This is a genomic window from Pseudarthrobacter cellobiosi (assembly GCF_023913815.1).
In the GTDB taxonomy this organism is placed as follows: domain Bacteria; phylum Actinomycetota; class Actinomycetes; order Actinomycetales; family Micrococcaceae; genus Arthrobacter; species Arthrobacter cellobiosi.
The window spans coordinates 169,969-227,639 of sequence record NZ_JAMXBK010000023.1 but is presented as its reverse complement, the minus strand read 5'-3'; the positions used below and the strand labels follow the sequence as shown (position 1 = coordinate 227,639).

46 protein-coding genes, 3 tRNA genes, 1 pseudogene and 1 riboswitch (2 of these 51 only partly in view) are annotated in these 57,671 nt (G+C 66.0%); of the genes and pseudogenes, 28 read left to right on the top strand and 22 right to left on the bottom strand.

The annotated features are described in order from the left end of the window. The 3 genes from NG701_RS10190 to NG701_RS10180 all read left to right on the top strand — a co-directional run. Positions 1-737, top strand: the end of a protein-coding gene (locus tag NG701_RS10190; protein WP_252567090.1) for a prolyl oligopeptidase family serine peptidase. The gene continues 1,534 nt to the left of window position 1, outside the view; 737 of the gene's 2,271 nt are visible here — the last part of the coding sequence; its start codon lies beyond the left edge, outside the window; it ends in the stop codon at positions 735-737. A 504-nt stretch (positions 738-1,241) separates the two neighbouring features. Continuing rightward, a tRNA-Ser gene (locus tag NG701_RS10185) sits at positions 1,242-1,329 on the top strand. Between the two features lie 271 nt (positions 1,330-1,600). Further along, entirely contained in the window at positions 1,601-3,082 is a 1,482-nt protein-coding gene (locus NG701_RS10180; protein ID WP_252567088.1) for an MFS transporter, read from the top strand. Here the strand turns inward: NG701_RS10180 and NG701_RS10175 are convergent. Further along, positions 3,006-5,186, bottom strand: coding sequence for a RecQ family ATP-dependent DNA helicase (locus NG701_RS10175; RefSeq protein WP_252567086.1), 2,181 nt, complete (start codon positions 5,184-5,186; stop codon positions 3,006-3,008). The genes NG701_RS10180 and NG701_RS10175 overlap by 77 nt on opposite strands. A 96-nt stretch (positions 5,187-5,282) precedes the next feature. On the opposite strand from NG701_RS10175, the gene NG701_RS10170 reads away from it, so the two are divergent. The 4 genes from NG701_RS10170 to NG701_RS10155 all read left to right on the top strand — a co-directional run bounded on the left by NG701_RS10170 (position 5,283) and on the right by NG701_RS10155 (position 8,989). Next, the gene (locus NG701_RS10170; RefSeq protein ID WP_252567084.1) at positions 5,283-6,701 is read left to right on the top strand and encodes a phosphomannomutase/phosphoglucomutase; all 1,419 of its coding nucleotides are present in this window, start codon (positions 5,283-5,285) and stop codon (positions 6,699-6,701) included. 7 nt (positions 6,702-6,708) lie between these two features. After that, positions 6,709-7,197 (top strand): hypothetical protein, encoded by a 489-nt coding sequence (locus NG701_RS10165; RefSeq protein WP_252567082.1) that lies wholly within the window; start codon positions 6,709-6,711, stop codon positions 7,195-7,197. Between the two features lie 20 nt (positions 7,198-7,217). Next, positions 7,218-7,667, top strand: a complete 450-nt coding sequence (locus tag NG701_RS10160) for an RrF2 family transcriptional regulator (protein ID WP_104173963.1) — start codon at positions 7,218-7,220, stop codon at positions 7,665-7,667. Positions 7,668-7,828: 161 nt separating this feature from the next. Continuing rightward, on the top strand, positions 7,829-8,989 hold the full coding sequence (locus NG701_RS10155; protein WP_252567080.1) for a globin domain-containing protein: 1,161 nt from the start codon (positions 7,829-7,831) through the stop codon (positions 8,987-8,989). Positions 8,990-9,118: 129 nt separating this feature from the next. Here NG701_RS10155 and NG701_RS10150 read toward each other — a convergent pair whose 3' ends face one another. Then, the gene (locus NG701_RS10150) at positions 9,119-10,945 is read right to left on the bottom strand and encodes a phosphoenolpyruvate carboxykinase (GTP) (RefSeq protein WP_252567078.1); all 1,827 of its coding nucleotides are present in this window, start codon (positions 10,943-10,945) and stop codon (positions 9,119-9,121) included. A gap of 276 nt (positions 10,946-11,221) precedes the next feature. Here NG701_RS10150 and NG701_RS10145 point away from each other — a divergent pair. The 5 genes from NG701_RS10145 (at position 11,222) to NG701_RS10125 (ending at position 16,700) form a co-directional block, all read left to right on the top strand. Further along, positions 11,222-11,295, top strand: a tRNA-Arg gene (locus NG701_RS10145). Between the two features lie 270 nt (positions 11,296-11,565). Next, positions 11,566-13,062, top strand: coding sequence for a dihydrolipoyl dehydrogenase family protein (locus NG701_RS10140; protein ID WP_252567076.1), 1,497 nt, complete (start codon positions 11,566-11,568; stop codon positions 13,060-13,062). 139 nt (positions 13,063-13,201) lie between these two features. Continuing rightward, a complete protein-coding gene (locus tag NG701_RS10135; RefSeq protein WP_252567074.1) occupies positions 13,202-13,909 on the top strand; it encodes a sugar ABC transporter ATP-binding protein in 708 nt (235 codons plus the stop codon). Next, complete coding sequence (locus tag NG701_RS10130) at positions 13,906-15,942, top strand: YhgE/Pip family protein (protein ID WP_252567072.1); 2,037 nt, start codon at positions 13,906-13,908, stop codon at positions 15,940-15,942. Before NG701_RS10135 ends, NG701_RS10130 begins: the two co-directional genes overlap by 4 nt. A gap of 143 nt (positions 15,943-16,085) precedes the next feature. After that, positions 16,086-16,700, top strand: coding sequence for a TetR/AcrR family transcriptional regulator (locus NG701_RS10125; protein ID WP_252567070.1), 615 nt, complete (start codon positions 16,086-16,088; stop codon positions 16,698-16,700). Between the two features lie 544 nt (positions 16,701-17,244). On the opposite strand, the gene NG701_RS10120 is transcribed toward NG701_RS10125, so the two are convergent. Beyond that, a complete protein-coding gene (locus NG701_RS10120; RefSeq protein ID WP_252567068.1) occupies positions 17,245-18,270 on the bottom strand; it encodes an EamA family transporter in 1,026 nt (341 codons plus the stop codon). A 72-nt stretch (positions 18,271-18,342) separates the two neighbouring features. On the opposite strand from NG701_RS10120, the gene NG701_RS10115 reads away from it, so the two are divergent. Next, positions 18,343-19,305, top strand: a complete 963-nt coding sequence (locus NG701_RS10115; RefSeq protein WP_252567066.1) for a LysR family transcriptional regulator — start codon at positions 18,343-18,345, stop codon at positions 19,303-19,305. Here the strand turns inward: NG701_RS10115 and NG701_RS10110 are convergent. Then, a complete protein-coding gene (locus NG701_RS10110) occupies positions 19,283-19,810 on the bottom strand; it encodes a SixA phosphatase family protein (protein WP_252567064.1) in 528 nt (175 codons plus the stop codon). The two genes, NG701_RS10115 and NG701_RS10110, sit on opposite strands and share 23 nt — an antisense overlap. Positions 19,811-20,199: 389 nt before the next feature. Then, complete coding sequence (locus NG701_RS10105; protein ID WP_252567062.1) at positions 20,200-21,066, bottom strand: winged helix-turn-helix domain-containing protein; 867 nt, start codon at positions 21,064-21,066, stop codon at positions 20,200-20,202. A gap of 607 nt (positions 21,067-21,673) precedes the next feature. Between NG701_RS10105 and NG701_RS10100 the strand changes: the two genes are divergently transcribed. The 3 genes from NG701_RS10100 to NG701_RS10090 all read left to right on the top strand — a co-directional run bounded on the left by NG701_RS10100 (position 21,674) and on the right by NG701_RS10090 (position 24,955). Next, positions 21,674-22,414 (top strand): response regulator transcription factor, encoded by a 741-nt coding sequence (locus NG701_RS10100; RefSeq protein WP_248762502.1) that lies wholly within the window; start codon positions 21,674-21,676, stop codon positions 22,412-22,414. Positions 22,415-22,421: 7 nt separating this feature from the next. Beyond that, positions 22,422-23,930 carry a HAMP domain-containing sensor histidine kinase gene (locus tag NG701_RS10095; RefSeq protein WP_252567061.1) on the top strand — a complete coding sequence of 503 codons (1,509 nt, stop codon included), beginning with the start codon at positions 22,422-22,424 and terminating at the stop codon, positions 23,928-23,930. 144 nt (positions 23,931-24,074) lie between these two features. Beyond that, positions 24,075-24,227: riboswitch (cyclic di-AMP (ydaO/yuaA leader) on the top strand. Between the two features lie 5 nt (positions 24,228-24,232). Further along, positions 24,233-24,955: an aggregation-promoting factor C-terminal-like domain-containing protein gene (locus NG701_RS10090; RefSeq protein WP_252567059.1), complete on the top strand. Its 723-nt coding sequence runs from the start codon at positions 24,233-24,235 to the stop codon at positions 24,953-24,955. Positions 24,956-25,028: 73 nt separating this feature from the next. On the opposite strand, the gene NG701_RS10085 is transcribed toward NG701_RS10090, so the two are convergent. From NG701_RS10085 to NG701_RS10070, 4 genes and pseudogenes are all read right to left on the bottom strand, one after another. Further along, positions 25,029-25,709: an HAD-IA family hydrolase gene (locus tag NG701_RS10085; RefSeq protein WP_252567057.1), complete on the bottom strand. Its 681-nt coding sequence runs from the start codon at positions 25,707-25,709 to the stop codon at positions 25,029-25,031. Between the two features lie 45 nt (positions 25,710-25,754). Continuing rightward, positions 25,755-26,108: pseudogene (locus NG701_RS10080) on the bottom strand (VOC family protein). Positions 26,109-26,170: 62 nt separating this feature from the next. Then, on the bottom strand, positions 26,171-26,806 hold the full coding sequence (upp, locus tag NG701_RS10075; protein ID WP_056342624.1) for a uracil phosphoribosyltransferase: 636 nt from the start codon (positions 26,804-26,806) through the stop codon (positions 26,171-26,173). 42 nt (positions 26,807-26,848) lie between these two features. Next, positions 26,849-27,541 (bottom strand): phosphatase PAP2 family protein, encoded by a 693-nt coding sequence (locus NG701_RS10070; RefSeq protein ID WP_374208676.1) that lies wholly within the window; start codon positions 27,539-27,541, stop codon positions 26,849-26,851. A gap of 122 nt (positions 27,542-27,663) precedes the next feature. Between NG701_RS10070 and tadA the strand changes: the two genes are divergently transcribed. Continuing rightward, on the top strand, positions 27,664-28,170 hold the full coding sequence (tadA, locus tag NG701_RS10065) for a tRNA adenosine(34) deaminase TadA (RefSeq protein WP_252567053.1): 507 nt from the start codon (positions 27,664-27,666) through the stop codon (positions 28,168-28,170). A 66-nt stretch (positions 28,171-28,236) separates the two neighbouring features. On the opposite strand, the gene NG701_RS10060 is transcribed toward tadA, so the two are convergent. The 5 genes from NG701_RS10060 to NG701_RS10040 all read right to left on the bottom strand — a co-directional run bounded on the left by NG701_RS10060 (position 28,237) and on the right by NG701_RS10040 (position 33,985). Beyond that, positions 28,237-29,520 carry a DNA glycosylase AlkZ-like family protein gene (locus tag NG701_RS10060; protein ID WP_252567051.1) on the bottom strand — a complete coding sequence of 428 codons (1,284 nt, stop codon included), beginning with the start codon at positions 29,518-29,520 and terminating at the stop codon, positions 28,237-28,239. 3 nt (positions 29,521-29,523) lie between these two features. Further along, positions 29,524-30,765, bottom strand: a complete 1,242-nt coding sequence (locus NG701_RS10055; protein WP_252567049.1) for a glycosyltransferase family 4 protein — start codon at positions 30,763-30,765, stop codon at positions 29,524-29,526. 4 nt (positions 30,766-30,769) lie between these two features. Beyond that, positions 30,770-31,165 (bottom strand): 6-pyruvoyl trahydropterin synthase family protein, encoded by a 396-nt coding sequence (locus tag NG701_RS10050; RefSeq protein ID WP_252567047.1) that lies wholly within the window; start codon positions 31,163-31,165, stop codon positions 30,770-30,772. 3 nt (positions 31,166-31,168) lie between these two features. Then, positions 31,169-32,200, bottom strand: a complete 1,032-nt coding sequence (locus NG701_RS10045; RefSeq protein WP_252567045.1) for a dehydrogenase — start codon at positions 32,198-32,200, stop codon at positions 31,169-31,171. Positions 32,201-32,338: 138 nt separating this feature from the next. Continuing rightward, on the bottom strand, positions 32,339-33,985 hold the full coding sequence (locus NG701_RS10040) for an HNH endonuclease signature motif containing protein (RefSeq protein WP_252567044.1): 1,647 nt from the start codon (positions 33,983-33,985) through the stop codon (positions 32,339-32,341). Positions 33,986-34,204: 219 nt separating this feature from the next. Between NG701_RS10040 and NG701_RS10035 the strand changes: the two genes are divergently transcribed. Next, positions 34,205-34,294, top strand: a tRNA-Ser gene (locus NG701_RS10035). Positions 34,295-34,497: 203 nt separating this feature from the next. Here the strand turns inward: NG701_RS10035 and NG701_RS10030 are convergent. Together NG701_RS10030 and NG701_RS10025 are read right to left on the bottom strand one after the other, a co-directional pair. Then, positions 34,498-35,277 carry a type 1 glutamine amidotransferase domain-containing protein gene (locus NG701_RS10030; RefSeq protein ID WP_252567042.1) on the bottom strand — a complete coding sequence of 260 codons (780 nt, stop codon included), beginning with the start codon at positions 35,275-35,277 and terminating at the stop codon, positions 34,498-34,500. Between the two features lie 60 nt (positions 35,278-35,337). After that, on the bottom strand, positions 35,338-35,616 hold the full coding sequence (locus NG701_RS10025; RefSeq protein ID WP_308292592.1) for a hypothetical protein: 279 nt from the start codon (positions 35,614-35,616) through the stop codon (positions 35,338-35,340). A 273-nt stretch (positions 35,617-35,889) separates the two neighbouring features. On the opposite strand from NG701_RS10025, the gene NG701_RS10020 reads away from it, so the two are divergent. The 6 genes from NG701_RS10020 (at position 35,890) to NG701_RS09995 (ending at position 41,018) form a co-directional block, all read left to right on the top strand. Beyond that, complete coding sequence (locus tag NG701_RS10020) at positions 35,890-36,099, top strand: hypothetical protein (protein WP_252567185.1); 210 nt, start codon at positions 35,890-35,892, stop codon at positions 36,097-36,099. Between the two features lie 134 nt (positions 36,100-36,233). After that, entirely contained in the window at positions 36,234-37,325 is a 1,092-nt protein-coding gene (locus NG701_RS10015; RefSeq protein ID WP_252567041.1) for an NAD(P)H-dependent flavin oxidoreductase, read from the top strand. A gap of 70 nt (positions 37,326-37,395) precedes the next feature. After that, the gene (locus tag NG701_RS10010; protein WP_252567039.1) at positions 37,396-38,757 is read left to right on the top strand and encodes a hypothetical protein; all 1,362 of its coding nucleotides are present in this window, start codon (positions 37,396-37,398) and stop codon (positions 38,755-38,757) included. Positions 38,758-38,832: 75 nt separating this feature from the next. Continuing rightward, a complete protein-coding gene (locus NG701_RS10005; protein WP_252567037.1) occupies positions 38,833-39,456 on the top strand; it encodes a hypothetical protein in 624 nt (207 codons plus the stop codon). Positions 39,457-39,543: 87 nt separating this feature from the next. Next, positions 39,544-40,293, top strand: coding sequence for a YcnI family copper-binding membrane protein (locus tag NG701_RS10000; RefSeq protein WP_252567036.1), 750 nt, complete (start codon positions 39,544-39,546; stop codon positions 40,291-40,293). A gap of 104 nt (positions 40,294-40,397) precedes the next feature. Beyond that, entirely contained in the window at positions 40,398-41,018 is a 621-nt protein-coding gene (locus tag NG701_RS09995) for a DUF4232 domain-containing protein (protein WP_252567034.1), read from the top strand. A 373-nt stretch (positions 41,019-41,391) separates the two neighbouring features. Here NG701_RS09995 and NG701_RS09990 read toward each other — a convergent pair whose 3' ends face one another. The 5 genes from NG701_RS09990 to NG701_RS09970 all read right to left on the bottom strand — a co-directional run bounded on the left by NG701_RS09990 (position 41,392) and on the right by NG701_RS09970 (position 47,632). After that, positions 41,392-42,903, bottom strand: coding sequence for a glycoside hydrolase family 32 protein (locus NG701_RS09990; protein WP_252567032.1), 1,512 nt, complete (start codon positions 42,901-42,903; stop codon positions 41,392-41,394). A gap of 104 nt (positions 42,904-43,007) precedes the next feature. Continuing rightward, positions 43,008-44,615, bottom strand: coding sequence for an ABC transporter substrate-binding protein (locus NG701_RS09985; protein WP_252567030.1), 1,608 nt, complete (start codon positions 44,613-44,615; stop codon positions 43,008-43,010). Positions 44,616-44,683: 68 nt separating this feature from the next. Further along, the gene (locus NG701_RS09980) at positions 44,684-45,643 is read right to left on the bottom strand and encodes a carbohydrate ABC transporter permease (RefSeq protein WP_252567028.1); all 960 of its coding nucleotides are present in this window, start codon (positions 45,641-45,643) and stop codon (positions 44,684-44,686) included. A 7-nt stretch (positions 45,644-45,650) separates the two neighbouring features. After that, a complete protein-coding gene (locus NG701_RS09975) occupies positions 45,651-46,625 on the bottom strand; it encodes an ABC transporter permease (RefSeq protein WP_252567026.1) in 975 nt (324 codons plus the stop codon). Continuing rightward, positions 46,622-47,632: a LacI family DNA-binding transcriptional regulator gene (locus NG701_RS09970; RefSeq protein WP_252567025.1), complete on the bottom strand. Its 1,011-nt coding sequence runs from the start codon at positions 47,630-47,632 to the stop codon at positions 46,622-46,624. The genes NG701_RS09975 and NG701_RS09970 overlap by 4 nt, the downstream gene beginning before the upstream one ends. Before the next feature lie 181 nt (positions 47,633-47,813). Between NG701_RS09970 and NG701_RS09965 the strand changes: the two genes are divergently transcribed. The 3 genes from NG701_RS09965 to NG701_RS09955 all read left to right on the top strand — a co-directional run bounded on the left by NG701_RS09965 (position 47,814) and on the right by NG701_RS09955 (position 55,460). Then, a complete protein-coding gene (locus tag NG701_RS09965; protein WP_252567023.1) occupies positions 47,814-49,379 on the top strand; it encodes an FAD-dependent oxidoreductase in 1,566 nt (521 codons plus the stop codon). 122 nt (positions 49,380-49,501) lie between these two features. Further along, on the top strand, positions 49,502-54,622 hold the full coding sequence (locus tag NG701_RS09960) for a DNA glycosylase AlkZ-like family protein (RefSeq protein WP_252567183.1): 5,121 nt from the start codon (positions 49,502-49,504) through the stop codon (positions 54,620-54,622). Further along, on the top strand, positions 54,615-55,460 hold the full coding sequence (locus tag NG701_RS09955; RefSeq protein WP_252567021.1) for an Fpg/Nei family DNA glycosylase: 846 nt from the start codon (positions 54,615-54,617) through the stop codon (positions 55,458-55,460). Before NG701_RS09960 ends, NG701_RS09955 begins: the two co-directional genes overlap by 8 nt. Before the next feature lie 30 nt (positions 55,461-55,490). Here NG701_RS09955 and yczE read toward each other — a convergent pair whose 3' ends face one another. Then, the gene (yczE, locus tag NG701_RS09950; protein ID WP_252567018.1) at positions 55,491-56,162 is read right to left on the bottom strand and encodes a membrane protein YczE; all 672 of its coding nucleotides are present in this window, start codon (positions 56,160-56,162) and stop codon (positions 55,491-55,493) included. A gap of 62 nt (positions 56,163-56,224) precedes the next feature. On the opposite strand from yczE, the gene yczR reads away from it, so the two are divergent. Continuing rightward, a protein-coding gene (yczR, locus tag NG701_RS09945) for a MocR-like transcription factor YczR (protein ID WP_252567016.1) crosses the window boundary here: on the top strand, positions 56,225-57,671 show its 5' portion. Its footprint extends 92 nt past the window's final position; only the first 1,447 of its 1,539 coding nucleotides appear in the window; it begins with the start codon at positions 56,225-56,227; the stop codon falls past the right edge of the window.

Sequence of the window (57,671 nt, the reverse complement as noted above, 5' to 3'; positions counted from 1 at the left end):
CGCAGCTCTCCGGCTACGGCGGCTTTGAGGTTTCCCGGACGCCTGCGTACAGCGGAACTGTCGGCAGGGCTTGGCTGGAACGCAGGACCGCCACCCCCGGCGGGCCCGGCGAGGCAGCGCACTCCCGCGGCGGTGTCTACGTGGTGGCCAACATCCGCGGCGGCGGAGAATACGGGCCGTCCTGGCACCGGGCCGCGCTGAAGGAAAACCGCCACCGCGCCTTCGAGGACTTCGCGGCCGTGGCGCAGCACCTCGTCTCCCGTGGCGTCACGTCCCGGGAGCGGCTTGGCTGCGTGGGCGGTTCCAACGGCGGGCTGCTGGTGGGCAACATGCTCACCAGTTACCCGGAGCTCTTCGGGGCTATCTCCTGTGGCGTGCCGCTGCTGGACATGAGGCGCTACACGAGGCTCTCCGCCGGGCACTCCTGGATCGCCGAATACGGCGACCCGGACGTGGCTGCGGAATGGGAGTACATCAAGACGTTCTCGCCGTACCACCTACTCAAGGACGGCGTGGAGTACCCCGAAACATTTATCTGGACGGCCACGTCGGACGACAGGGTGGGACCGGTCCAGGCCCGCAAAATGGCTGCCCGGATGCAGGCGATGGGCATCCCGAACGTCTGGTTCCACGAGGCGCTGGAAGGCGGCCACGCCGGAGCTTCGGACAACCGCCAGGCCGCCGCGCTGCAGGCCCGAAGCCAGCACTTCCTGTGGCGGACGCTGGCAGGCGGATGAGCGTAGCGGCCAGTCCTGGCAACAGACCTACCGTGGATTGATGTCCGACGCCTTTCTGGCTGCCCTGAAACCGGCCGACCGACTGGCGATGTGGTGTCAGCTGCTGCTTGCCTCAGAGCCGGCGGCGTGCGTGGCGTGCGCGGACGGCTCAGTGGTGGGGTTCTCGCAACCCGCGCAGTGCCGCAAGGGGACCTTGATCAGGACCTGCCTTCTTCGGGGAGCCTGGAGCTGTGGGGACTCTATCTGCTTCAGTCCCATTCTACGAACGGCTGGGATTCGCTCCGGACGGGGCCGAGGACCGTGTGGCCGAGTGGGAAGACCTTCACGAAATCAGGATGATCCGCTCCGGTTGATCCGCTGATGGTTTGGGTATTCTGCGCAGGTATGTTCGCCGGGCGAGCAGCGCCCCTGACGCTGTGTGCTGGGGCTGAGACAAGCGTTCGGTGGCCGTTTTGCACTGCGTGCCCCATTCTGCGTATCCTTGGTGGGCTAGTAATAGCCATTGGAGACGTGCCAGAGCGGCCGAATGGGCTTCACTGCTAATGAAGTGTGGGGCACAACTCCACCGGGGGTTCAAATCCCCCCGTCTCCGCGTTTGGCCCCGGTCCTGGACCGGGGCCTTTTGCGTACCCAGGGCACCTGCGTTTATGCCACGAACCCCAACTAGGTAGCAGTAACTGTCGTTATGAGCGCTCATAACGACAGTTACTGCTACCTAGTTTGGTGGGTGGCGGGGTGGGGCGTGCGGGAGCCCGGGTGTGGTGCGGGCATGGAAGCAGGGCGTGGTGCGCGTGGGCTGGGCTGGCGGTCCGGGGTGCGGACGTCGGAGGCTCCATCCGGGCCCGCAGTGGCAGGATGGTGGAATGGCAGCACGCAACGCCCCGGAGACGGAAACCAGCCCAAGCCAGGCGTGGAATCCACGCCTGGCGCTACTGGTGGCTGCCACATTCTTTATGGAGTTCCTGGACGGCACCATCCTCACCACCGCCATCCCCAACATCGCCAGCGACTTTGGCGTTCCAGCCGCCGACGTGAACATCACCATGACGGCCTACCTCATGACCGTGGCCATGGGAATCCCGCTCAGCGGCTGGCTTGCAGAACGCGTGGGGGCCCGCAAAGTATTCTGCTTCGCGATTGCCCTGTTCACACTGGCTTCATTGGCCTGCGCCGTCAGCCCCGACCTGACCGTGCTGACGCTGAGCCGGATCCTGCAGGGCGCCGGTGGAGCCATGATGGTTCCTGTCGGCACCCTCCTGGTACTGCGCGGCACACCCAAATCGGAGCTCCTGCGGGCCACAGCCTTCCTGGTGTGGCCGGCGCTGCTGGCGCCCGTACTGGCGCCGCTGGTGGGCGGCGCCCTGACAACCTACCTGTCGTGGCACTGGATCTTCCTCATCAATTTGCCACTGGGTGCGGCCGCCTTCATCGCCGCACTCAGTCTCGTTCCAGCCGGCGCCGGAGACAGGGCACGCAGGCTCGACTGGCTAGGCCTGCTCCTCACCACCACCGGCGTCGGTGCCCTGGTAGTGGGCCTGGAACTGGCCACCGCCCACCCCGACGGTCCATGGGCAGCTATCAGCGCTGCTGCAGGGGTATGCGCCCTCGCGGCCGCCGTGCTGTGGATGAGACGGGCCAAAAACCCTCTCTTTGATCTCAGTGTTTTTTCCACCCGCACATTCCGGGCCATGGCCACCGGCGGGTTCGTCTACCGCCTGACCATCAGTTCGGTGCCGTTCCTCCTGCCCCTAATGTTCCAGACCGGTTTCGGCTGGTCACCGCTGCACGCCGGAATCATGGTGGCGGCCGTGTTCATCGGCAACATCGGCATCAAACCGGCCACCACGCCGCTGATCCGGCGTTTCGGTTTCCGGGCCATGCTGGTCTTCGGCTCCCTGGCATCGGCGGTGACCTTCGCCCTGTGCGCCCTGCTCACGCCGGACACGCCGCAGGCACTGATCTTCGCCCTGCTGGTGTGCAGCGGGGCTTTTCGCTCCATCGGTTTCTCGGCCTACGCGTCGGTGCAGTACGCGGACATCGCACCGGCCCAGCTGACATCGGCCAATTCCGTGTCAGCGACCCTGGTTCAGCTCGCCGCAGGCGCCGGCATCGCCGTTGGCGCTTTGCTGATCAGGATTTTCGACGGCGTGGCGGCCTTCCCCGCGGATCACGCGGGCCCCTTCCGCGGAGCCTTCCTCACCATGGCCGTCCTGATGCTCTTCAGTACGGCAGACAGCCTGTCACTCCACCGGCACGCCGGCGCAGAGGTCAGCCGGCCTGGGCAAGCACGAGCGGAAGAACAGCCCCCGCGCCCGCCTGGCGCAGGGCACGTCCAGCAACGGTAACGGTCCACCGGCTGTCCACGAGGTCGTCGATCAGCATCACGCCCTGGCCTCGAAGTGATGCCATGGCCGCTTCCAATTCCGGACCCACCACCACACGGTCCCAAACGCCCGCCAGCCGGTACGCACTGTTGCCGCCACGGCTTCCAGTGGGTCCGCCATGTCCCAAGTCCAGCTCGCCAAGGTAGGGGATCCTGCCGATTTCCGAAATTCCCTGGGCAAGGGACCGGACCAGTTCGGGCTTGCTGCGGGAAGGCATGCTGACGATCGCGGCCGGCCGTCCTGCACCGCTCCAGCCTTGGTTCCGGCCGTCACCGGTAGCCCATTCCCGCAGGACCTGGACACAGGCCTGGAGCATGGCAGGATCCACCGGACGGTCTGCGGCGCCGGCCGCAAAGAGTTCCCGCAGCGCCCCGCCCCAGCCGAGATCGGTAAGCCTGGCCAGCACGCGGCCGTCCGCCAGTCCTTCGTCTGGCTTGATCTTGCCCTTGACCGGAACGCCCAGGCGGTCCATGCCGCTGGGCCACTGCAGCCGTGCCTCCAGGACACCGCCGGCGCGGGTGAGCGTCTGGCCCGCCGCTGCAGTGGCGTCGTCGGCGATATCGGCCCGGAACCAGCGGCCCGCGCAGTTATCGCACTTCCCGCAGGCGTGCGCGGTCTCGTCATCGAGGACCGAGGTGATGTATTCCATCCGGCACCCGGCGGTGTCCTGGTAGATCACCATGGAGTCCTGCTCGTCCACCCTGGCCTCGGCGATCCGGCGGTAACGCTCGGCGTCGTAGATCCAGGGCTGGCCGGTGGAACGCCACCCGCCGCCGACACGTTCCACGGCGCCATCCACGGCCAGGACCTTCAGCAGCAGCTCCAGCGGGGTGCGGCGGAGGTCAACCCGGGCCTCCAACGCAACCGTTGACACGGCAGTTCCGGCTTCAGCCAACGCTGTCAGGACCGCTGTGGCTTTCTCCTCGGACGGCATGGAGGCGGTGGCGAAGTACTGCCAGATATCCCGGTCTTCAGAACCTGGCAGCAACAGCACGTCTGCGTTCGCCGCGCCACGGCCCGCGCGGCCCACCTGCTGGTAGTACGCCACTGGGGAGGACGGTGCCCCGAGGTGGACGACGAAGCCAAGGTCCGGTTTGTCGAAGCCCATGCCGAGCGCCGAGGTGGCCACCAGTGCCTTGACCTGGTTGTCCTTGAGCATCTGCTCTGCGCGCTCCCGGTCCGCGGGATCGGTCCTGCCGGTGTAGGCCTGAACTGTGTGCCCGGCTTCGGCGAGAAGCCGGGCGGTGTCCTCCGCGGCGGAGACTGTCAGCGTGTAGATGATGCCGCTGCCGGGCAGATCGGCCAGGTGCGTCAGGAGCCAGCCCAGCCGTTCGCGGGAATTCGGGAGTGCGAGGACGCCCAGGCGCAGGGAATCCCGGCCAAGGGTTCCGCGGATGGTGAGGACGCCCGCGCCCAGCTGTTCCTCGATATCGTGGACCACGCGCGAGTTGGCCGTGGCAGTGGTGGCTAGGACAGGAACGGACTCCGGCAGCTGCGTGATCAGGTCAGCGATCCGGCGGTAGTCCGGCCGGAAGTCATGGCCCCAGTCGGAAATACAGTGGGCTTCATCAATCACCAAGAGGCCCGTCCGCCGGATGAGCTCCGGCAGCTGGTTCTCACGGAAGGACGGGTTGGTGAGCCGTTCCGGCGAAACCAGCAGCACGTCGACTTCATCGGCGGCGAGCTGTTCCCGGACGGTGTCCCAGTCCAGCTGGTTCGCCGAGTTGATGGCCACGGCACGTACTCCGGCGCGGGCGGCGGCAGCCACCTGGTCCCGCATCAGGGCAAGCAGCGGCGAAACGATCAGGGTGGGGCCGGCGCCGCGGCGCCGGAGCAGAAGGGACGCCACAAAGTACACGGCCGATTTTCCCCAACCGGTGCGCTGGACCACCAAAGCCCGCCGGCCGCCGTCGACCAGTGCTTCAATCGCCTCAAACTGTCCGTCGTGGAAATCCGCCGCCGGATGCCCCACAAGTTCGCGGAGAACCTCCAGCGCCTGGCTTTTTGTGGCGGGCGGTGAGTCAGGGGAAACGGAAAGAAGGGCGGCGTTCTGGGTATCGACCATTGATTCAGTATCCCAGCCCCCACCGACACCCATAAAGCCGGGACCTCCGTATGTGGACAACCGGGAACGTCCGCGGGTCCACGTAAGATAAGACCCGTGACTAGCGAACAGACAAAGACTTTTGACCTCTCGGCATCCTTCAAGGCCTACGACGTCCGGGGCATCGTGGGCGAATCCATCACCGCTGAAATCGTCGAAGCCGTGGGCGCCGCGTTCGTTGATGTGCTGGAACTGGAGGGCCAGACGATCCTGGTAGGCGGCGACATGCGTCCCTCCTCCCCCGAGTTCGCCAAGGCCTTCGCCGACGGCGCAGCCACCCGCGGCGCCGACGTCAAGCTCCTTGACCTGATCTCCACCGACGAGCTCTACTACGCCTGCGGTTCCCTCAACGCTGCCGGAGCCACGTTCACCGCCAGCCACAACCCCGCCGAATACAACGGCATCAAAATGTCGAAGCCCGGCGCGCAGCCCATCTCCTCCGAATCCGGCCTCAAAGAGATCCAGGCCCTCGCCGAGAAGTACCTCAACGAAGGCTCCATCCCCGCGGCCCCCGCCCGCGGCCTGATCGGTGTCCACGACGTCCTGAAGGACTACTCCGAGTACCTCCGCCAGCTGGTGGACCTCTCCGGATCCCGGCCGCTCAAGGTAGTTGTGGACGCAGGCAACGGCATGGCCGGCCTCACCACCCCGGCGGTGCTGGGCGACGCCCTGCTGCCCAAGCTGCCCTTCGAGATCATTCCCCTCTACTTCGAGCTGGACGGTTCCTTCCCGAACCACCCGGCCAACCCCCTCGAGCCGGAGAACCTCCGAGACCTGCAGGCCGCCGTCATTGAGCACGGCGCCGATATCGGCCTGGCATTCGACGGCGACGCCGACCGCTGCTTCGTCATCGACGAAAATGGTGAGCCGATGTCGCCATCAGCCGTCACCGGTATGGTGGCACGCCGCGAAATCGCCCGCGCCCAGGCGCAGGGCGAGGCAAGGCCCACCGTCATCCACAACCTGCTCACCTCCCGTGCAGTGCCCGAACTGGTAGAGCACGACGGCGGCCGCGCCGTCCGCACGCGCGTGGGCCACTCGTTCATCAAGGCAGTCATGGCCGAGGAAGGTGCAGTGTTCGGCGGCGAGCACTCTGCCCACTTCTACTTCCGCGACTTCTGGAACGCAGACACCGGGATGCTGGCGGCAATGCACGTGCTCGCTGCCCTCGGCGAGCAGGACGTACCGCTGTCCGAGCTCGGCCGCGAGTACGAGCCCTATGTCTCCTCCGGTGAGATCAACTCCGAAATCGAGGACAAGGCCGGCGCCGTAGAGCGCGTCCGCACCGACTTCGCCGCCGAGGACATCACCGTGGACACCATGGACGGCAGCACATTCACGGCCAATGACGGCAGCTTCTGGTTCAACCTGCGCCCGTCCAACACCGAGCCCTTCCTCCGCCTGAACGTGGAAGCAACGGACCGGGCCACGATGGAACGCGTCCGCGACCGCGTGCTCTCCAATGTCAGGCGCTAAACCGAAGATGGCCCACGAAGCCACGGACGGCACGGCCGCGGTAGCTTCGTGGCGGGATTCCGTTCCGGAGGCCTCCGCCACGGACCTGGAAAACCTGCTGGGCACAGGCGTCGGCGCAGCCCAGGAACAACTCGAGCGAAACGGCGGCTTCCTGCCCTTCGCACTGGTAGTGGAGAACGACGGCGAGGTCCGGCTGGTGGCTGTCACGCCGGCTGATGCCCAAGACGGCTCTGACGGTGACTTCGACGCGGACACGATGATCAGCGACCTCACCGAACTGCTCCGGCAGAACCGGGCTGATTTCCGCGCGGCCGCTATTGTCTGCGACATCCTCTTGGTGGAGGAAGAAATAGATGCCATCCATGTAGCCGCTGAACACCGCGACGGATCCGTCTTCGCCGCGGTCCTCCCCTACGCCGCCAACACCGGGACCCACGAATGGGAGTTTGGCCAGCTCGCCGCTGACACCAGCGAACCCACCGTCTGGGTGGACTAGACCTCCACTGGGTTGATGACATGAAGATCAATGCCTTCGCGGATGTGAGCCTGCGGGCCATGATGGTGCTGTCCGCAGCCCCTGACGGCAACCTGCTGACCACGCAGAGCATCGCCGACGCCGTGGGCACCCCGTACAACCACGTCAGCAAGGCCATGGCAAAGCTCCGTGAACTTGGCGTGATCGACGTCGAACGCGGCCGCAACGGCGGCTCCAGGCTCAACGACGCCGGACGCAAGGCCACCGTGGGCCAGTTGCTGCGGCTCCTGAACACCCGGGTGGATCCAGCGGACTGCCATTCATTGAACGGCGACTGCCCACTCATCAACGAATGCCGGCTTCGCGGCGCCCTCTCGCGCGCCCGGGAAGCCTTTTACCGGGAACTCGACGACATCGTGGTGTCCACCCTTCCCGGATCCCGCCAGATGGCGCCCGTATTCCAGGCGATCGGGCTCCGCCCGGGGCTCTGACTCCCGGCTCCCCTGCAGCCCGGGCATTTCCGGATCCGTAGTCCCCAATTTTGATATCTCTTCTACGAAGTGTAGAACTTAAGTATAAATACTTGTATTTCAAATACATGTATTGACCGCGGTCCGGATGTACGCCCCGGGCCCCTACCTCAGGAGTACGCATGCTCTCGGACAAATCCCGCCCCGTCATTGAGGCCACCCTCCCGTTGGTCGGTTCCCGGATCGGCGAAATCACCCCCAAGTTCTATGCACGGCTGTTCGCCGCCCACCCGGAACTGTTGGATGGCCTGTTCAGCCGCTCCAACCAGCGCTCGGGCAACCAGCAGCAGGCGCTGGCCGGAAGCATCGCCGCTTTCGCCACGCACCTGGTCAACAACCCGGGCACCCTCCCCGAAACCGTGCTTTCCCGCATCGCGCACCGGCACGCGTCGCTCGGCATCACCGAGCCCCAGTACCAGGTGGTCTACGAGCACCTCTTCGCGGCCATCGCGGAGGACTTGGCCGAGGTCATCACCCCGGAGATCGCCGAGGCCTGGACCGAGGTGTACTGGCTGATGGCCGATGCCCTGATCAAGATCGAAAAGGGCCTCTACGCCGCACAGGCCAACGGCACGATGTGGAGCCCCTGGAAGATCGCCGCCAAGACCCCCGCCGGCACTGGCTCGATAACCTTCACCCTGGAACCGGCCGACGACACCCCCATCACTCCCGCCCTGCCCGGCCAGTACGTCAGCGTCAAGGTCACCCTCCCGGACGGGCTGCGCCAGGTCCGCCAGTATTCGCTCTCCGGCGACGCCGGCACGAGCCGCAGCTTCACCACCAAGAAGGACGACGGCGGCGAAGTCTCGCCCGTGCTGCACGACACCGTCCAGGTGGGCGACGTCCTCGAAATCTCCAACCCCTACGGTGAAATCACGCTCAAGGAAGGCGAGGGCCCGGTGGTCCTGGCCTCCGCCGGCATTGGCTGCACGCCCACCGCGTCCATCCTGCGCTCCCTCGCGGAAGCCGGCTCGGACCGCCAGGTCCTGGTCCTGCACGCGGAAAGCGATCTGGAGTCCTGGGCGCTGCGCTCCCAGATGACGGACGACGTCGAACGCCTCGAGGGTGCCGACCTCCAGCTGTGGCTCGAGCAGCCCGAGCCAGGCACCAAGGCGGGATTTATGTCCCTGCGCGAAGTGGACCTGCCGGCCAACGCGTCGCTGTACCTCTGCGGACCACTGCCGTTTATGAAGCACATCCGCAACGAGGCCATCAACGCCGGCATCCCGGCCACGAAGATCCACTACGAAGTCTTCGGCCCGGACATCTGGCTGGCCAGCTGAATCAATTGGTGGGCCCACACCGGCAGGGTTCCCTGGCCGAGCTTGCGAGGCTAGGGGCCGGTGGGGACGACGGCGGCCCCGCACCTTTCTTGCAAAGGTGCGGGGCCGCCGTCGTACTTTCTGGAACGCTTAGCCCAGGCGGGACTTCAGGCCGGCAAGCTCGGACTGCAGCGCTTCGGGGAGGGAATCGCCGAAGTTGGCGTACCATTCCTCGATGGACGCGAGCTCGGTGGCCCACTCGGCCGGGTCAACGCGGACAGCTTCCTCGACCTGGGCAGGCGTCATGTCCAGGCCCTTGAGGTCGATGGATTCGCCGGTGGGAACAAAGCCGATCGGCGTCTCGACGGCGTCTGCCTTGCCTTCCAGGCGCTCGATGGCCCACTTGAGGACACGGGCGTTGTCGCCGAAGCCAGGCCAGGCGAAGCCACCCTCGGCCGTGCGGCGGAACCAGTTGACCAGGAAGATCTTGGGCAGACGCTCCGGGTTGCCCTTGGCGGACAGGTTCACCCAGTGGTTGAGGTAGTCGCCGGCGTCGTAGCCCATGAACGGCAGCATGGCCATAGGATCGCGGCGAACCACGCCCACCGCCCCGGCTGCCGCCGCAGTGGTCTCGGAGGACAGCGTGGAACCCATGAAGATGCCGTTTGACCAGCTGCGGGCCTCGGTCACCAGGGGGATGGTGGTCTTGCGGCGGCCGCCGAACAGGATGGCGGAAAGCTCCACGCCGTTGGGGTTGTTGTACTCCTCGGCCAGCATGTCGATCTGGTCGATCGGCGTGCAGAAGCGCGAGTTCGGGTGGGCTGCGGGTTTGTCCGAATCCGAGGTCCAGGAGTTGCCCTGCCAATCGGTCAGGTGAGCGGGCACGTCCTCAGTCATGCCCTCCCACCACACGCCGCCGTCGTCGGTCAGTGCAACGTTGGTGAAGATGCTGTTGCCTTTGGCAATAGCGCGCATCGCATTGGGGTTGGTGCCCCAGCCGGTGCCCGGAGCCACGCCGAAGAGGCCGGCCTCGGGGTTGACGGCGCGGAGCTCGCCTTCCTTGCCGAAACGCATCCAGGTGATGTCGTCACCGAGCGTCTCCACCTTCCAGCCTTCGATGGTGGGATCGAGCAGCGCGAGGTTGGTCTTGCCGCAGGCGGAGGGGAAGGCAGCCGAGACGTAGTACGTCTTCTGCTCGGGCGAGGTCAGCTTCAGGATGAGCATGTGCTCGGCCAGCCAGCCCTCGTCGCGGGCCATGACGGAAGCGATACGCAGGGCGTAGCACTTCTTGCCCAGCAGCGCGTTTCCGCCGTAGCCGGAGCCGAAGGACCAGATGGAGCGCTCCTCGGGGAAGTGCACGATCCACTTGTCCGTGTTGCACGGCCACGGCACGTCCGCCTGGCCTGCTTCGAGCGGCGCACCCAGGGAATGCAGGGCCGGCACGAAGAAGGCGTTGGTCTCGGTGATGCGGTTCAGCACGTCGGTGCCGATGCGGGCCATGATGCGCATCGAGGCAACAACGTAGGCGCTGTCGGTGATCTCCACGCCGAACTTGGGATCCTCAGCGTCGAGGTGTCCCATCACGAACGGGATGACGTACATGGTGCGTCCGCGCATGGAGCCGGCAAACAGCCCACGCAGCTTCTCCTTCATCTCGACCGGGGCCATCCAGTTATTGGTGAAGCCGGCGTCGTGCTCCTTCTCGGAGCAGATGAAGGTCTGCTCTTCCACCCGGGCTACGTCCGCGGGATCAGAGAATGCAGCGAAAGAGTTGGGGAAGAGTTCCTCGTTCAGGCGCGTCAGCGTTCCTGCTGCGACCAGTTCATCGGTAAGACGCGTGTTTTCCTGTTCGGACCCGTCAACCCAGTGGATCCGGTCGGGCTGCGTGAGTCCAGCAACCTCTTCGACCCATGCCAGCAGGCCAGCATGCGTGGTGGGTGCTTTCTCAAGCAGCGGCAGTCGTGCGAGATCGCCCATTGCGGTTCCCTTCCTCGGGGTCATCGGTGTGGACTAAATGCTATTGGCCGCCCAAGGGCGCCATGGGAGGCCAGCGGTGCACGTTCGTGATCGTTGGAGCCGAAAACCGCGCAAATTCAAGGAAAACCGCGCACAAACGGCTGTATTTAGGTGACGAAGGTCACCTAGACCGGTCTAGTCAGCTAGATTACATGCCTCCCGATTTGGTACTCCGGGCCACCCTCGCGTAAAGTAATTCGAGGTTCGGGGAGCAAGAAACTCCGCGAAACACAAAATGCGCCCATAGCTCAGCTGGATAGAGCGTCTGTCTACGGAACAGAAGGCCGGGGGTTCGAATCCCTCTGGGCGCACAGAGAAAGGCCCGTATCGGCTCGCCGATACGGGCCTTTTGTCGTTAAGCGCAGCGCCCCTTCCTGCCACCGGCCTCGGCCCAGGAACAGCCCGGCCACGCGCGGCTTCCCACGGAAATGCGTCACTTTCAGCAGCAAACCCCCGCACTGCCCCTGGATTCGCGCGGGCGAGCCCGCCCTTCGCGGTCAAAAGTTACGCAGTTCTGTAGTCACCCTGATTGACGACGACAGCGCTCCCCGCCTCCCGCGAGGCGGGCGTAGGCTGGACGAATGACGCCTGAAACGCTGCAACGTGAATTTGATGTCATTGTGATCGGTGCTGGTGCCGTGGGGGAAAACGTCGCCGACCGGGTGGTCCAGGGCGGCTTGACGGCCGTTCTCATTGAAGCCGAGCTGGTGGGTGGCGAATGCTCGTATTGGGCCTGCATCCCGTCCAAGGCCCTGCTCCGCCCAGGCACAGCCCTGCACGGCGCACAGTCAGTACCCGGCGCAGTGGAAGCCGTCACCCTGACACTGGATGCAGCGGCAGTCCTTAAGCGCCGGGATTATTTCACCGCAAACTGGCAGGACGACAGCCAAGTGAAGTGGCTGGACGATGCCGGGATTGAGCTGATCCGTGGCCACGGCTGGATCACCGCGCCGCGCACCGTTGAAGTAGCCGGGCTGGACGGCAACACTTACGAACTCAAGGCGCGTCACGCCGTCGTACTGGCCACCGGCTCCACACCCACCACCCCTCCCATCGACGGGCTGGCGGACCTGCAGGTCTGGGGCACACGCGAAGCCACCTCGGCCAAGGAGGTGCCGGAGCGCCTGGCTGTGATCGGCGGGGGCGTAGCGGGCACCGAGCTGGCGCAGGCATTCGCACGCCTGGGCTCGGACGTGACGCTGGTGGCCAGGAGCGGACTGCTGGGCACATTCCCTGCAGAGGCCACCAAACTTGTTGCCGCGGGGCTGCGCGCGGACGGCGTGGCGGTCCGCCTCAACACGTCCACCGAAAGTGTCCGGGAAAACGACGACGGCACGTTCACCCTGACGCTTCAGGACCAGGCGCCGGACGGCCGAACCACTGTCACTGCCGACAAGGTCCTCGTTTCAACAGGCCGGCATTCCGCCCTCGAAGGCCTCGGCTTGGAAAGCCTGGGTTTCGAAGCCGAGGGTGGGCACCCACTGAAACTCACAACCGACTCCACTGGCCTAGTCCAGGGCCTCCCGGACGTCCCGGGCACCCCAATCGAGAACGGCGGGGATCCCTGGCTCTACGCTGTTGGCGACGCCGCCGGCAGGAACTTCTTCACACACCAGGGCAAGTACGAGGCCCGGGCGACCGGTGACGCGATCGCCGCCCGCGCCAAGGGCGAGCTCAGCGGCGTCCCCGCGGCCTGGAGCCGGTACGCGCAGACCGCCAACCAGCACGCCGTCCCGAACGTGGTATTCACCGATCCCGAACTGGCGGCCGTGGGGCGCACTGTGGAGCAGGCGAAGCAGGACGGCTACAACGTATCGTCCGTGGAGCTGCCAATCCAAGTGTCGGGTTCGTCGCTGCATTCGGAGCACTACGAAGGCTGGGCGCAACTGGTGGTGGACGAGGACCGGCGGGTCCTGCTCGGCGCCACGTTCGCGGGCCCGGACGTGGGCGAACTGCTGCACGCGGCCACCATCGCCGTGGTGGGCGAGGTCCCGCTGGAGCGGCTGTGGCATGCGGTGCCATCGTTTCCCACGGTCAGCGAGGTGTGGCTGCGGCTCCTGGAGAAGTACGGCTTGTAGGAGAGGCCGCAAGTGTCCGTTGGCTCTGGTCTATTCCACCCGCGCCCACTCCTCCCTCGCTATCTCCAATCGAGCTATTTGAACTGACCAGTCAGTTCAGTTAGGCTGGAGGTGGACATACACCGTCGAAAGGCCATTTTTGCTCTCCGTACAGCAGCTCCTTGTGAAGGGCCGGCGCGACGATTTGCTTCCGCCCACCTCTCTGCGGGTCGGCCGGGGTGAGCTCCTCCTCGTCACCGCCGAACGCCAGGACCAGCGGACAGCCCTTGCCCTGACCATCAGCGGGCGCATGAAACCCACTGGCGGCCGGATCTCGTGGGACGCCAACGAACGAACCAAATCCCTCCGCCTCGCGAGCGCCCTGGTGGATTCCCCCAACGTGAATGAGCCCGAGCAGCACCTGAGCGTCCGGGACCTTGTCACCGAGGACCTCGCCCTGATCCCCCGCCGTTACCGGGGCGCGCTGCTCAGCAAGCCCTGGCTCAAAGTCAACAGTTTCGAGGACATCGCGGACCTGTGGACGGAACAGCTGGCTCCGGACCGGCGCGTTGAACTGCTGACGGCCCTGGCCCTCGCCAGCCCGCACACCGACCTCCTGGTGGTGGACTCCCCCGACAGGCACGGTGCCCACGCTGCGGACTGGCTCCCGCGGCTTGAGGAGCTGGCGTACGACGCCGGCCGGCCGCTCGCCGTCGTCGTCACGGTTACTGCCCTCCCGGCAGGGTGGATGGGACCGGCCACGGTGATCGGTAACGCCGTCCCGGACGTGGACGAAGCGCCCGATGCGCCGACTCTCACAGACGAAGAAACCGAATCCCTCTTACTCGAAACCGAGGATGCCAAGTGACAGTGCTGCGGCTGGCCCGTTCCGAACTCAAGCGGATGACCGGCGGGTTGCTGCCGAAGCTGACCATCCTGGCCCTGATCATGGTGCCGCTCCTGTATGGGGCCGTGTACCTGTACGCCAACTGGAATCCCTACGGGAACCTGAACCAGATCGACGCCGCCCTGGTGGTCGAAGACACCGGCGCCACGTCCAGCGACGGCACCGAGCTGCAGGCGGGCAAGAAGGTGGCGGACGGCCTGGTGGAAGGCAACGTCTTCAACTGGCAGGCGGTCCCCACGGCGGCCGAGGCCGATGCAGGGGTCAGCAGCGGCAAGTACGCGTTTGCACTGAAAATCCCGGCAGAGTTCTCCACAAACCTGGTCTCACCCGGCAGCTTCGATTCGGCCAGCCAGGCGATGCTGAACGTCACCACCAACGATGCCAACAACTACCTGCTGAGCACCATCGTGGACAAACTGACCACCGCGGTGCACACCACTGTGGCCAAGGAAGTAGGCGAAGAGACGGCGACCCAGCTGCTCACCGGCTTCGGCACCATCCACGCCCAGATGCTCAAGGCCGCTGACGGCGCCGGGCAGCTGGCGGACGGCGTCGCCACCCTCCGCGACGGGACCGTCACCCTGCATACGGGCACCAGCGAGCTCAGCGCCGGGGCGGGCGAACTCTACAACGGGCAGCTGAAATTTCGTGATGGCGCCAATCAGCTGACCGACGGCGCCGGGCAGCTCAGCAGCGGGCTCTCCGTCCTGAAGGACAAGACCGCCACCCTGCCCACCGACACCCAGACCCTGGCCAACGGCGCGGCCCAGGTGGCCGCCGGGAACGCGCAGCTGAACACCAAGGTCCAGGGCGTCGTTACGCAGCTTGATGCCGCGGACCAAGGACTCCGGACGCGCGTGATCGAATCGAATGCCCGCCTGGTCGCATCCGAAGTGATCACCCAGGTGCAGGCCGACAAAATCCTGGCCGACTTCGATACCGTGGCAGCCTCCAGCCCCGTGGCCGCAGCGAAAACCCGGATCCAGACCGACGCCACCCAAATCCAGCAGCTCGCGGACGGCTCCGAAGCCGTGAGCGTCGGCGCAGCCCAGCTGGCAACGGCCACCCCTGCCCTGAAGGACGCCATTGTTCAGGCCTCCGGTGGCGCAGACCAGCTCCACACCGGGGCGGCCACGCTGGCCACCGGCGAGCAGTCTGCGCTGGATGGCGCCAGGCGCCTCTCGGAAGGGGCGCAAACGCTCGACGCCGGCGCGGGCCAGCTTGAAGCGGGTGCCGCCACCGCAGCTAACGGCTCACGGACGCTGGCCAACGAAATTGCCAAGGGAGCCGGGCAGGTGCCCAACCCGGACGATTCGCAGATGAGCAGCCTCTCAGAGGTGATTGCCGATCCGGTTGCGGTTAGCAATGTCTCCCAGGCAAAGGCGGATTCCTACGGCGCGGGGCTGGCACCGTTCTTCCTGACGCTCGCCTTGTGGATCGGCATCTTTATGCTGGTCCAGGCGATGCGGCCCATCACCCAGCGGGCCCTGGCGTCGAACGCTCCGGCCTGGAAAATCGCCGTCGGCGGCTGGCTTCCGTTCCTGGCCGTTTCGGTGGTGCAGGCGAGCCTGCTGACCCTCGTGGTGAATCTGGCGCTGGGCCTCAACCCGGCGCATCCGGTGCTGATGTGGCTGTTTATGCTGGCCGCGGCCATGGCCTTCAGCGCCATCATCCAAGGCATCGTGGCGCTGCTGGGGTCACCAGGCAAACTGGTGGTGCTGATCCTGCTGGTGCTACAGCTGGTGTCCTCGGGCGGCACGTTCCCCTGGCAGACCACTCCGCAGCCACTCCACGTGGTCCACGAGATCCTGCCTATGGGCTACGTCGTCACGGGCATGCGGCACCTCATCTACGGCGCGGACCTGTCCGGGATCGTGCCCACTGTCCTGGGGCTGCTTGGCTACACGTTGCTGGGCGCGGCGATGTCCACGTTTGCTGTCCGGAAGCACAAGTACTGGACCCTCAAAACGCTCAAGCCGGAGATCGCGGTATGAGCCACCCCGTTCCCGGACCTGACGTGCCTGATCCCGTTGGGTATGATCCTGTCGGGCACGATCCTGGCGTACATGAACCCGTTGGGCATGGTCCTGTCGGGCACGATCCTGGCGTACATGAACCCGTTGGGCACGATCCGGCCATGCACGGTCCGGCCGAGAAGAAACTCCGCCCGGCCCGGACCAACGCCACCCGGCAGAAGCTCTTCGACGCGTCCATGGAGCTGATCGGCCAGCGTGGCGCAGCGGGTGTCACTGTGGACGAGATTGCCGCGGCGGCGGGTGTCTCCAAGGGCACTGTCTACTACAACTTCGGCAGCAAGTCGGACCTGATCGCGCAGCTGCTGCGGCACGGCGTGGACATCCTGAAGGCACGCCTGCTCAGCGAGGCCGGGCAGCCCGGGGCCGATCCGCTGGTGGCCATGGAGGCAATGATCGGCCAGGCCATGGATTTCATGGCCGATTACCCGTCTTTCGCCCGGTTGTGGGTGAGCGAAAACTGGCGGACTCCCAGCGAATGGCGGGACACGTTCGCGGTGCTCCGGTCTGAACTCCTGGCGGTCATCGGCGCGGCCATAGAGAACGTGGCTGCCGTCTATCCGGTGGACGAAACGGTCTCGCGGGGCAGCCTCGAAACGGCGATCTTTGGCGCCTGCTTTGTGGTGGGGCTTGACCGGCAAACCTACAACCCGGAACGCACCCGTGACCAAAGCGTTGCAGCAATCATGGCAATCCTGCGCGGCTATGTCGTGAAGTAGCAGGGATGATTGGACACATGCGCCACATGGGTAACAGGGGGAAGTTCGCCGTGATCGCGGCCGTCGCCGCCTTGGGTATGCTGGTGCTCACCGCCATCACCCTGGAAGAGGCCGTAATGGTCACGTTCCTGGGCCTGGTTGCGCTGGCCTATGTTGCCGCCGTGGCGGAGGTCCTGGCCCGCGGGCGCCTCTTTGTATTGGTGGCCACCGCGGTGGGATCCAGCCTCACCATTGCCTTCTCCCTTGCCTTCGTCAGCACCTGGGAGCTGGCCTTCGCCGAGCAGTCGTCGATCTTCGGCACACCGCTCCCCACCGGGGATCCGGACAACTACTTCTACTGGGGTGCGGCCTCAGCGGTGGCCACGCTAGCGGTCCTGTTCCTCGGCGCAGCCTGGCCGGCGGGAAGGCGGTTGGGGACTGCCAAACGGCGGCCCTCGCCAGCCAAGCGGCGGCCCGCTTCCGGCACTGGCCGCCCTACTGCGCGGCGCCCGGCAACCGGAGCCACCGCGGCCCGGGGCGCGGCACCCCGGGGTGCCGCCACCGGTCAGCGCGCGTCAGGCGCCCGCGCGCCCGCCCGGATGCCAGCCTCAGCAGCCAAGCGGCCGTCGTCGTCCGCCTCCCCGGTCCGCAAAACGGCACCCAAACCGGGCACCAAGACGGGCGCCAAACCAGCACCCCGCCGCTGACCCAGCAGAACCTGCCGGCCTCGGCCGGCGAGCACGGCAGTCGCCACCCCGCCCAGGAGGAGCAGCCCGCCAGCCAGTTCCGCCGGCGTCGGCACCTCCCCCAACGTCAGCCAGGCCGCGCTCATCCCCACCACGGGCACCAGCAGGGTAAAGGGCACCACGGCCGACGACGGATAGCTGGCCAGGAGCCGGTTCCAAATTCCATACCCCACCAACGACGCGAAAATGGCTGTGTACAGGGCACTTAGGATCGTGGCCGGTTGGAGGTCTGCCAGCGTGCCGAACACCACGTCCGGGCCATCCACCAGCAACGACAGCCCGGCTAGGGGCAGCGGAACCACTGCGCCGGACCAGACCACCAGCCCCAGCCCGGAGGCGGCCTTGGCCTGACGCGCAATCACGTTGCCGGCGGCCCAGGACAGCGCGGCTCCCAGGACGATGATAAGCGGGAGCACCGGGGCCACGGCACTGCGGCCGACAGCCACCACGGCCAGCCCCGCAACGCCTAGAACGACGCCAGCCAACTGGCTCCGGCTGGGACGCTCGCGCAGGAACCCTGCAGCCAGGAGGACGGTGAGCAGCACCTGCGCCTGGAGGACCAGGGAGGCGAGGCCCGCCGGCATGCCCAGCGCCATGGCCAGGTAGAGGAGACCGAACTGGCCCGCGCTCATAAAAACGCCGACGCCGATGATCGCCTTCCAGCTGACGTCCGGCGGCCTGATGAAGAAGATCCAGGGGAAGACCACCAGAAGGAACCGCATGGCCACAAACAGCAGCGGGGGAACCTCACGGCCGTTCGCATGCAGGCCGAAGTCGATGGCGACGAAGTTCAGGCCCCAGAGAACGGCGACCAGGGCAGCAAGGAGGGAGTGTCGGAGGTTCACGGTCCCACTCTTACAGAACGGGAGATGAAGCACCAGCGTTGAATTATGCGTCGAATCATGTACGTTTGCTTCATGATTGAGATCAGTTCGCTGCGGGCACTGGCGGCGATTGAACAGCACGGTTCGGTCATAGCGGCGTCCGAGGTGATGGGCTTCAGTCCGTCGGCCGTCTCCCAGCAGATCAAGAAGCTGGAGAAGCAGACCGGGTTCCCCGTCCTGGAGCGCCGCGGCCGCGGGGTGCTGCTGACCGAGCGGGGGCTCACCTTGGCAGCCTACGGCCGGCGTATCCTGTCGGAGCTCGAGGAACTGGAATCCACCCTCTTGGCGGATCCGGCCAAACCTACCGGACACCTCAGGGTTGTTTCCTTTTCCACTGCCTGTCGGGGCCTCGTGGGGCCGCTGCTGGGACGGCTGGCTTCATCCGGAGCGGACCTGGACCTCAGCGTGCTGGCCGAGGACCCTCGGGAAGCGGTGGCGCGGGTGGCCAACGGAGAAGCGGACCTGGGTGTGGTCCACAATTGGAACTCCGTCCCACTGGTCATACCGGAGCATATGACGCTTGAGTGGCTGTGCGAGGACGTAGCGGACGTCCTAGTGCACCGCGACCATCCCCTGGCGGTACACAGCCAGGTGGAACCGGCTGACCTCGTGGATGAACGCTGGATCAGCACACCGCACGGCGCCATCTGCAACGAGGCGCTGCTGAGGATCTTCGCCGATCTTGGCCGGGTGCCGGACATCAGGGTCTACGATCCAGACTTCGCAACCCACATCGCACTGGTGGAGCAGGGAGCCGTTGTGGCGCTGGTCCCCCGCCTCGGCCGGCCCGCGCTGCCTGCGGACGTCATCTGCCTGTCCCTGGTCAACCCCACGCAGGTCAGACAGGTGGGCATCGTGTACCGCCGGACCATGGCGGCCAGCCCGGGTATCCAGCACGTCGCCGGACTGCTGCGGGAGGTCGCCGAGACGCGCGGGGTCGCCGGGTCCCGGGTGGTCAGCGGGTCCCCTGGGGTCAGTGGGCTCGCGGGACCTTGAACTTGGTCAGCCGGGCGTCCTGCCCGTCCAGCTCGGCCCAGGATTTTTCCGTTTCCAGCACCGTGAGGGCGCTGGTGGGGTAACGTGTGGCGGCGTCCATGTAGGCGTCGTGGTTTGAGTCGCGTGAGGCCAGGTGCATGGCGAGGTCCTGGACGCCAGGCATGTGCGAGATGAGCATAAGCGTTGTCACGGTGTCAGGCACATGGTTGACCACGGCGAGCATCCGCAGCGCAGAGGCGGCGTAGAGGCCGTCCTCAAGCTTCGGCGTCGGGGCCTTATCCCCCAGTTCTGAGCACACCCAGGTGCAGGTCTGGCGGGTGCGCAGCGCACTGGAACACAGGATGAAGTCCGGGAGGATGCTGTTCTTGACCAGCCACTTGCCGGCCAGGGGCGCCTCGCGGTGGCCCCGTTCCTCCAGCGGCCGCTCATGATCCGCCACGCCGCCGGGCCAGTCGGCCTTGGCATGCCGCATGATCACCAGGCGTTTGATGTGGTGGTCGCTCATCCCCCAAGCCTAGACCCGCAAGACCCACGGCGACGCCGAAAAACCCGCCAACGCCCGTCACGCCCAGCACGCTTTTGGCGGGCGTGAGAGTCCAGCCCCGCAGAATGCCGGGCCGAACCTGCGTTGAGGAGGCCAAAAGCGTGCTCCCCGTGACAAACCCGGGCCACGCAGCCGTCGAACCAGCCGCGGAGGCCAACACTCGCGGGCCCGGGACTGAACGCGAAAAGGCGGCACATCCCGAAAGCGCCGTTGTTGCTGGTTCCATGGCCGAACTTGCTAGGCGAGGGCGGCGGTGGGGCGGAACGAGTGCAGGCGCAGAGGGATCGTGCCGCGAAAGCGAAAGCGGCCGCCCCCAATGGGTACGGCCGCTTTTGTGCGTCGCTGAAGGACTAGATCGAGTATTCCGGAGCGGCCCAGACAATAACTTCGGGGTGCTCGTAGAAGCGGTAGCCCTGGCCGCGGACGGTACGGACGGTGTTGGCGAGGCGGCCCAGCTTGGAGCGGAGCCGGCGGATGTGGACGTCGATGGTGCGCTCGTTGGGCACTTCCTCGGCGTTGCGCCACAGGCCCTCGAGCAGTTCATCGCGGCCAACCGTGCGGGTGCCGTTTTCCACCAGGTAGTTCAGGAGTTCGAATTCCTTGAAGGTCAGGTTTAGGGATTCGCCGTCAAGGTGGACTTCGCGGCGGGCAAGGTCGATCAGGACACCGGACGGGCGCGGGTCCTGGGGCTGCTGCAGCCGGGCAGTCTCGGTGCGCTTCTGTGCGTTCACGGTGGGGTCACCAAAGGTGGACCGGACGACGTCGAGCGCGGAACCCGGGGTGCTGGCCGGGGCCACGGCCACGGCCGCGTAGCTTTCGGCGCCGGTCACGAGTGACTGTGCGTAAGCGCGGATTTCCTGGGCAAGTTTGGCAATTGAGGTTCCGGCAGCCGCTGCGGTTTCCTCGTCGATGCCCATGTAGAGGACAAATCCACGGGCAACGGTGTCGTTGGCGACGGGCCGCACGGCGTTTGGTCCAGCGACAACCGGGGTGGGCGCGGTCAGCGGCGCGGCTTCGGCAGGCTGGACAGCACGGAGCTGGCCGTAGGAGTTGGGGTTGTAGCCCTGGGGTGCGTAGCCAGGGGCGGGAAAGCTGGCGCCGGGGGCTGCCGGGGCGAATGCCGGTCGGGCGCCGAAGCCTTGGCGGAGGCCGGAGGCCTGGCCCGCCTTGCCTGCGTTACGGACGGAGATGTGGACGTATCCGGATGCAACTGACATGAATGCTTACCTCAATGTGAATGGCCGTCATCGCGGCTCGAATGCTGATTTTCCCCGCAATGAGATCTGGGGAGGGCGCCCTACGCTGGGCTGGGGGGCGAATGCCTAGGAACTTCGTGGGGTCTGAAGGTCAGGCGTGCATTCGACAACAGCGCATGTCGGCACCAGCGGATGTGCTGGGCCAACATTCTGCGGCTGCAGGTGCTGTTGAGTTCTTGTTCACAATTCAAAGTGTGCAACGTAACAATGAGAACTTGCAAGTAACAATGGGTGCGTTGTTCCGCATAGTGAGACAAAATGCGGTTTTGTGTGATAGATCACCATTCTGAAATGACGACAAAATAGGAGTTGTTGTCCGCCGGAGGTCCGCAAATAGCCCTCTGGGGCGAACAATCTTCGCTCTGTTGCCCTGCTAAGCCCGTGAAATTCACGGTGCTATGACTTGCCGAAATTGCCTGTTACCTTTTGCCGCCTGTCCAACGGAAACGGCTCAAACCCGCGAATTGTCGGCGGCCCGCTCCCCCATCCAGCTCGCTAGGCTGGGATTCACACCGTGCGCACAGGAACCACATAGCGCGGGCTCACCGAATGATCGGAGAGTTGTCCCATGGCCACTTCGCACTCCATGACCAACAACCTTCCGCAACTGACCCACCCGGACGGCTCCCCCATCCGCGCCCTGGTGGTTGACGACGAACCCAGCCTTTCCGAACTCATGAGCATGGGGCTGCGCATGGCCGGATGGTCCGTTGCCGTGGCTTCGGATGGCCCGGAGGCCGTTAAGCTTGCCAAGGAGTTCCGCCCGGACGTTCTGGTGCTGGACGTAATGCTGCCAGGATTCGACGGCGTTGAGCTGCTGGGCAGGATCCGCGCCTTCGCGCCCGAGGTACCTGCGCTTTTCCTGACCGCCAAGGACGCCGTCCAGGACAGGATCGTGGGCCTGGCGGCCGGCGGGGACGACTACGTGACCAAGCCGTTCAGCATGGAAGAGGTCCTGCTGCGGCTGCACCGCCTGGTCCAGCGCTCCGGCGTTGCCGCGATGGACACTGCCGAACTTGTGGTGGGCGATCTTGTCCTCAACATCGACACCCGCGAAGTGACCCGAGCGGGCGACAACCTCCAGCTCACCGCCACCCAGTTCGAGCTGCTCCGGTACCTCATGGAGAACCCCAAACGCGTGATCAGCAAAGCCCAGATCCTGGACCGCGTCTGGAACTATGACTTCGGCGGCCAGGCCAACATCGTGGAGCTCTACATCTCCTACCTGCGCAAGAAAGTGGATGCAGTGCACCCGCCCATGATCCATACCGTGCGGGGTGCCGGCTACGTCATCAAGCCGGCTGAGTAGCAGCTCCATGTCCTCGCCGCGAGCCACCCCAGCACCAGCCCGGAGCTGGCTGAAACCGGACACCTGGCATCTGCGCACGCGCCTGATCCTGTTGGCCATGGCCCTGTTGGTGGCCATCTGCGGAGCCGTGGGGCTGTTCAGTTACGCCTCCATGGACTCGTTTCTCACCGGGCAGCTGGATGAACAGCTGAGCCAGGCCGCCAAACGCTCGAACGATCCGGGCCGCCCGCCCCTGGGCGGATTCAACGGCAGGCCGGACCCGCTTGACTCCCGCGGGCAAAGTGTCGGAACGCTGAATGCACGGATCCTGAACGGCCAGATCAACAGTGGCGGCTTCCTGGACTCGGACACCACGCGCCTGGCCCTCGACGCCGAAGACAAGCAAAACCTGCTGGCGCTGACGCAGAACGGCCTTCCCGTGAACCGCTCGCTGTCCAACGGGGATTACCGGATTGTGGCCGTGAAAACCGGCTACGGCGATGTCCTTGTCACGGGCCTTCCGCTCGCCGCCAAGGAGAGTACTCTGGCGTCGCTGGTGTGGACGTTTGTGTTTGTCTCCCTGGGCGGGCTGGTGCTGATCGGCCTTGCCGGAACGGTGCTCATCCGGCGCACCATGAAGCCGCTGGAGCAGCTTTCCGAGGTTGCCACCCGCGTCTCGCAGCTCCCCTTGGATGCCGGCGAGGTGGCACTCGCGGTGCGCGTCCCGCCGTCGAACTCCAACCCCGGGACCGAGGTGGGCAGCGTGGGGCACGCCCTCAACCTCATGTTGGACAACGTGGCCAACGCCCTGGAAGCCAGGCAGAAGAGCGAGACCAAGGTGCGGCAGTTCGTTGCCGACGCTTCCCATGAGCTGCGCACCCCGCTGACCGCCATCCGCGGGTACACCGAGCTGATGCGCATGACCGAGAGCTTCACGCCCGACGGCCGGAAGTCCCTGGCCCGGGTGCAGAGCCAGTCCGAACGCATGACCACCCTGGTGGAGGATCTGCTCCTGCTCGCCCGGCTCGATGAGGGCCAGCCCCTGAAGCTCAGCGAAGTTGACCTCACACAACTCGTCATCGAAACCGTCAGTGACGAGAAAGTCATCGCCCCGGACCACCGCTGGCGCCTTGAACTGCCCGACGAGCCGCTCGCCGTCACCGGAGATGCGTCCCAACTGCGTCAGATGCTGGTCAACCTGCTCTCCAATGCCCGCAAGCACACGGCGCCCGGGACCACCGTGGTCACAGCTCTCACCAAGTCTGCCAATGGCGGTGCAGCGGTGACGGTAACGGACGACGGCGGGGGCATCCCTGCGGAATTCGTTGACCACGTTTTCTCCCGGTTTGCCCGCGCAGACGCGGCCCGCAAGGGTACGGCTCCGGCCTCGGCCGCCGGGGCGTCCGAAGGCACTAGTGGCTTGGGCCTGTCCATTGTCCAGTCGATCATGGAGGCCCACGGCGGGAGCGTGGAAGTGACATCGCGGGCCGGACGGACCGAGTTCGCGTTACTCTTCCCTGCCAGCGCGCTGGCGTGACCCACTAACGCCCAAGCGCAGCAAGGCGACACACCGTCGTCGTGATTCCTGTTACCAAAATGTGACTTAAGCTTCCAACTCCTGTAGCGTCGATGACGTGTGGTTCCCGTTGGGCTGCATATCCGGATGACGCCAAGCTCTGCCGCTTCCCGGATTCCGTTTTCAGAGGCAGAGGCGGGGGACCCACCGTCCCGGGCACCAAGTGCCCTTTGGGGTTAAGCCAACACGTGATTGTGCCGTGTGGCCGGATGCCCTCATCCGAACCCGACAGCTAACTCCGCAGGTGTGAGAGGCGATCCATCATGTCTGAATTCAAGGTACAAACGCGCCCGCAGGGCGACACAAAGTCCCACAGCCACCGCAAGCAGACCCGCTTCGGTGCAGCTATGTCCCCAAAGGCCAAGGCGGCCCGCATTCCCTCCGTGGGCCAGCGCGTCGCGGTGTTCGCGACGGCGTGCGCCCTGCTGGTCGGCGTCAGTGCCGCAGCACACGCTTCCGAGTCTGCGTCGCTTGCGGCCAGCGCGGACCAGGCCGCCGAAGAAGCCAGCGCCCAGTCGAAGCTGAGCTTCGAGGCAGCCGAGATCCAGCCCCCGGCCTCCCCGGAAGCTGCGCCGGCCGAGATCAACGTCGCGCCCCAGGCCGCCGAACCGGCACCTGCCCCGGCCCCGGAGCCCGCTCCGGCTCCGGAACCTGCACCCGCGCCTGTTGTGGCCGTCAACGACCCCGCAGGAGCGCAGGCCTACGCTGCTGGCCAGCTGGCGACGTACGGCTGGTCCGCTGACCAGATGCAGTGCCTGCAGACGCTGTGGACCAAGGAATCCGAATGGACCACCACGGCCACCAACGCCAGCAGCGGCGCGTACGGCATCGTCCAGTCCTTGCCCGCTGAGAAGATGGCTAGCGCCGGCGCGGACTACGTCACCAACTACCGCACGCAGATCAACTGGGGCCTGAACTACATCCAGGAGCGCTACCAGTCACCGTGCGGCGCGCTGAACTTCCACCTGTCGCACAACTGGTACTAGGCCGACTCCCCCGCGGCGCGGCGCGGCGCTGGCCGCACGCCGCGCCGCAGATCACCAAGGTGTTCCGCCGGACTCAAAGCCGGAAAGAAATGAGCTGCCGTCCCGCGGCGTCCGTTTCCACGGAGGCGGTCACGGCACGGTAATCCGCGATATGCAGCACGCCTGCCGGCAACTCGCCCGCATTGGGCCCCACGGCCACCGTCCGGATGCCTGCGGCAACGCCTGCCGCGATTCCTGCGGGCGCATCCTCGAACACCACGGCGTCCTCCGGTTTCACGCCCACCAGACCGGCGGCCATCAGATAGCCTTCCGGGTGCGGCTTGCCCCGTGTGACCAGGTCCGCCGTCACGGCCGTGGCCGGCATGGCCAGCCCGGCAGCGTCCATGCGGATGTCCGCCAGGGTCCTGTCCGCTGAAGTCACCAGCGCCACTGCCCGGGCCGGGAGGCTGCGAAGCAGGTCGGCAGCCCCCGGCAACGCGACGATACCGGCAGTCCGCACCCTTTCCATCGCGCCGAGTTCCGCAGTGAGCGCCACGACGTCGGCGCCGGCCGGCGCGAACCGGCGTACGGTATCGGCAGCCTGGACGCCGTGCGAAGTGCGCAGGATTTCCGCAAAATCCAGGCCGTACCTGGCCGCGAATTCTCCCCAGACCTCCTCCACTACTGCCGTGGAGTCCACCAATGTGCCGTCCATATCGAAAAGGACGGCCCGGCAGGTCAGGGTTCGCGTGGCGGCAGGTGTGGGGCTGTTCATGCTGCCCATTTTGCCTTAGGCGTCACGACCCCAGGCATCACGCCCTTAGGCGTCACGACCCGGGATGCCATCGGGATCAGCGAAATAGACGAAGTGCCCCCAGTCCTGCACGTCAATGTCGCTGACCTCCACACCGTTACCCTTGAGGTGGTCGTGGGCAGCCTGGATGTCGCTGACCACCATCTGCAGGCTTGGGGCCGTACCCGGAGGGGCGTGATTGAGGCCCTCGCCAATACAAATGGAGCGGGCGGATCACGGCGGGGTCAGCTGGACGAAGCGGATGCCAGCCATGGGCCGCTCGTCGAAATCCGGGTTGAATCCAACTTTGTTGACGTAGAAATCCTTGGCGCGGTCCACGTCGGATACGGGCACAAAAACGAGTTCAAGTTTCCAGTCCATGCGCCACAGGCTAAAGGCAGCGGCAGGAAAGCAGAAGGCCTGAAATCCGAAGCAGCCCCGAATTAGCCGGCGATGCCGTACAGGCGGTCGCCGGCATCGCCGAGCCCGGGAACGATGTAGGATTTCTCGTCGAGCCGTTCGTCAATGGAGGCCAGCACGATGGTCACGTTGGCCTCGGCCAGTTCCTCTTCGAGCTTGGCCAGGCCTTCCGGCGCGGCCAGGAGGCAAATGCACGTGACGTCGGAGGCGCCGCGCTTGAACAGGAACTTGATGGCCTCGCGCAGGGTTCCGCCGGTGGCAAGCATGGGATCCAGCACAAAGATCTGCCGGTCCGTCAGGTCCTCCGGGAGCCGCTCCGCGTAGGTGATGATGTCCAGGGTTTCTTCGTCGCGGGCCATGCCCAGGAAGCCCACCTCAGCGGTGGGGACCAGCTTGGTCATGCCCTCAAGCATGCCGAGCCCGGCGCGTAGGATGGGGACCACCAGCGGCGTGGGCTTGGTGAATGCGGTGCCCACTGTAGTGCTGACCGGCGTCTCGATGGTGACCGGCTGGGTGCGGACCTCGCGGGTGGCTTCGTAGGCCAGGAGGGTCACCAGCTCTTCCGTCAGCTGCCGGAAGACCGGTGACGGAGTGTTCTTGTCCCGCAGGACGGTGAGCTTATGGGCGACCAGCGGGTGGTCCACAACGAGAGTGCGCATGCGTCAAAACTATCACCCGCGCGGAGGGCCTCCGGCCGGGAATCAGCTCGACGGATCATCCCGCAGTGCGGGGTGTTCGAACGTGGGTGCCGGGCCCGCGTGCTCGCGTTTCCGCAGCACGTGGAACAGCCGGTGCGCAAGGATCACCATGCCCACCCAGGCAAGGCCCAGGAACCATCCGGCCATCACATCCGTCAGCCAGTGGTGGCCCAGGAACACCCGACTCAGGCCCATCGCGATGATGAAGATCACCCCGGCGGTGATGGAAGTGATGCGCGCCCACAGCATTTCGAACTGGAGGCACATGACGTACACCAGGACACCGATCACCACCGTCGTATTCAGCGTGTGGCCGCTGGGGAAGGACGGCGAAGTCTCGTACGGAGGGACAGCTTCGGCGTGGTCCGGGCGGGTGCGGCCCACGAGCCGCTTGCCCACCGTGGTGGCCAGCGTGGAGACGGCCGCGGCGCCGCCCACCAGGACGATGGGCCGCAAGGTCCGGCTCAGGAACGTGAGCCAGGCTGTCAGGATGCTGGCTAGGATGGGCATGCCGATGCCCCCGCCGATGTTGGTGAAAGCCGTCACCCCGGCATCCAGCGCGGGGTTCCGAAGGCCCTGGGACAGCTCCAGCGCGGGCAGGTCCAGGGCGGCCAGTCCCTCTTCATCCACCACGTTGTTGTAGACCTCGGCACCCAGGAGCGCCATGGTGACCACTAAGGCGCCGCCCACCAGCATGGTCAGCCACAGCGCGGCGTATGGTTTGAACCATTGGCCCAGACGGTCCCTGAACGTGTCCACTATGCCTCCCGGCGTCCATGCTTTGCAGGCTGGATATCCTTCGAAACTATCATTGAGCCATGGTCGCCGCAGAAAAGAACCACCTCGAATGGATGGGTCTTGCCCTGGACGAAGCACGGCGCGCGCTGGACACCGAGGACGTGCCGATCGGCGCCGTGGTGATTGGGCCCGACGGCGCCGTGCTGGGTTCCGGACGGAACCAGCGGGAAGAGCTGGGAGACCCCACTGCCCACGCAGAGATAGTGGCCATCCGTCAGGCGGCGGACCGGTTGCGTGCCTTGTCCAAACTCGACGGCGGCACCGGGGACGGCTGGCGGCTGGCCGACTGCACGCTCGTGGTGACTCTGGAGCCGTGCGCCATGTGCGCCGGCGCGGTGGTCCTGGCCAGGATTCCCCGCGTGGTCTTCGGCGCCTGGGATGAGAAAGCCGGAGCGGCAGGCTCGGTTTTCGATATCCTCCGCGAGCGCCGGCTCAACCACTGGGTTGAGGTGTACGGCGGGGTCAGGGAAGAGGAGTGCGGAGCGGTCCTCAGGGACTTCTTCGCAGCGCACCGCAGCCGGCTGTAACGGGTCGCAGGCGGGCTGCAATTCGTCTCGGGCCTGCTGTAGCGCTCTCACCTGCCTGCACGACTCTCAGCCGGCTGCATCCAGGGCGGCGATCCTGTCCTGGCGGGAGGCCGGTGAGTCCAGGCTGAAGGAGCGGAAGTCCCCCAGTTCGTCCCGGATCCAGGCCTCTACCTCGGCGATGCGCCGGGATACTGCGGGTGTGGCCCCGTCAAAGAGCCAATAGGCAATCCGTGATTTCCCGGGATCGTATTGCCACAGCCCGATGATCCGGCCGCGGTCGAAGATGGGATGGTCCGGCAGGTCAGCCTGCAACGCCAGCGTGGAACCCAGGATCTGCTTTCCCTTGTCCTGCTCGGCAAACAGATCCCCCGAGTTCCTGCGGAGCAGGACCAACGAGTCCGTGCCGGCCAGCAGCTGAATCTGTTCCTCGGCCGGCGCCGCGAACAACGCAAGCCGCCCGACGTCGTCGGGCATCATCCACAGCACCTCACCGTTGGCGGTGGGAACCTCCACTGCCCCAGTGGCGGCCAACGCTGCCTTCGTGTGGGCCAGGGTGAACCCGGTGAACCATTGCGACTGCTTGACCGTGGCACCGCCGGTCCAGCCGAGATAGCGCTGCAGCAGGAGGCTGCGGGCGGCGTCGTCGTCCATGGCGGTGGGCGGCAGACCCCACAGTGTGTAGGCGTAGCGCTGCTGATCCAGCCGGCCGTTGGCGGGCACGCGCCGGATCCGGCCGTCCGCCTGGAGGAGGCCCAAGGCCGTGGGCAGCGTGGTGGCGGCGCCCTTCTTTTTGCCCTCCTCGCCGAGGTTCCGGACCGAATCGCCCAGGAGATCCTTGAGCTGTTTGGGGTCCAGCGGGTTGCCGGCCTCGGCGAGGGCGTGGAGGATCTCCTCCTCCAGCAGCGTGATCTCGCCGCGCTCGACGCCCATTCTTGCCAGCACACGGAACGGCGCCACGGCGGCGTCCCGGCCGATCTGGAGGCCCCACGCAAAGTCATCCTGTCCCAGCACATAGGTGCAGCCGCGGGCGGTGGGCAGCTCGTGGATTTTCAGCGACAGGACGTGGGCATCCGCCTGCGCGCGGCTAGTGCCGGCGCGGGCAAAGAGCGTGAGGTACGGGTTGGCGCCGCCGACGGAACGGGCCCAGCCCGCTCTGCTAAACACGTCGGCGGCGTCCGCGCCCTGCAGTGTGCCGTCGAGGCCCTGCTTATGCCAGGCCCATGCCCTGAGGAGCTCTGGGGTGAGCACCTGCGGATCCGGGGCATCTTGGCTCAGGGCTTGTGGGGTCCCGGCTTGTGGGATCACGGCTTGTGGGGTCAATACGGCGGCGGAGGTCGGAAGCGTGGTCATGGCTTATTGTCCACCGGCCGTACGCGCAGCGGTAGGCATCCCCTCGGCTGGGGTTTCTTCAGCAGGCGTTTTGGCAGCAGGCTTTTTAGCAGGCACGCCGAGGATTTCCAGGACGTTCCGGGCAGTGGAGTCCCAGCCGGGCAGCTGTTCCCGTGCCGCCAGGGCAGCGGCACGCCAGCCGGCTCGGAGGGATCCGTCCACCAGCCACTGCCGGATCACGGCAGCGAGCACGTCCGCGTGGTGGTCTTCAGGTCCGTTGCCACGAGGTGCGTCGCCTTCGGGTCCGGCGGGTCCGACGGCGGCACCTGGCACCGCATATGTCCCGGCATCACGTTCACCACCACGCTCGCCGTCCGGTCTTCCCGCGAGCCTGCCGGCGAGTCTTCGGGCGAGTCCCAACGCGTCCACGGCGCCGGTTCCCTCCCGCACGATGACGGGAATCCCGTGGGCCAACGATTCCGTCACCACAAGCCCAAAGGCTTCGGCCCGGGACACCAGCAGGCTCAGGTCCGTCCGGTTCCACGCGTCCGCCAGGGCGGTCCCGGCGAGCTGGCCGGTCACACGCACCCTGTCCTCCAATCCAGAGGAGGCAATGGCTGCCCGGACCTGTGCCGCATAGGCGGGATCGGCGTCGTCCGTTCCCACCAGGGACGCTGTCCAGGCGAGGTCCTGGAGCCTTGCCAGCGCCGCCACGGTCAGCAGCTGGTCCTTGTTGGGCAGCAGCGCGGCCACCGCAATGATGTGGGGCGGGGCCGAACCTGACGCCACCGGGGCAGGATCCGTCCCGGGCAAGACAACCCGGCTGGCGCGGAGCCCGTGCTTTTCTGCCGCCGAGGCCGCTGCGGACGAACTGGTGCAGATCACTCCGGCGGCCGCCCGCAATGCCCGCCCTTCGCCGTCGGGGTGGCTGGGCGACGGCATGTGCTGCAGGACCCACGTGTGTTGTCCGGCGGCCGCGGCGTACTCCAGTTCGCTAGGCGCACCGCACGCAATCAGCCCGTCCACGAGGGTGACCGTTTCTGGGGTGATGTCCGCCTGTGGTGAGTCCGCCCCGGCGTCCCAGGCGCCCAGCAGGCCGCCCAGCCGCCGTCGTTCTCCAGCGCTGGCGTCAGGCCACGAACCTTCCACGGCCAGTATCTCCACGGCAACCCCAAACGATCTCAGGCCTTGGGTGAGCCGCGCGTTGTAGACATTGCCGCCGGAGTTGTGGCGGATGTTGGCGGGGACCAGGAACCTGACCAACATGGGATCAGGCGGACAGGTCGAGGGTGTAGGTGGCCCACGCGTCCGGATTTTCGCGCAGGGTGACGTCGATCCCCGCGATCTGGCGGCCGTCGTCGTCATCCGTGAGCTTGGCTGCGACGGCGTGGGCGATGTATTCCGCGAGCGCCTCGGTGGTGCTGAGCTTGCCTTCGAAGTCCGGGTGTTCGTCCAGATTTTTGTAGTTGAGGCCGGACAGCACGTTCTCGATAATGCCGCCGGCGGCTCCGATGTCCAGGACGATCGAGTCCTGGTTCAGCGCACGACGGCGGAACGTCACCTCCGCCACGAACGTCGCCCCGTGGAGGGCCTGGGCCGGGCCAAATGCCTTCCGCGGGAGGCTGTGGGCGATCATAAAATGCCGTCGGACCGTCAGGCTGAACACGGGCTAGTTCCTGTCTTTGGGGTTGGCTTCCGCGGGGCTGTCTGCGTTGGGGTATTCGATCACATGGCACAGGGCTTTGAGCGTGCCGTCGGCTAGGTTCTGCACTACGGCCGGCAGGTCCGTGAACGGAGAGGCGCCCGTGAGGAATACATCGAAGACCGGGTCCTTGAGGAGCTCAACAGCCAATTCCAGGCGCTCGGCCGTGGTCCGGCGATGCCGCCGCGCCCGGGCAACCACGCCCACTTGGCTGGCCCGGATGGAGAGCCTGCGTGCGTGAAAGTCTTCACCCAGCGGCAGCGTGACCTTGCGGTTGGCATACCAGGACATCTCGATGATCTCCCCCTCATCGCCGGCCAGCTGCAGGCTCCGTTCGAGGCCTTCCTGGGAAGCGGAGCAGTGGAACACGATGTCGCAGTCGGGTTTGGCATCCTCCGGGTGGGCGAATTCCACGCCGAGCCTGTCCGCCAACTGTTTGCGTTCTGGGTCCAGGTCCACGAGTTGGAGGCGGGCCAGCGGGAAGGTCCGCAGCAGTGTCGCCACCATGCCACCCACCAGACCTGCGCCGACGACGGCGATCCGGTCGCCCAGTCTCGGTCCGGCTTCCCAGAGGGCGTTGACGGCGGTTTCCACGGTGCCGGTGAGGACGGCGCGGCGGGCCGGGACGCCGTCGGGAATCCTGGTGAGGGCGTCGGTGGAAATGACGTAGCGGTCCTGGTGGGGGTTGAGGCAGAAGACCTTCTGGCCTGCCCATTCTTCGGGCCCCTCCTCCACGACGCCCACGGAGAGATATCCGAACTTCACGGGCGACGGGAAGTGGCCTTCCTGGTGCGGCGCGCGCATTTCCTCGGCCACGCGGGGCGGGACGGAGCCTTTGTGCACCACGATTTCCGTGCCCTTGCTGATGCCTGAATACAGCGTGCGGACCAATGCTTCGCCGGGCCCGGGGGCTGGCAGGGCCTCGTTCCGGAGCTCGCCATGCTCCGGGCCCGTAGTCCAGTACGCGGTTGCCTGTGCCTCTTTGCCTGAATTAGTCATCTTGCTTACGAATCTAGTCCGCGGGGGCTCTCCGCGACACCCACCCGGCGCGAACGGTTGATGGGAGGCAGCCCTGTGCTGCCCGCCCCGACTCTGCCTCAGACCAAATGCGGCCCTGCCGCCGCTTGAGGTTGGCGGTTAGACCGTGCTGTGGGAAGGGAAGTCCCAGTTCGGGTAGGGGTCTTCGGGCATGGGTCCGTCGGGCGTCGTGTCGTCCGGGAACAGCGCATAGTCGGGCAGTTCATCGCCGGGCTCATTTGGGCCGGCCCGGTCAAAGTCAATGCCGTGAATATTGACGCCGTGCAGCTCTGGAGATGGATCTTCCTCCAAGGTGCCGCCGGGCGTTTCGACTACGGGTGCACCTGGATATCTGAGTCCACGCGGATCAGCATGAAGAACCAGCTCTGACTTTTGGCCCGGCTGTTGTTGTGGCCGAAGTTTTGGCCACTGGGGTGGTTTCCAGTCGGGCTGTTCGCTGGCGTAGTGACGTCCGGTCGGTGATATCCAGCCGGGTGGTTCGTTCTTGGTGGCACCGGTTGGTCTCCAACCTGTGGTGTGCCTGAGTCTGTGGTGTTTGTGGCATGGCTGGCCGAGATTGCTGATCCCGGAGCTGCCTCCTTTGGCCCAGGCCAGGATATGGTCTGCTTCGTTATCCAGGGAGTGGTTGCCGCAGCCCGGGAACGGGCACTTCCCATCCCGCATTCGCAGCCATTGGCGCTGGGCTTTCGTCACTCGGTAGCTGGTCCGCCCGATCTCCAGCGGCGCACCATCCCTTGGGTCGACCAAGACACGGCGGAACGACTCCGCGCCGTCGGCCATCAGTTGCCGGGCCATGGACGGCGGGATCGGCCCGTACCCGTCAAGCATCGCCGGTTCCTCGGTGGCGCCGAGCAGGGAAAACACCGGCACCGTCACGAGGACGTGAGCCCGCGGTGGCGGAACCTGCCCGGGATCATGTTCTGCGGGGTTCCCGCCGCCGAGGAGGGCGGCGGCGAAGATGTCGGCCCGGAGCTGTGTGAGGGTCAGGGGCTCGTCCGGGCCCTGCAGACCGCGGGCGATCGCGGTGGTCCGGTTCCAGATCCCGGCAGCCTGATCGGCCGGAAGGTAGGCGGAGAGCCAGGCCATGCCGTCGCGGTCCGGCGCATACTCCAACCGGCGATCCTGGACACCGCGTGCGTGGCGTTTTTCGATGCTGACCGGATGATGCCGCTCCCGCCACGTCCGGGCCTTGTGCCGGAACCTCCCAGGGATGAGCCCACCGGCCGGGCCACGTGCCGGATTCACCGCGTGAGGGTCCAGGAAATGCGCCTCCAACGCCTGCGCGCCGGCAGGGTCGAGGTTCACGGTTTCGTCGACCATGATCCGGGCGTGCTGCCAGGAGATCGTCCCGGCCTGCAATGCCGACAACGTCAGGGGCAGGGCCGTGGTGAGTTTGTGGGCTTCCCCGAGCAGGGCGCCCGCGGCGCGTTCGCTGACCGTCAGGACGCAGGCGACCTCGGCAACCACGGCCATTTCCTGCCCGGTATGGTCCTGCGGCGACACTGCCGGGCCCGCCAGGGCCTTGGCGGTGTCGGCATACACGGCGGCCGCGTGAACCTTCAGGGCCGCCAACTTCGCCTCCCCACGGGCCACGGCAGACAGCGTCCGCAAAGCAATCTCGGCCCGCCGATCCAACGGATCAGCACACGGACCCGAGGCCTCACCAGCTTCACCGATCACAACCGCCAGCTCAGCGAAGGACACCGCAAGGGCCTCCGCCGCCGCCACAGCTCCTCTGCTATCCATACTCAAATCATCCCGCGAGGGTCTGACAATAACGGCGAGGCTGAACGGCTATGTGCATAACTCTGCGAACCAACGATCAGTGCCTCCAGCAGTGTCGCTGCAAGGGGCCTAAATGTCCCTTCGCGCTGGACTGGGCTTAACTCTCCCCTCGCCCCATCCGGGGGCCGAACGCCTGCCGTTTTGTGGATGAGCGGCATGCTCCGGTAACCTATTCAGGTTGGTGACGTGTCCGAGCGGCCGAAGGTGCAACACTCGAAATGTTGTTTGGTGTCAAAGCCAACGTGGGTTCAAATCCCACCGTCACCGCCAATTGGCAAGGCCCCTGCTTCCCTTATAACAAAGGGAAGCAGGGGTTTTGTTTTTCCCCAAACTTGGCCCGTTGACTATTGGGGTGGCCATAGATCCTAGAGCGCGGAACCTGAAGCAGGTGTCGGCGATGCGTTGGTGCACGTACGCCGACTGGTGTCCGCCCCGTCGTCGGGGCGGACGCCAGTTTCAGTGCGCTGCGGGCGTTAGTGCTCGGTGCCTGCCGCAGCAGCCTTCTTGGCGTTCTTCTCGGCATCCTTCTCGGCGCGCAGAGCCTCCGCCTCGTGCTGCTCCTCGGCTTTTTCCTGGTGGATGACCTCTGCCAGGAGCTTCTCCATCTCCTTGGCCACGCCGGCCGCTGACGCTGGGTTCTGGCCGGTCACCAGCCGGTCGTCGACCACGACCTTTTCCTCAAAGACACCAGCGGAGACGTGGGTGGCACCCTGTCCCTCAAGCCGGTCTGCCAGAAAGAACGGGATGACCTTGTCCTTCCCTGCGGCAACCTCCTCGTCGTTGGTGAAGGCAGCGACCTTCCTGCCCTCGACCAGCCGAAAGCCGTTGGCCAACTCGACGTTCAGCAGTCCGGCCGGCCCGTGACAGACAGCGCCCACAACGCCGCCGGCGTTGTAGACGCTGGCTACGAGGTTCTGCAAGCCTTCGCTGTCCGGGAAGTCCCACATGGTGCCGTGCCCTCCCACGAGAAAGACGGCGTCGTACTGGTCGGGATCAACGACGTCGACGCGGGCAGTGTTGTAGAGACCGGCGCGCGTGGTCTCGTCCTCCGTGAAGGCGACCTGGATGGGATCTTTTGAGTCCACCTCGTCGCGCGGGGGCTGGCCGCCCTGGATGGACGCGAAGTCGACGAAATGCCCTGAATCCTTGAAGACCTTCCAGGGATGTGCAGCCTCGGCCACGTTGTACCCGGTCTTTTCTCCGGTATCGCCGATCTCGGAAACGCTGGTCAGTACCATGAGGATTTTCTTCATGAAGTGCTCCTTCCGTCTAACTTCCACCCTACGCCCGGCCCAATTCGGGCCCTTCCCCCGTTAAAGCTTGTCCGTCTTGCCATCTCCCTTGTGCCCGCCGCGCAGGTTTTCCTGGACCTTGCCGAAGAGATCCTTGATGGTGGATTCGGTATTCGTCAGCATGTCCGGCTGAAGGTAGACGTGTTGACTGCCCGGGAGGCTGTAACTGGACTGCAGGCCGCCGCTTCCTTCGACGCCCTGCAGTGCGATGGTCACGCCGCCTTCCTTGCGCGCAATGGCCGCGATTTTTCCGAACACGAGCGTGAATTCGTCTGGCTCAAAACTGACGGTCTGACTCACGTGGGTCCTGTTAAGTTCACTGGCCGGAATCGCTTTCTCGTTGCCAGTCCCTGAGTAGTTCATCATGTGCTCCCTGAGGTAGTTGGCCACTTACGCCAGCAGTCTAACCCCGCCCCATGCCGCGGTACATGGCCCTACTGGATGCCTGCACAAACGGCCGCAGCAAGAGTGGTCACTTCCTCCATTGAGCAGACCAGAGCCCTTCGGGTTGTATGAAGTGGACCCGGCACACCTGTCCGGCACCCGATCTTTAAAGGAAGAACCGTGACTTCGATGACGAATCGCGTTAATGCCCCCGGCCAATGGGACGACGTCCAGGTGGGCGACACCGTTCTGCTGACCCGGAACGGCCACACCGAGTACGCCGGCGCCGTGGACAACAGGACAACGGACGGCGAGACCGTCTGGGTCAGGACGCCGGTGGGCGGCCGCAAGCTCTTCCATGTCAGCGACGGCTTCGAACTCACCTGGAGCCAGCCGTGACCGAAACCTGCCCCGACGACTGCCATTACTGCTCAGGCCCCGAAACAGACTGAACCCAGCCACAGGTTGGGCAGCGGCCGCCAGCCCTGCGAGACTGGTCCTGAAGCCGACGTCGATCTGCCAGGAGCCACCGCATGACTCTCGAGAACAGCACTTCAGCCAGCTCAAACCGCATCACCGAATTGTTCGGCACGGACGTTCCGGTGGTGCTGGGCCCCTTCGGTGGCGTCTCTTCCGTAGAGCTGACAGCAGCCGTGAGCGACGGCGGCGGGCTGGGTTCCTACGGCCTCTACGGTTACGGTGTCGACGCCATTCGGAACACCGCAGCTGAGCTCAGGAAGGCGACGGCCAAACCGTTCGCCCTCAACCTCTGGATTCCCACCGGCGACGAAACCACCTCGCTCCCCCAGGCGGACTTCGACCAGTACCTCGAAACCCTGAAGCCCTACTTCGACGAACTGGACCTTCCGCTTCCGCACATGCCGGACCGCTACCTGCCCGACTACGACGAGCAGGTGGAGGCAACCCTGGCGGCGGGTCCCGCCGTCGTCAGCTTTGTTTTCGGTGTGCCCGCGCCGGAACTGGTTGAGGCGGCGCACCGGCGTGGAATCGTGGTGGTGGGTACCGCCACCACAGTCGCGGAAGCCATGGCCCTGGAAGCTGGCGGCGTGGATGCCGTGGTTGCCAGCGGCATGGAATCCGGCGGCCACCGCGTCTCGTTCCTGAAGCCTGCGGAGGAGTCCCTGGTCGGAACCTTTGCACTGGTTCCGCAGGTGGTTGACGCCGTCGGCATCCCGGTCATCGCCGCCGGGGGAATTGCGGACCGCCGCGGATACGCCGGCGCACGAGCCCTCGGCGCCGACGCGGTCCAGGTGGGCTCGGCGTTCCTGGCCGCCCGCGAATCTGCGGCCGTCCCTGCATACCGGGCCATCCTCCACAGCCCGGCCGCGCGGGAAACGGTGCTGACGAGAGCCCTCAGCGGACGGCTTGCCCGCGGCATCCCCAACCGCATCATCGCCGAACTGTCAGAAGCTGGGCTCTCGGCAGCCGGAATAGCCCCGTTCCCCGTCCAGAACTGGCTCACTGGCCGATTCCGCCCACAGGCAGCAGCCCAGGGAAACACCGAACTCATGTCACTCTGGGCAGGGCAGGCCACATCACTGGTCCGGCACGACTCCGCCGCTGAAGTACTTGCCGAACTGCTCGCCGGCAGCCCTGTTTTGTAAGCTCGATACATCCGCGGTTATCCCAGCCATCGAATGTGGGACGATCGCCCGTTGACACCGGAGGCAATCCTTGACCAAAAAGACCGGCAAATCCAAGAGCAACAACAAGGACCGGCGGCACCTGAAGGCTGTTCCCCCGGCCCCCAAGATGCCGCTGCAGCTGGTCCTGAACCATCGGGCAATTGACTCGATGGCTGTCGAGTTTATTCAATGGAACGCGGCTGAAGCCCCTGACCCGGCCGATGCCTTCGAGTGCCTCGAGCTGGTCAAACTCTTCCTCACCGCGCAGCACGCCATCAATGGTTCGAGTTCAGCCACCGCTATCGACAGTGACGGCGTGGAGCAGGCGGCCGGTGCAATTGCGGCGTCGCTGGACCCCGACGACATGGACGAGGCCTTCGACGACATCTACTTCGCCCTTCACTCGTACATCCATTTCCTGAAAGGGAGCGGCCGCTGGAGCGGCACGGACGCCGCCTACGAGGAACTCCATTCAGCACTGGGAAACGGTATCGCCGCGGCTGTCCCGCAATTGCCGGTTATCCAGGTACCTGACCTCAGCGATGACCACCAGGAGGCTGCGTTCAATGCCATGCCGCTGATCCAGCATGCCACCTCCCTGCTGGACTGGATCGGAACCGGCAAGGAAGTCACCAGCACTGGTGCCCTGCGGCTTAAGGACATCGAGCCGGCAGCCGCAGCCGTAGGAGTACATGCCCGTGGAAAGCGGGCCGCGAGTCGGACCCTCCCACTTTTCGATCTGGAAACTGCCGAGAGCCGGCCCAAAACGTTGCTGGAAGTCGGGACCATGCACGACGTGCCGGTGCTCCGCGAGATCTGGTCAGCCTTGGTGGGGGCAAACCTAATCAGGCTCGGATCAACCAAAGCCGTTCCCGGCCCGGAAATGGCCGCCTGGAACAGCGCGAGGATCGAGGAACGGCTGGACATCCGCCGGATGCTGTCGGTGGTCCTTTTGGTCGGAGTGCTCACCGAGGAGGGCCAGGGGTGGGACCAGGAAGCGGTGGCCGCGATTCTGCTGGGCGTCCTCACCTACGGCACCACCGATGAACCGATGCCCGTGGCGGACCTCGAAAAGCTGGCGTCGCCGGACCTTGAGGGCGCCTTGCTTCAGGAGACAGGCCTCGAAGACAGCGAACTCGACGAAGCGGGCCTCGAAGACTCAGAACTCGAAGAGCTCTACGCGTCGTACGCGGCCCTCCAGGCACAGCAGAAGCTGTCCCTGCTCGCCGAGCTGGGATTGGTGGAGGCTGCGACGGATTACCGCGTTCCGCCGGTGGCCATCCAGTGCTTGGACATGGCAATGGGTTTCTTCAAATTGGCGGACGAGCCATCCGACGCCACAGAATCCCCGTCCAACGTGATCGCGCTGCACGGACCGTCACCGACGGGCCGCCCGCCCAGAGGCCGGTAGAATCTGAACGTCGCCGAAGAACACTGGAAGAACGCGACTGAAGCCCGTCACCGGCGACCGAAATAAGGAGGATCCGTGCGCACCAACCACGCCCGGCCGCCCTTCCATTTCCTTCGCGCCGCGTCCCTCTCCACGGGAGTCCTGACTCTTGCCGCAGGCGCCCACGCGGCCGGCGGCGGCGACCTTCCCGCCCCGGGCATCCTGCTGGCCGTGCTCGCGCTGACAGTACTGGCAGCCACCACTGCCACGAGGCTGCGGCTCAATTTTCCGGCCATGCTCGGCGTCCTCGGCGCGGGACAGTTCATCCTGCACGAAGCCTTCACTGCGTTCAGTTCGGCGGGCGCGGCTATGAGCACTGCTGCCTCCGGGCTCCACAACACCCACTTCGCCGGCGCTGCCGCACCTGTCATCGCGGCCACCGGACACGTCCAGGATTCCGGATCCGCGGGCATCCTGATGCTCCTGACCCACGCACTCGCCACCGGCGCGTGCGCCCTCCTGCTTGCCAAGGGTGAAGCCGCGCTTTGGGCAGTGGCCGCGTGGCTGAGGCCGCTCGTCCGGCTCCCCGAAGCAGTAACGCCCGACGCCGGCACGCCGCGGGCGGTTCCCGGCCCACCGGCGGTTCTCCCCCTCCGCCCCTGGCGGAACCTCAGGCAACACAGCCGACGCGGCCCGCCTTCCGCCGTCGTACTTTCCTGACTCCGCCCGCACCGCACTTCCGCAGGCCGCGGGCCCCATCCCGTACTTCCGCACGCCCCCATTCGGCGTGCGTCCGAAAGGCAACCCATGACCACCACATTCCTTCGCCGTACCCTCACCGCAGCGGCAGCCACCGGCGGCGCAGCCGTCCTGATCCTGACCGCAGCAGCAGGCGCGTCGGCCCACGTCGGCGTCACCCCGAACAAAACCGACGCCAATTCCTACGCCCTGCTGACCTTCGGCATCCCGCACGGCTGCGAGGAGTCCGGCACCACCAAGGTGGCCATCACTCTGCCGGCCGAACTCAACGACGCACAGCCCACGGTGAACCCCAACTGGACTGTGGAAAAGGTGACCGAACAGCTCGCCGAGCCGAAGAAACTGCCCGACGGTACGTCCATCACCAAACGCACCAGCCAGATTGTGTACACGGCCAAAACTCCCCTGGCCCACGACCTGCGCGATGCCCTGGTGCTGTCGGTCAAGCTGCCCGACGCGGCAGGCTCCACGCTGTACTTCCCCACGCTGCAGTCGTGCGAAACAGGGCAGACTGACTGGTCGGAGATCGCCAAGGACGGCCAGGACCCGCACTCCCTGAAGGCGCCGGCACCGTCCATCACCATCACCGAGGCGGCCAGCGCGGAAGGCCACGGCGCGGCTGCTTCCACGGCGCACACCACCGAAACCCCGGCCACCGAGCAGGCAGCCGCGGTGACTGACAGCGGCGCGGACGCCCGCAGCTGGGCGGGGCTTGCCGCCGGTCTCGGCGGCCTCGCCCTGGGCGGGGTGGCCTTCGCGCGCAGCAACTCAAAGCGCCGGCAGGAATCCGCCACGTAACATCGCGGGATTTGATGCCCGGATGATCACAATCCGGGCATCAAATCCTCCTGCGGGCCCGTGGCATCGTTGACTCCCGTCACAGCAGCAACAAAAGTGGTGCCATGACGTCTCTGCGCATTTCACAAGGGTTTGTTATTACGACGGCGGTCGCGGCGGCGGCGCTGATGCTCACCGCCTGCGGACCGAGCCAGCCGCAGGCGCAGGGGACGACTCCGGGGACCAACTCCGCCAGCCCGTCCACCACGCCGGCGTCTCCGGGCGCGTCCCAGTCGCCGTCGTCGTCCGGCACCACTCAGGCCGGTCCCGCGCTCTGCAAAGCGGCCACGCTGTCGGCGGCTACCGATGCTTCCGGCGGGGGCGCGGCGGGCAGCGTCTACATGAAACTGAACCTCACGAATACGGGCACGGCGCCCTGCCTGCTCAAGGGCTACCCGGGGGTGTCGCTGACCGCCAACGCCGACGGGGCACCCATTGGCGCGGCCGCGACCCGCGACGAAACCACCCCCGTAGCGGACGTCCTGCTCGCGCCGGGCCAGACCGGAACCGCTGTTCTCCGCTACACCCAGGCCGCGAACTACAGCGACTGCACGCTGACGGACGCGGCCGGTTACCGCATCTACCCGCCCGAAGACACGGCGTCGTTGTTCCTGCCGCAGCCCACCAGCGCGTGCAGCAACGCCAACATCGCCCTCCTGAGCGTCGGAGCCTTCCAGCCCGCCTGAAATGTCGGAAGGATTCGGTCCGCTGCGCAGGCTAATTCGCCGGCTGCAGATGAGTCCGGAGTTCCTCAAGTGTCGGCGGATTGGTGCCGGGCCGCCGCACCGTGATGGCGGCCACCATCGCTACAGTGCGTCCAACTTGCTCAGGAACAGCAGGTGCCAAGCCATCGGGCCCGCAGGTGAGGAGTCCCAGGATCAGGGCTCCATCTACGAGTCCACGGCGCCAACCGTGTCAGTGACCCGGGAGGTCAATGCTGGGATGGTTAGCCGTGCGACGACGATGACGTCCAGGAAAGTTCGGGCCGGGCCGGCCGCGTCGGGGTAGTGGATCAGCTGATTTTCTTCCGCTGGTGTGCCGTGACCACGAATTCTGGAGTCAGTCGACGAACTGGGTGACGTTCAGGCTGGTGATGGCGGCTGTGCCGCCGATGGAATAGAGCGAAAGGTCGGTACTGGTGGGTGCGGGGAAGATCAATTCGGTCATGGTGACCTGGCCCTCCTGGGCGAAGACCTCAACGGAGCAGCGGTCCACGAAGATGGTGAGCTTGTAGGAGCCTTCGATCTCGCGGATGGGGGCTGCATCGATAGATGCGAAAGTTTCGTGGAAACTTGTCTGCCCGGAATCCCGGCGGTCAACAACGAGGGCGCCTTCAACGGGCTTGATGCCGATGCGGGTTCCCTTGTCCCCGTCGCCGCGGACCACAAGCCCGAATTCCGTGGCGCTTCCGGGCGTCAGCGTGATATCGATGCGTTGGACGCTGCCCGCTGCACCGTCCAAGAGGTGTGTACCGTCGGCGATTTCCGTGTGCTCAAGGCTGAACGTCCGGGACGGGTCGGAAATGGGAGCGAAATCTCCGGTGGCCTCTTGAATCAGTCGCGGCTTTCCGTCAACGGTGCGGAGGGATACTTCGCGGGCCAGCGTCATGGGGCTGCGCCAGGGGGAGGTGGGGATCTGGTTGGCGTATTCCCAGTTGTTCATCCAAGCGATCATGAGGCGGCGATTGTCAGGGGCGTCGCTGAAGGAGACTGCGGCGTAGTAGTCCCGGCCCCAGTCCAGCCACTGGTACTCGCCCAGCAGGGCTGGGTCCTGGAGGCCTTCGGTCACGGTGGTGGCTGAGGTGAACGTGGTCCCGTCGAAGTCCCCGACGAAGTATTGCCCGGCGGAGCCGTTGTTGGGTCCGCCGGGGTTGAGGTTTACGGTGAGGACCCACTGAAGGTTCTGCGGGTCCCCGTCGACGGGGAGGGGGAAGAGGTCGGGGCATTCCCAGACGCCTCCGGTGGCGTTGGCCGGACCGAACGTGCTTAGCAGCTCCCAGCTCTTCAGGTCCTCGGATTTGTAGAGCACTATCTGGAAGTCCTTGGCTTCCACCGCGACCATGACCCAGTAGCTGCTGCTGGCGCCGGTGTAGCGGATGACTTTGGGGTCGCGGAACTCGGCGGATCCGCGGTTCAGTACGGGATTGGCGGTGTGTTTGGTCCAGGTGTATCCACCGTCGCGGCTGTAGGCCAGTGACTGGGCCTGGAGCCCAGCGTGTGCGGAACCGGGTTTGTAGGCGCTGGTGTAGACGGCGACCAACGGTGGAGCCGAGTCGTTGCCGAATCCGCTGGTGTTGTCCCGGTCGAAGACGATGCTGCCGGAGAAGATGTCTTCTTCCTCGTCGCATGCGATGGCGACGAGGTGTTCGGTCCAGGTGGTCAGGTCCGTGGAGGTGGCGTGTCCCCAGGACATGTTTCCCCAGACGTTATCCAGGGGGTTGTTCTGGTAGTAAAGGTGGTAGACGCCGTCGTGAAAAATCAGGCCGTTGGGGTCATTGAGCCAGGTATTCCGGGCGGCGTAGTGCAGGGCCGGCCGGAAGGTGTCGGCCGTGGTGGCGGTCGCGGCAGTCATGAAGGTGAGGTCTCGCTTCTGAGCAGGTCTGTGCAGAACCCTCGTGCACAGGGTTCCCTGGAAGTGGGGTGGGCCGGTTACGCCGGCCCACCCCGGTGGTGGAGCTAGGAGTTTTTCTTGTAGCGGTCGTAGGCCTGCTGGTAGACCTCGATCATTTTGTCGACGCCGACGTTCTTGAGCTGGGAGACGTAGCCGTCCCATTCCTGCTCGATGCCGCCGGAGACGATCCACTTGGCCGTGTTCTGCTTCACCAGTGAGGTGGTGTCGGTCTGGATGGTGCTGATCTGTTGCAGTTCTTCGTTGGAGAGGGCGACCGGGGGGTAGCCGTCGTTGCCGGCGAAGGGCTTGTAGAGTTCGTTGACGGTTTTCTGGCGTTCGGCGGCGCGGGGTTCGGGCGCGACGACGGTGGTGAAGTTCTCGGCGGTGTTGGCCTTCGGGCCGCCCGGGGCGACCTTTTGGCGTCGTTCGCCTTCGCTGGTCCCGGCCGGGGCCGGGATCTGGGTCAGGAGGCCGGTGGCGTCCTTTTGCAGGGTTTCACCGATGGGCCCCCAGTTGGCCTGGGCGGACTGGATGGGGTCGTAGAGGTTGTCGGCCCAGCGCATGGTCGCGGCCGGGTATTTGTTGGTCCGGGTGATGGCGAAGGCGCCGCGGGCGATTTCCTGGTTGTTGGACTGGCTGGCGATCCGCTTGCCGTTCACGCCTTCGAGGACCGGGACGAGGGCGTAGTTGTTGGCGCGGTCCGCGCCGACCATTTCGGGGATTTCCCACCAGACGAAGGAGCCGAGGTTTTCCGTGGCGGCCTTGCCCTTGGCCAGGTACGCCTTGTCGTCCTGGGAGAAGGACTCGGGGTCGATCAGGCCTTCCTGGTACCACTCGTGCAGGGTCTGGATGGCCTTTTTGTAGCCGTCCTGGGTGGGGGTGAAGATGACTTTGTCGTCCTGGACGATGCGGTGGTCCATGTTGTCCGGCACTCCGCCCAGCGCCGCGATCAGGTCAACGATGTCCCCGCACCAGGAGCCGGGCATGAAGCTCAACGGGATGGTCTTGCCGGTCCCGGACGCGTCCTGTGTCTTGAACGCCAGCAGTGCATCGTGGAACTCATCGATGGTTTTCGGCATCGGGATGTTCAGCTTCTTCAGCCAGGAAGTGTTGATGGCCAGTTCGTTGGGGAACTGGACCAGGCCGAGCTCCTCGATCGATGGCAGGGAGTAGATGTGCCCGTCCGAGGAAGTGATGGCGGCCTTGATCTCCGGCCGGTCAGAGAGCAGCTTGGAGAGGTTGGGTGCGTTCTTTTCGATGAGCCCCTCGAGCGGGATGAGTGTGCCGCTGCCGGAGTAGGTGGCGATCTCGGCGTCGGTCAGCCCGGTGTTGAAGAAGGCGTCGGGCAGGTCACCGCTTGCGAGGATGAGGTTCTTCTTTTCCTGGAAGACCGTTTCGGGCAGGTTTTCCCATTTGATGTGGACGTTGGTGGCTTTTTCCCATTCCTGCACCACTGTCATGGTGTTGTAGTCCGGGGCCAGGGCGGCCTTGGTCCCGGAGAACGTCAGGTCGAGTTGCTTGCTGACGATGGGGAAGCCTGTTTCCTGGAAGCCGAAGTCCGCGGAGGCGTCTTTGATCTCCGTGGTGCCTGAGCCGCCGCCGGAGCAGGCGGTGAACATCAATGTTCCGGCCAGGACGGCGCCAAGGGCGGCGTATTTACGGCTGAGTGCCATGGTTATTCCTATTCTGAGGTGGGTGTGCCGTCCGACGGCGGTTGCCCGGGCGGTCGATGCGGGAGGAGCTATTTGACGGCGCCGATCATGGCGCCCTTGGTGAAGTGCTTCTGCATAAATGGCAGGGCAATCATGAGTGGCAGGCTCGAGACGACGATCATGGCGTATTTGGTGAGCTCTGCGATCCGTTGCGCGGCGGCATAGGATTCGATGTCCCCGCCGGTGGTTCCGGTGGAGGAGACGTCTGACTGGATGAGGATGTTGCGCAGGACGAGCTGCAACGGGTATTTGGAGTCGTCGTTGAGGAAGATCAGTGCGTCGAAGAACGAGTTCCACTGGGCCACGACGTGGATCATGATCATGAGCATGATCAGCGGTTTGGACAGCGGGAGCACCATTTTGAAGAAGAATTTGAAGTCGGTTGCCCCGTCCATCTGGGCGGCTTCGCGTAGCTCGTTCGGAATGGTGTGCTCGAAGAAGGACCTGGCGATGATGAGGTTCCACACGCCCACCGCTCCCGGCAGGACCACTGCCCAGACGGTGTCCAGCATGCCAAGGTCCCGGACCACGAGGTACTTGGTGATGAGTCCGCCGTCGAAGAACATGGTGATGACGAACAGGAGCATCAGGATCTTCCGGCCGGGCATGTCCTTGCGGGACAGTGCGTAGGCCCCGCACAGGATGGTGCTGACGCTGACGGCCGTGCCAAGAACGGTATAGATGACGGTGTTCCCCAGGCCGTTCCAGATCCGGCTGTCGGCGAAGATCCGTTCGTAGCCTTCGGTAGTGACACCGGAAGGAAACAGCCAGACCTTACCTTCGTAGACGGCGTTCGGGTCGCTGATGGAGGCGATGACGATGAAGTACAGCGGGTACACCACGGCCAGGATGGACAGCAGCAGGACAGTGGTGGCGGCGATGTTGAAGGCACGGTCACCGTATTTGTCGCGCAGAGTCTGCTTGCGGCGGACCTGGCTGAGAGGCCGGCTCCGGTGCTCGGTAGGGCGGGGGTTGGTTGTCAGGGACATTTCGGCATCACCACAGGGTCGCTTGGTTGGCCCGGCGCGCGATCGTGTTGAAAACGAGGAGCAGTGCCAGGTTGAGGAGGGAGTTGAACAGGCCGATAGCGGCCGAGTAGCTGAACTGCGCCTGCTGCAGACCCGCGTGGTAGACGTAGGTCTGGATGATCTCCGAGGATGAGAGGTTCAGGGGCGTCTGCATCAGCAGTGCCTTCTCGAAACCGACGTTGAGCAGGTTGCCGATAGCCAGGATGAACAGGATCGTCACCACGGGCATGATGCCCGGCAGGTCAATGTGCCGGATGCGCTGGAGCTTGGAGGCGCCGTCTACCTTGGCAGCGTCGTGCAGCGCAGGGTCGATGGCGGCCAGTGCCGCGAGGTACACGATCATGGAGAAGCCGGCGTTCTGCCACACATCCGAGATGACGTAGATGGGACGGAACCACTCCGCCGAACCCATAAAGAAGATCGGCTCACCGCCGCCCAGCTGGATGGCGTTGTTCACCAGCCCCGACCTCGGGGACAGAACCACGAACATGATGCCCACCACCACCACGGTGGAGATGAAAGCGGGCGAATACAGCACGGTCTGGGTGAACTTCTTGAACCTCTCGCTCTGGAGCTGGTTGACCAGCAACGCCAGAATGATTGGAATCGGGAAGGCCACCAACAGGCCAAGGACGGCGATCCACAGGGTGTTACCGACCACCTGGCCGAACTGGTAGGAGTTCACGAACCTGATGAAGTGCGTCAGGCCCACCCAGGGGCTGTCCGTGAACCCGTCCACCGGGTTGTAGTTTTTGAACGCGATCTGCACGCCGTACATCGGCCAGTACTTGAAGACCAGAATGTAGACGATCGCCGGGGCTAGTAATACGTATAACTGCCAGGCACGGGAAATCCTCTTCATGCGGAGCGAAAGAGAAATTTTTCGTTGCGGCAACGGTGCCGCAGCAGGACGGCCCCGTCGGGCCGGGATGGTGCGGCTCATGGCATCTCCTTAGGGTGAGTCACGGAATTCCGTTCAATCAGAGGGCAGTCCATCAGCTCGACCCGGCCATCGGGTTCCGCGTCCTGGAGGATCAGGTCAACCGCGCGCCGGCCCATGGCGACGAACGGCAATTCAAAAGTGGTCAATCCCGGGCGAAGAAACGGCGCCAGCGTCGCCTGATTATCAAATCCCACGATCGAGACGTCCCCGGGGATCGAGAGGCGCAGGTCCGAGACGGCCTGGTAGGCACCCCAGGCGCCCCGGTCATTCGCGCAGAAAATCGCGGTGGGCGGGTTGCTCGAGGTCATAAGCTCCAGCGTGTACTTGTAGCCGTCTTCCTCACCGCCTTTACCGAAACGGACCAGTGACGGATCAACGTCCAGCCCCGCTTCTTCAAGTGCCGCGCAGTAGCCCTCATAGCGGCCAACGGCGGCAGGAAGGCCGCTTTCAAGGGTTTCGATATTGACCATCCCCACCCTGGTGTGGCCCGCCTCGAGCAGCCGGCTCGTGGCCGCGTACCCGCCTTTAACCTCGTCCGGGGCGACGCTCGGGACCAGACCGGCCCGGTCCTGCGAATTCAGCACCACGGACCTGACGCCCGCCAGGGCCTCCGGAACTTCCAGCCGGCGGTGATACATGGCGGCGTAGACCACGCCGGCAACCTTATAAGAGAGCATGGTATCCAAGGATGCAGCCTCGAGCTGCCTGTCACCGCCGGTGTTTACCGAGAGCAGGAGGAGCCCGTCCTCCCAGGCCCGCTGCTGCGCGCCTTCGATGATGGCGCCCGCAAAAGGAGTGGTGGCCACGGAATCGCCGATGAACCCGATCATGCCGGCCACGCCCTCGCGTAGGACTTTAGCGTGGGCGTTAGTGCGGTAGCCGAGCCGGTTCACGGCGTCCCGAACGCGCTTGCGGGTATCCTCGGAGAAACGCGACCCGGAGGCTGAATTCAGCACCAATGACACGGTGGCCTGTGAAACACCGGCAGCAGCAGCGACGTCGTGCATTGTCGGTCCTGGCTTTGGCCGTGATCCAGCCATAATGGGCACCTCCTCGGGCCAGTTGGTTTTGTGGGTTATTCGTATAACTTCGGTCAACTGTAGCGTGCATCACATCGGGCGTCAACAGATGATCCGCATCGCTCTGGGCTCTGGGCTTGACAGACGCTGATAAGTACACTTAGCTTCCATGACGTCGCTCTGGTTGGACCGCGGGCAATCCTTCAGTACTGACACATTCGAGGCAGGCAGCAGCTACGACACCGTGGTGGCCGGGGCCGGGCTGACGGGGCTGGTCACAGCGCTGCTGCTAGCGCGCTCGGGGCAGCGAGTCCTGGTCCTGGAGGCGAGGTTTCCCGGGGCCGCGACCACCGGAAACACAACGGCGAAAGTCAGTCTGCTGCAGGGGACCATCCTGTCCGGCCTGGCCAGGCAGTATGCGCAGAAGCAGGTTGGGGCCTACGTTGAGGCCAACCAGGAGGGGCAGTCGTGGCTGCTCCGCTATCTCGACGAACACCACGTGCCGTATCAGCGCCGGAATGCCTACACGTTCGCCACCACCGCCCAAGGGACCGAGCGTCTGCTTGAGGAACTCGGCGCAGCGACCACCGCCGGCCTGGACGTCGAGTACGTGCGTGATGCTCGCCTCCCCTTCCCCATCCAAGGCGCCCTACTCCTGACCGATCAGGCCCAGATCAATCCCATAGACGTCCTGGATGCCCTACTCAGGGATGTCCGCGCCCGCGGCGGGAGCGTGGTGGGCGGGGCCCGGCTGCGAAATGTCTCCGGGAGCGGACCGCTGGCGGTCCACACGGACCAGGGCACCGTCACTGCCAACAACGTTGTGCTGGCCACCGGAATCCCCGTCCTGGACCGCGGGCTTTACTTCACCAAACTCAAGCCCCTGCGTTCCTACGCCGCGGCCCTGGAACTGCCGGCCGGAGTCACCGCGCCACCCGGAATGTACCTGTCCGCCGAGGAACCCACCCATTCGCTACGCGACTATGAGGCTGACGGCCGCAAGTTCCTGCTGGTGGGCGGGCACGGGCACCAGGTGGGACGGACCGGATCGGAGAAATCCCATCTGTCGGGCCTCTTGGACTGGGCTACCGGACACTTCCCGGGTGCGGTAACCACCCACACGTGGTCGGCCCAGGACTACCAGGCCACCAACCTCATGCCCTTCTTTGGCAAACTGCCACGGGGCCGAGGCCACATCTTCTTCGGCACCGGTTACAACAAGTGGGGCATGACCAACGCGGTGGCCGCCGCCCTTGGCATCTCCGCGGACATCCTCGGCGGCAGCCTCCGCTGGGCCAACACGATCCATCACCGCGTGACGTCTCCGGGCGGGGCAATGACCGCCGTCGCCGTCAACGCGGGAGTGGCTGCGCGGCTGGCCACCGACTGGGGGAAGCTGGCGGTTGGCAAGTCGGTGACTGGCAGGCCGGCGGTTGAGCCTGTCGTTGAGCCCGCCGAAACCGGCGTGTCGACGGGCCCACCCACCGGACGTCCCGTACCGGCCGACGGCGACGCGACGGTTTACCGCGACGGCGCCCGGCCGGCGGCGGTCTCCACAGTGGACGGCACCACGTGCAGGCTCTCCGCCGTCTGCACACATCTGGGCGGGATTGTCCACTGGAACGACAGCGAGCTGACCTGGGACTGCCCGCTCCACGGCTCGCGCTTCAGCCCCGACGGCAAGCTGCTCGAAGGACCCGCCACCAGGGATCTTCCGAGACTCGAGCAGGGTTGATCCGCGCCTCCAGCGGTGCCGGCCATACTGTCGGTGGGGTAGGGCATGATGGAGGAATGCAGGAGGATCAGCCAGCGGAAGCGGGCCACGCAGCCCGCCCGGCCGGGCGCAAAGAGGAACCCATGGGCCGTTTCAGCCGGCCCACGCGGGACTGGTTCCTGGGCGCCTTTGCGGAGCCCACCCCTGCCCAGACCGGCGCCTGGAACGCCATCTCGTCCGGCTCGCACGCACTGGTGGTGGCGCCCACCGGATCGGGCAAGACGCTCGCGGCGTTCCTCTGGGCTTTGGATCGATTGCTTGTTGAGGCTCCTTCCCCTGGTCCGGAACTGGGTGACCCTGTATTGCCGGGCGTGGATGCTGTGCCGGAGAAAGGGCAGGCCAAAGGACGACGCCCCCGCCCGCCCAAACGCAAGACCCGCGTCCTGTACATCTCGCCGCTGAAAGCCCTCGGCGTGGATGTGGAACGCAACCTCCGCTCGCCGCTGATCGGAATCACCCAGACTGCCAAGCGGCTGGGGCTGCCGGCGCCCCTGATCACCGTGGGGGTCCGGTCCGGTGACACCACGACGGCGGACCGTCGCGCGCTGCTCAGCAACCCGCCGGACATCCTCATCACCACGCCGGAATCGCTGTTCCTGATGCTCACCTCCAGGGCGCGCGAGACCCTCACCGAGGTGGACACCATCATCGTTGACGAGGTCCATGCCGTCGCCGGAACCAAGCGTGGCGCGCACCTGGCGGTCTCCCTGGAACGGCTGGATGCGCTGCTGTCCAAGCCCGCCCAGCGGATCGGGCTCTCCGCCACGGTGGAGCCGCGCGAGCTGGTGGCCCAGTTCCTGGCCGGAGCCGCGCCGGTGGAAATCGTGGCGCCGCCGTCGCGCAAAAACTGGGACCTCACCGTGTCCGTCCCGGTGGAGGACATGTCCGACCTCCCGGGTGCCGCCGGCGCCTTTGACTCCGGTCCCGCCTCAGGGCTGCAGCCCCAGGCGTCGATCTGGCCCCATGTGGAGGAAAAGATCGTTGACCTGGTGCTGGCCAACCAGTCCACCATCGTCTTCGCCAATTCCCGTCGCCTGGCTGAACGGCTCACGGCGCGGCTCAACGAGATCTACGCCGAACGGCAACTGATCGCGGTCGGCGGCGGCTGGGACTCGCCTGACGCTGGTGCCGCAGATCCACGTTTTCCGTCCGGCGCCCCTGCATTCAGTCCTGCTTTTAGTCCTGCCTCCACTCCCGCTTCCACGGCGACGCCGGCCCACATGATGGCGCAGGCCGGCAGCACGACGGGAGCCGATCCTTTATTGGCACGCGCCCACCACGGATCCGTTTCCAAGGACCAACGGGCGCTCATTGAGGACGATCTCAAGTCCGGCTGGCTGCGCTGCGTCGTGGCCACTTCGTCCCTGGAACTCGGCATCGACATGGGCGCTGTGGACCTCGTGGTGCAGGTGGAATCACCGCCGTCGGTGGCCAGCGGGCTCCAACGTGTGGGCCGTGCCGGGCACCAGGTGGGGGAAATTTCGCAGGGGGTGCTGTTTCCCAAGCACCGTGCAGACCTGGTGCACACGGCCATCACCGTGGAGCGGATGCTCGAAGGGAAGATCGAGCGGCTCTTTGTCCCGGCCAATCCGTTGGACATCCTGGCCCAGCAGACCGTCGCGGCCACCGCCCTGGGCAGCATCGATGTGGAGGAATGGTTCGCCACCGTCCGCCGTTCCGCCCCGTTCGCGTCCCTCCCCCGGTCCGCCTACGAGGCAACCCTTGACCTGCTGGCCGGCCGGTACCCGTCCGATGAATTCGCGGAACTGCGGCCCCGGATCATCTGGGACCGGAACGCCGGCACCATCGAAGGCAGGCCCGGCGCCCAACGGCTTGCCGTGACGTCCGGCGGCACCATCCCGGACCGCGGCCTCTTCGGCGTCTACATCATCGGCACCGAGGTGGAAGGCTCCGGCGCGCCGGGCGCGGACGGCAAACCCGCCGCGTCACCGGCAAAGGGCGGCCGCCGCGTGGGCGAGCTGGACGAGGAGATGGTCTATGAGTCCCGGGTGGGTGACATATTTGCGCTGGGCGCCACCAGCTGGAAGATCGAGGACATCACCCATGACCGCGTCCTGGTCTCCCCCGCGTTCGGCCAGCCCGGCAAACTTCCCTTCTGGAAAGGTGACTCGCTGGGGCGGCCCGTTGACCTGGGCCGTGCGCTGGGCGCCTTCGTGCGTGAGCTGTCCGCGTCCGACGTCGGCCCTGCCACCGAACGCTGCAAGGCCAGCGGGCTGGATGAATTCGCCGCCAACAACCTGATCCAGTACATCAGCGAACAGAAGCTTGCCACCGAAGTGGTCCCCTGCGACACCACGCTGGTGGTGGAACGCTTCCATGACGAACTGGGCGACTGGCGGGTGATCCTGCACAGCCCGTTCGGGATGCCGGTGCACGCTCCCTGGGCACTCGCCGTCGGGCAGCGCCTACACCAGCGGTACGGCCTGGACGGGTCGGCCATGGCCGCGGACGACGGCATCGTGCTGCGGGTCCCCATGATGGAGGACGAGCCGCCCGGCGCCGAGCTGTTCCTGTTTGATCCCGAAGAGCTGGAGCAAATTGTCACCGCCGAGGTGGGCGGGAGCGCGCTGTTTGCCTCGCGTTTCCGGGAGTGTGCCGCGCGTGCCTTGCTGCTTCCCCGGCAAACCCCCGGGAAGCGGCAGCCGCTCTGGCAACAGCGCCAGCGGTCGGCGCAGCTGCTCGACGTCGCGCGAAAGTATCCCACGTTCCCCATCGTGCTGGAGACTGTCCGCGAATGCCTGCAGGACGTGTACGACCTTCCGGCCCTGAAGGACATTGCGGCCTCGGTGGAACGACGCGAACTCAGGATCGTGCAGACCACCACGCAGCAGCCGTCGCCGTTCGCCAAGTCCCTGCTGTTCGGGTATGTGGCCCAGTTCCTGTATGAAGGGGACTCACCCCTGGCCGAGCGCCGGGCCGCAGCCCTGGCCCTGGACTCGACGCTCCTGAACGAGCTGCTCGGCCGCGTTGAGCTCCGCGAACTGCTGGACGCCAAGGTCATCGAGGCCACCGAGCTTGAACTCCAGCGCCTTGCGCCGGACCGCCGGGCCAGGGGCATGGAAGGCGTTGCCGATCTGCTCAGGTTGCTGGGTCCGCTGACGCCGGAAGAGGTCGCCGCCCGTCTGGAGGCTGCGCCGGGGGTGGAGCCTGCGGTGGTGGTTGAGCCCGTCGAAACTCCGGTGGTTGAGCCGGTCGAAACTCCGGTGGTTGAGCCTGTCGAAACCCCGTATGCCGACACTCCGCTGGCCACGACGCACCTGAGCGCACTGCTGCGGGCCAACCGGGCCATAAGAGTCAACATCGGCGGGGCCGAGCGCTACGCCGCCGTCGAGGATGCCGCCCGGCTGCGTGATGCCATCGGCGTTCCGCTGCCCATGGGCGTTCCCCTGGCCTTCATCGAACCGGTGGCAGAGCCCTTGGGCGACCTGGTTTCCCGGTACGCGCGTACGCACGGACCCTTCACGTCGACGGAAGCCGCGGCCCGGTTGGGGCTTGGCGTCGCCGTGGTCAGCACCGCATTGAAACGGCTCGCCGCGGACGGCCGGGTGGTGGAAGGCGAGTTCCGGCCGCACGCCGCCCCGCCGGAACGGGCGGCCAGCTATGGGCCATCGGACGACACACCGGTTGAGGATGTCCAAACGGCTCAGCCGCTTCCGACAGAATCCACGCAGACGCACCTTCCCGCTCCTACCACCAGCGAATGGTGCGACGCCGAAGTGCTACGCAAGCTCCGGCGTCGTTCGCTCGCAGCCCTGCGCGCCGAAGTGGAACCGGTGGACGCCGCCGCCTATGGGCGCTTCCTGCCGGCCTGGCAGCATGTCCGCACTCCGGGAGCCGGGCGCGGGCAGCCGTCCCTGCGGGGGTTGGACGGTATTGTCACCGCGATCGACCAGCTTTCCGGCGTGCCGGTACCGGCTTCGGCGTGGGAGCCGCTGGTCCTGGCCAGCAGGGTTTCGAACTACCAGCCCGCCATGCTCGACGAGCTCATGGCCGCCGGCGAGGTACTCTGGTCCGGGGCGGGAGCGCTGCCTGGAAACGACGGCTGGGTCAGCCTCCACCTGGCCGATTCCGCCGAACTGACGCTGAATCCCGCCCTCGAATACGAACCCGGTGACGCGCAGCAACGCCTGCTTGACCACCTGAGGAACAACGGCGGCGGTTACTTCTTCCGCCAGCTGAAGGACGTGGCCGGTGGCATGGACTCGGTGCTCAGCGACCAGGAAGTGGTGTCCGCGCTGTGGGATCTGGCGTGGGCGGGCCGTATCACCGGCGACACCTTCGCCCCGGTCCGTGCCCTCATCGCCAGCGGTCACACGGCGCATCGCCAGGTGGCCCGCCCGCCCCGCGCCCGTGCCCCCAGGCTGAGCAGGCTCGGTCGCTCGCACGGCACCGGCCTCCTGGGATCGCCCAGGTTGGGCTCCTCTGGACTAGGCTCCCCTGCGCTGGGCTCCCCTGCGCTGGGCGGCGGACGGTACGGCTCATTGTCGGGCACTGTGGCAACAACCCCGCTGGCCGCGGGGCGTTGGTCTGCCCTGCCCTCGCCCGAGCTGGACGCCACCATCCACGCCCGTGCCACGGCTGAACTGTTGTTGGACAGGTATGGCGTGGTGACCCGGGGATCGGTCATGGCGGAGCAGATCCTGGGCGGGTTCGGCCTGATGTACAAGGTGCTGGCCAGGCTGGAAGAGGCCGGACGCTGCCGTCGCGGGTACTTCATCGAGCACCTCGGGGCCGCACAGTTCGCTGTCCCCGCAACCGTGGACCGGCTCCGCTCCTATTCCGAGGACACCCAACTGGCCAAGCCCGAGCCGATGGCGCTAGCCCTTGCGGCCACGGATCCCGCCAACCCCTACGGCGCGGCGCTGCCGTGGCCGGCCCTCAACGAGGATGCCGGGACGGGGCACCGGCCTGGGCGGAAAGCCGGCGCGCTGGTGGTTATGGTGGACGGCGCCCTGGTCCTCTACGTGGAACGGGGCGGTAAAACGCTGCTGTCCTTCAGCGAGGACGCGGCCGTGCTGTCCGCCGCGGGGGCAGCCTTGGTAGGTGTGGTCACCCGGGGCGCGGTGGACAAGCTCATCATGGAAAAGGTCAACGGTCACGGCATCCTGGACACCCCGGTGGCGGCCGCACTCGCCGCCGCCGGGGCATACTCAACGCCCAAGGGTCTGAGGATCCGTGCCTGAGGGCGACTCCGTCTGGCGGGCCGCCGCCGAACTGCACAAGGCCTTGGCTGGGCAGACGCTCACCGCCTCGGACTTCCGCGTGCCGAGGTTCGCCACGCTCAACCTGGCCGGCTGGACCGTGGCGGAGGTGGTCCCCCGGGGCAAGCACCTCCTGATGCGCGTGGTGGGACCGGACGGGAATGGACCGGACGAGCGGAAACTCACCATCCATTCGCACCTGAAGATGGAGGGCACCTGGCAGGTTTATCCGCCGGGTGGACGCTGGCGGAAGCCGGGATTCACCGCCCGGTGCGTTCTGCGCACGGCGGCAGCGGACGCCGTCGGATTTTCACTGGGCATCGTGGAAGTGGTCCGCACCGCGGACGAGGACACCATCGTGGGCCACCTGGGCCCGGACCTGCTGGGTCCGGGCTGGGACGTGGCCGAAGCAGAGCAGCGGATCCGGGCGGCACCCGACGTGCCCATCGGCGTCGCCCTGCTGGACCAGCGCAACCTGGCGGGCATCGGCAACATCTACCGCTGCGAATCCTGCTTCCTGTCCGGTGTGCACCCGGCCACACCGGTTTCGGCTGTCCACGACCTCCGGACCCTGATGACGGATGCCAAGCGGCTGCTCGAAGCCAACCTCGGCCCGGGACGCCGGGCGACCGTCCTCAATCCGCGCGGCATGCCCGTCGGACGGATGGCGGGCCGTCCGGGCTACTGGGTTTACCGGCGCGAACACCAGCCGTGCCTGAAATGCCGGACCCCCATCCGCCGCGGCGTGCTGGGCAAACCCAACGGCGAGGAAGAACGGGACATCTACTTCTGCCCGCAGTGCCAGCCAATGGTGCCCTAAGCGTCATGTCCTAGGCGGTCCTGGGCGGTTCTAGGAAGTCCTGGCCACGCGTTCGACGGCGACCGGCTCGCCGGTGTCCAACTCGGCAGCGTCCTGCTTGAGGGCTGCAGGTTCGGCTGGAAGCGCTGCGGGCACCATGAACCACGGCATCAACAGCTGGACCAGCGGCCCGATGGCGAGGGCGTAGACCACCGTGCCCACGCCCACGGAACCGCCCAGCAGCCAGCCGACTCCCAACACCACCACTTCGATCAGGGTGCGCGAGACCCGCACGGACCAGCCGGTGCGCCGTGCCAGCCCGGTCATCAGGCCATCCCTGGCGCCCGGACCGAACCGTGCGCCGATGTAGCAGGCGGACGCGATGCCGTTCAGCAGCACGGCGCCTGCAAGCATGCCGATCTGGCCGCCCAGATGCGAGAACGCGGGGATCAAGGCCAGGCCGATGTCTGCGAAGACGCCCACCAGCACGGCGTTGCAGAGTGTGCCGAACCCTGGCCACTGCCGGAGCGGGATCCAGAGGAGCAGCACCAGGAAACTCACAATGATGACCACCACGCCGATGCTCAGTCCCGTCCTGCCGGCCACCCCCTGATGGAACACATCCCACGGGTCCAGTCCAAGTCCGGCTCGGATGAACATGGCCAGGGAGATGCCGTACATGGCGAGGCCGGTAAAGAGCTGGAGGAGTCTGCGGGTCAACATAAACGACAACTCTGCCAGACAACTGGCATTGAATTACATAGCCAGTCTGGGATACTGGCCTCATGTCCCCTTCGCTGAACCCGTCCGCACTGGCCCGTCTCCTGGGCGAGTGGCACCTCGGTGTCGCGCCCGCCTACCGCGAGCTGGCCGACGTCGTCCGCCTCCTGGTCCTTGACGGCAGGGTTGCCCTGGACACGGCGCTGCCCAGCGAGCGGGCGCTGTCTGAGGCGCTGGGCGTCAGCCGCACCACTGTGACAGCTGCCTACGGGCACCTCCGCGGGCAGGGTTTGCTCAGCAGCGGGCAAGGCAGCCGGGGCCGGACCCGGATTCCGCGCCTGACGCCCCTGGGTACCACGGTGCTCACGGACGCTGGCCTAACAACCGCGGGGCGGACGCCCGGAACAACGTCTCCGGGGCTCGCGGCACCGGAGGGGCTGATTGACCTCGCCTACGCATCGCTGCCGGCCAGCGGCGAGGTGGTCCATCGCGCGTTCGCGGCCGCCCTCACCGAACTTCCCGCACTGCTGCCGGGCTTCGGCTACGACGCCAGTGGGCTACGCCCCCTGCGCGAGGCGGTGGCGGCACGCTATACGGCGGCCGGGGTGCCGACCACTGCCGAACAGATCCTGGTGACATCGGGCGCGCAGCACGCCCTGAATATCATCATCCGCGCTTTGGCGGCCCGGCTGGACAGGGTGCTGGTGGAACACCCCAGCTACCCGAACGCCCTCGATGCCATCCGCGCGGCCGGTTGCCGGCCCATTCCGGTGGCGTTCACCGCAGCCCATGGCTCAGGCACCGGCAGGGCCGACGGCGGTCCACCCCCCTTGGTCTGGGACATTCACGCACTGCAGGCCGCCATGACACAGCAGCGTCCCAGGATGGCGTACGTGGTGCCGGACTTCCACAACCCAACCGGGCAGCTGATGCCCGATGTCCAGCGCCGCCAACTGGTCCGGGCGGCCGCGGCGGCGGGGACAGTTCTGGTGGTGGACGAGACCCTCCGCGAGCTGAACCTCGACGGCGTCGAAACCAGCCCCGTGGCAGCCTTCAGTCCCGCCGTGGTCACCATCGGGTCGCTCAGCAAATCCCACTGGGCCGGACTTCGGACAGGCTGGATCCGCGCCTCCGAAGCCATGATCCAGCGCTTTGCGGCGGCACGGACGTCCCTGGATCTGGGCGGACCGCTTATGGAACAGTTGGCGGCCGCCCACCTGGTCCGCGCACTCGACGAGCCGCTTCCCGCACGGCTTAGCGCCCTCCGGGACAACCGCACCGCACTTCTGGAGCTCCTTGCCGGACACCTGCCGGACTGGGAAACGGCGCGCCCGGCCGGCGGACTGTCCGTCTGGTGCAGGCTGCCAGCACCGGTCAGCACGGCGCTGACGATCATCGCTCCGGACTTTGGTATCCGGCTGGCCGCCGGGCCGCGGTTTGGCATCGGCGGCGCGTTCGAACGCTACCTCCGGGTGCCTTTCACTCTGCCGCCGGACCAGCTGGAGACCGCCG

Coding starts and splice junctions, on each gene's coding strand:
- NG701_RS10180 (WP_252567088.1), top strand. CDS start 1,601: ATGGCAGCACGCAACGCCCCGGAGACGGAAACCAGCCCAAGCCAGGCG.
- NG701_RS10175 (WP_252567086.1), bottom strand. CDS start 5,186: ATGGTCGATACCCAGAACGCCGCCCTTCTTTCCGTTTCCCCTGACTCA.
- NG701_RS10165 (WP_252567082.1), top strand. CDS start 6,709: ATGGCCCACGAAGCCACGGACGGCACGGCCGCGGTAGCTTCGTGGCGG.
- NG701_RS10160 (WP_104173963.1), top strand. CDS start 7,218: ATGAAGATCAATGCCTTCGCGGATGTGAGCCTGCGGGCCATGATGGTG.
- NG701_RS10155 (WP_252567080.1), top strand. CDS start 7,829: ATGCTCTCGGACAAATCCCGCCCCGTCATTGAGGCCACCCTCCCGTTG.
- NG701_RS10150 (WP_252567078.1), bottom strand. CDS start 10,945: ATGGGCGATCTCGCACGACTGCCGCTGCTTGAGAAAGCACCCACCACG.
- NG701_RS10140 (WP_252567076.1), top strand. CDS start 11,566: ATGACGCCTGAAACGCTGCAACGTGAATTTGATGTCATTGTGATCGGT.
- NG701_RS10125 (WP_252567070.1), top strand. CDS start 16,086: ATGCACGGTCCGGCCGAGAAGAAACTCCGCCCGGCCCGGACCAACGCC.
- NG701_RS10115 (WP_252567066.1), top strand. CDS start 18,343: ATGATTGAGATCAGTTCGCTGCGGGCACTGGCGGCGATTGAACAGCAC.
- NG701_RS10110 (WP_252567064.1), bottom strand. CDS start 19,810: ATGAGCGACCACCACATCAAACGCCTGGTGATCATGCGGCATGCCAAG.
- NG701_RS10105 (WP_252567062.1), bottom strand. CDS start 21,066: ATGTCAGTTGCATCCGGATACGTCCACATCTCCGTCCGTAACGCAGGC.
- NG701_RS10100 (WP_248762502.1), top strand. CDS start 21,674: ATGGCCACTTCGCACTCCATGACCAACAACCTTCCGCAACTGACCCAC.
- NG701_RS10095 (WP_252567061.1), top strand. CDS start 22,422: ATGTCCTCGCCGCGAGCCACCCCAGCACCAGCCCGGAGCTGGCTGAAA.
- NG701_RS10090 (WP_252567059.1), top strand. CDS start 24,233: ATGTCTGAATTCAAGGTACAAACGCGCCCGCAGGGCGACACAAAGTCC.
- NG701_RS10085 (WP_252567057.1), bottom strand. CDS start 25,709: ATGAACAGCCCCACACCTGCCGCCACGCGAACCCTGACCTGCCGGGCC.
- upp (WP_056342624.1), bottom strand. CDS start 26,806: ATGCGCACTCTCGTTGTGGACCACCCGCTGGTCGCCCATAAGCTCACC.
- NG701_RS10070 (WP_374208676.1), bottom strand. CDS start 27,541: ATGCTGGTGGGCGGCGCCTTAGTGGTCACCATGGCGCTCCTGGGTGCC.
- tadA (WP_252567053.1), top strand. CDS start 27,664: ATGGTCGCCGCAGAAAAGAACCACCTCGAATGGATGGGTCTTGCCCTG.
- NG701_RS10060 (WP_252567051.1), bottom strand. CDS start 29,520: ATGACCACGCTTCCGACCTCCGCCGCCGTATTGACCCCACAAGCCGTG.
- NG701_RS10055 (WP_252567049.1), bottom strand. CDS start 30,765: ATGTTGGTCAGGTTCCTGGTCCCCGCCAACATCCGCCACAACTCCGGC.
- NG701_RS10045 (WP_252567045.1), bottom strand. CDS start 32,200: ATGACTAATTCAGGCAAAGAGGCACAGGCAACCGCGTACTGGACTACG.
- NG701_RS10040 (WP_252567044.1), bottom strand. CDS start 33,985: ATGGATAGCAGAGGAGCTGTGGCGGCGGCGGAGGCCCTTGCGGTGTCC.
- NG701_RS10030 (WP_252567042.1), bottom strand. CDS start 35,277: ATGAAGAAAATCCTCATGGTACTGACCAGCGTTTCCGAGATCGGCGAT.
- NG701_RS10020 (WP_252567185.1), top strand. CDS start 35,890: ATGACGAATCGCGTTAATGCCCCCGGCCAATGGGACGACGTCCAGGTG.
- NG701_RS10015 (WP_252567041.1), top strand. CDS start 36,234: ATGACTCTCGAGAACAGCACTTCAGCCAGCTCAAACCGCATCACCGAA.
- NG701_RS10000 (WP_252567036.1), top strand. CDS start 39,544: ATGACCACCACATTCCTTCGCCGTACCCTCACCGCAGCGGCAGCCACC.
- NG701_RS09995 (WP_252567034.1), top strand. CDS start 40,398: ATGACGTCTCTGCGCATTTCACAAGGGTTTGTTATTACGACGGCGGTC.
- NG701_RS09990 (WP_252567032.1), bottom strand. CDS start 42,903: ATGACTGCCGCGACCGCCACCACGGCCGACACCTTCCGGCCGGCCCTG.
- NG701_RS09985 (WP_252567030.1), bottom strand. CDS start 44,615: ATGGCACTCAGCCGTAAATACGCCGCCCTTGGCGCCGTCCTGGCCGGA.
- NG701_RS09980 (WP_252567028.1), bottom strand. CDS start 45,643: ATGTCCCTGACAACCAACCCCCGCCCTACCGAGCACCGGAGCCGGCCT.
- NG701_RS09975 (WP_252567026.1), bottom strand. CDS start 46,625: ATGAGCCGCACCATCCCGGCCCGACGGGGCCGTCCTGCTGCGGCACCG.
- NG701_RS09970 (WP_252567025.1), bottom strand. CDS start 47,632: ATGCACGACGTCGCTGCTGCTGCCGGTGTTTCACAGGCCACCGTGTCA.
- NG701_RS09965 (WP_252567023.1), top strand. CDS start 47,814: ATGACGTCGCTCTGGTTGGACCGCGGGCAATCCTTCAGTACTGACACA.
- NG701_RS09960 (WP_252567183.1), top strand. CDS start 49,502: ATGGGCCGTTTCAGCCGGCCCACGCGGGACTGGTTCCTGGGCGCCTTT.
- yczE (WP_252567018.1), bottom strand. CDS start 56,162: ATGTTGACCCGCAGACTCCTCCAGCTCTTTACCGGCCTCGCCATGTAC.